Raw genomic sequence first — 57138 nt, forward strand, 5'->3', positions numbered from 1 at the left:
CTGGAAAACCTTGGGACAAGTCGCTTCATTGCGCTTGACTTCGAAGACGGTTACTCAGCCCTTTCGGCTTATAGGGATTCACCTACCGAGCGCCACAAGAAAATCCCGAGCCAGCGCCGTGTGCCGTGTCCCGGATGAAAACAACGGCAGCGGGAGACCATGGGTCCCCCGACTTGCCTGTATCAGTCTGCGGTGATGTTGTTTTGACGGACAACGGCGCCCCAGCGCGCGTTTTCCGACTGGACCAGACGGTCGAAGTTTTCCATAGTCGTCGGGTCGACATCGCACCCGATATCGGCAAGCTGCTTGATGACCTTCGGGTCCTTCACCGCAGCGGTGAACTCCTCATGGATCTTCTTGGCAATGGCAGGCGGCAGCTTCGCGGGTGCCATCACGCCAATCCAGGTCGTGAGCTCGGCGGCAGGGATTCCGGCTTCGGCCATCGTCGGCACATTGGGCAACAGGGGCGAGCGCTTGGGGCCGGTGATGGCGAGCGCACGGACCTTGCCGGACTGCACATGGGTGGCCATCGTGGCGAAGTTGCCGATCATCATCTGGATCTGGCCGCCAATCAGGTCCATCTCTGAAGCCGGAACGCTTTTGTAGGGCACATGGGTGATCTTGATGCCTGCGCTCGAGCGGAAAAGCTCCGTCGCCACATGCAGTGCAGATCCGTTACCAGAGGAGCCATAGTTCAACTCGGTGGGCCGGGCCTTGGCGTGGGCGACCAACTCGGACACCGAGTTCACCGGCAGGCTCTGCGTCACGCCCAGGAGGTAGGGGCTGGTGCACAACTTGGCGATGTTGGTGAAATCTTCTGCGGGTTTGTAGGGAAGGCGGGGAAGCACATGGTTGGACATCACGTAGGTCGACATGGTCGCTTGACCCAAGGTGTACCCGTCCGGTTTGGCTTTCGCCGTTGCGTCATTGGCGATCGTGCCGGTGGCCTCCGGACGGTTATCGATGACGATCGGCTGTCCCCAGCGCGCGCTCACCGCATTGGCAATGATGCGGGCGGTGGCATCGGCCGCGCCGCCCGCGGCCCCCGGGATGATCCAGCGGACGGGCTTTTCAGGGTACTCCGCGTGTGCCGCCTGGAGCGCCCCAGCAAAGCACAGTGCCAGCAAGATGTTCTTACGTCCAATGGTCGAGATATTCAGTCGCATAAATTTTTCCTTTACGAATGGTGAGGGACAAGCCCCTCTTGTCTTGTTACAGCCCTGGCGCCTTGGGCCTGTGCAGCAGGCCCTCACTGAGATGACTACATGGTTTGCCGTGTTCATGCTTCCTGCTCGTCGATGTTCAACGTTGCCAGTTCCGCAAGCGTCACCGGCTTGAGCGGCGGCCGGATGCGATAAAAACCCACATCGGCGACCGTTCGGCCTTGCTCCTGGGCAAGGATGTGCGCGATGGTGTAGCCGCATTGACGGCCTTGGCAGGGCCCCATGCCCGCACGTGTATATGCCTTAAGCTGGTTCGGACCGGGCTGACCGATGGCAGCGGCTTTGCGAATGTCGCCGGCAGTCAGCTCCTCGCACCGGCAGACGACGGTGTCGTCGGTTGGCGTCGCGATGTTTGCGCGCGGCGGGTACAGGGCGTCCAGCATGGGGCGCAGCCGCAACAACTTCTTCAGTTTTTCGCGAAGGGGCGCCGCTTGCACCGACGCTGCCTCGCTCGACAGGCGGCCAGCTCGCTTAGCCACTCCAAGTGCCACTAGCTCCCCGCGTACACAGGCGGCATAGGCGCCGCCAATCCCAGCGCCGTCGCCTGCCACGTAAATGCCTGGCTTGTCGGTTTGCCCCCATTCGTCGAGAACCGGCGCCAGACACGCCTGCTGCGAGCTCCATTCGTGGTCACACCCGAGCGCCTGCGTCATGTGAATCGAAGGCACGACGCCTTCATGGGACAGAAGCAAGCTGGCCGGCACGCGCATGGTCTTGCCATTGGCCTGGATGTATTCAATCTCCTGCAAACGATCCTGGCCCAGGGCGCGAACAGCCGTGACACCGCGCACGCGTTTGACTCCGGCGGCTTGAAGTTCCCTCATCCAGGCCAACCCCTTGAGGAGGTCCTTGGAGCTGGCCATGGCCGCACCGATCCAAGGCAACGCACGGCGCCAGCCGCCAGCGGGCGACGTATCCAACCACCCGGCGATCTTGCCTCCAGCTCGGATCAATTGAGCCATGTAAAGCAGGGGTAGCGGCCCGCTGCCAACGACCCATACGGGCTCCGAGGGGATTTGTCGCGATGTCTTGAGCAGAATCTGGGCCGATCCGACGGTCATGACACCAGGCAAAGTCCAGCCCGGGAATGGCGCGGGTCGCTCCTGCGCGCCCATGGCCAAGATCACATGGCCAGTTTCCACCAATTCCGCCTGACCCCTGCGGGTCATGTAGACCTTCCATTCGGACTCGACCTGCCAAACCCTGGTCTCAGGCTCATAGCTCGCACCACAGGATCGAAAACGCGAGGCGAGCTCGGCTCCGGCAAGGTACTCCTCGCCCAACAGGGCGCCAGTAGTCGTTGGTGCCACCGCCTCTACAGCACGCCAGATCTGTCCGCCAGGCGCTGGCTGCTCGTCGACGACCAGAACGGAAAGGCCATGAGCCCGCAGCCCAATCGCTGCGCTCATTCCGGCCGGGCCCGCGCCCACCACCACCGCATCAAAGGATCTCATGACGCCACCTTCGGCCGGCCGAGTTGACGCTCAACGCACATGCCTTCGGCGACCGGGACCAGGCAGGTCTGAGTTGACGACGCACCGTCGACGATTGCCAGGCAGTCGAAGCACACGCCCATCATGCAAAACGGTGCACGCGAACTGCCGTGAACGGGCGTGTGGCGGCAGCTGGGGTTCGCCTGACGCATCATCACGGATGCCACCGTTTCACCGCGCTCGGCAGTGACTGACTTCCCATCAATGGTGAGCGTCAGCGGTGGTGTGCTGGGGGGACTGATTTTTCGAAACATTGAATCGCTCGAGAGGAAAGGCATTGAGAGTCTGGAGATGACGGCCGCTGGCCAATGCCTGCGCGTAGGGGCCAGCGTGGAATGAAGCGAGCGTCACCCCAGAGTGGCAAGTTGCGATCTCCGCGCCTGGGTACATCGGGGAGCTGGCATAGACGGGGTACCCATCCGGCGTCATCACTCGCAGGCACGACCATTGACGCACCAGGCGCGCTTTGCCCAATTCAGGGAGGATGCGAAGTGCTTTTCGGGTCATCCTCACAGCTGCGGCGGAAGTGGTACTCAGGTCATACCCCACGTCCTCCTGAGTCACGCCGATCATCACTGTGCCCTCGCCGGTTTGACGCAGCCCGCTTGCGGGTACAGGCAGGACAGGCGCCAGGCGCTCGGTCACGAGGATCTGTCCTCGCTCGGGATGCAAGGGGACGTCCAGTCCGATCATTCTCCCGAGCGCCACCGACCCAAGGCCGGCAGCGATCACTACACGTTCGGCTCGGGCCGTTTGCTCACTGGTCTTAACCTCAAAGCCGCCGCCTGCCAAGGGCTTGATCGAGGTCACAGGGTGCCCGTTGCGCACCATGCCGCCCCGGCGCTGGAAGGCGGCTTGGAGTGCAGCCAGGAGTCGAAGCGGGTTCGCCTGACCGTCCTGCTCCCCCAGGCTCGCGCCCACGACGTCAGGGCCGAGTCGTATGGTGGGGTAACGACGCGCCAGTTCGCTGCGATCAAGAATCCGCACGGAGGGGGCCAGTTCTGGCGTCTCAGCTGCCCAAGCATCCAGCATCTTGGCGCGAGCAGACAACTCGTCGTCGCTCAGGCAGAACTTCAGACCGGCGCCGGTTTGGTAGTCCAGTGAAATTCCCGTCTCTGCCTCCAGTCCCGCAGCAAACTCCGGCCATGCATCAGCCGCCGCCGCCGACAGCCGGTGGTACTCGGGGTAGCGGTAACCCTTTCCTTGGACCCATACCAAGCCGAAGTTGGCCTTTGCCGCCCGGTAGTCCGTGTCGGCACCATCGAGCATCAAGACCCGCTTGTCGTACCCGGCCAGGCCGTATGCAATGGCGGCGCCCACGATTCCGGCGCCCGCAACGATCACGTCGTATTCACGCTGCATGTTCAAAGACCTTTCTTCTTCGGGTCGATGCGCAGGCTGCGCGCGGTCCCCGCATTGCCAGAACCACCAGGGTTCAGCAGCGCCGTCAAGTGGATCGCCTGGGGTGAATGGAAATGAGGGTTCATTGACCGAGAGGTGAGTTGCGATGGCTGCGAACCGTCTGTTGTTTGCTTCAAGACAGCCTTCATCGTAAGCAAGATCACCTCAGGTCGCCAGGGTAAAAACCATAGTCAATGTTTTTATGCAATACCTCTTTTTTCGATGCTAAATCATTGTTTTTATTGAACTTTTTTTCTTTAAAATGTCATTAAAATAGCATCTTGCAATAAAACCATGTCTAAATACTATGAGCATGAAAATCACGCTGCGCCACTTGGAGGCTTTTCGGGCGGTCATGGTGCGCAGGACCGTCACCGGTGCCGCCGAGATGCTTGGGGTGACTCAACCCGTCGTCACCCGCCTGATTGCCGACCTGGAGCAGCGCATCGCGATTGCGCTGTTTACCCGAGACAAGGGACGCCTCGCTCCAACGCCAGAGGCCACACTGCTTTTTGCCGACGTCAATCAGTCGTTGATGGGGATCGAGCGGATCGCGAATACGGCAAGCGGCATCAAGGCACTGAAGCTGGGCCACCTGGAGATCGCCGCGGCCCCCAACATGGCCTTGTCCTTCCTGCCACGCGCCATCGCCAGCTTCAGCCTGGAGCGTCCAGAGACCTTGATCACAATGCACATGCATAGCTCTTCAACCGTTCTGGATATGGTCCAGAGCGGACGCTGCAATCTGGGATTCGCCATGGTGCCCGTTCATGCGACGAGGCATGGCAATAGTGAGACCCTTGTTTCGGCCAAGATGGTTGGAGTGATTCCTGTCGGGCATCGACTGGCGACCCGCAAGGTCCTGAACCCGGAAGATTTCGAGGGAGAAAGCTTCATCTCCATGGCGCCGCTGATGGAGACACGCATGAAGATCGACTCCTTGATGCTTTCCTACGGCGTGAACAGAAGGATCAATGTCGAAACGCAAATCTCGTCAGTCGTGATCCGATTAGTCGAAGCGGGCGCAGGAATTTCCATCATCGATCCGCTGACGGCCACTGGCTACACCGGTGACCAGGTCAGGTTCATCCCCTTCAAGCCAGACATCTTGACCGATTACTCGATGGTCATCTCACCGAGAAACTCCTCGACCCTGGTTCTCAAGCCTTTCATCGACCACGCGCGGCGTGAGATCCGCAAGATGGTGCCCACGCATCTGATCGTCCGAGGTTGACGAGCCGCACTTCGTGCAATTGCGTGATTTCCAGCTTGCTGAGAGCGGCTTGGCCGTCCGGTCTTCAGGTGCTTTCTCTGGTTGACTACAGCGCGTACCGCTGCACAACGTTCATTGCGAAGACATACCGATTTACAGGCGGGAGGGGCCGTTTCCAATCAGGAAGCTCAAGTGCGTTGTCGCAAGGGTAATCTGCGATCACGTTTGAAGTCAGGTACTCAGATCCAGAAGCTGTCGTAGCGCTGTTGATCGGCGCTCTACTTTGTTTTTCATCTTCTGTTGCGCATGGTTCGTGCTGACTGAGGTCTTCAAGGCGTGGCTTGACGATTTAAGCCACTCGCGGTCGTTGCGGTAAAGCCAGGTGTAGGTGGCAGGTGCTATGGATCGTGCCGCTTTGGCGGTCAGACCGGGGTCACTTGCGAGTAGCTCATGCCATTCCTTGCGCGCCGCTGTTCGCCGACGCTCGAAGCGAGAACGGTTCCGTGCTTCCCGAAGACCCGGGGTTGTCCTGAGGATGCGAGTCAGTGTTTCCATCGAAAGTCGAAACTCGCTCGCTAGATTCGTCTTGTCCTCACCGGCTAGAAGTCGGATGCCCGCTCGGCGCCGAATGAAAATCCGATGCCGACAATCATTCCTGAGGCGAGACATCGGATCCGAGCTACCCACAGGGGGGGAAGATGGCTATGTTCGTCGTACACTGATTACAGCAGGCTGATGCGAACTGACGACCGCAATGCCGCCAACCTCACCCATGCGGACTGCGGCCCTTGGGCGAATAGGCTTTTGCGCGATGGAGTGGAGGGGCGGCGCAACATCATCATTGACCAAACTTCGCGTGATCCAGAAGCCCTGGCCAAGATGACCGTTGGCCTTCGTCAAGCGGGCTACCGGGTCGAACTGCATGTGATGGCCGTAGCTGCTGCCGTCAGTGAGCAACGTATTCATGAACGCTATGAGGGGCAAAAGGAGGCCAGCGGCTTTGGCCGCTTCTCCACCAAAGACAAGCACGACGAGGCCTATGCGGGGGTTCATGCAACGGTAGGCGCTGCTGAGCGTGGCAATCTGGTGGATCGCCTGGTGCTGTATGACAAGTCAGCGCAGCCGATCTATGAAAACCGACTTGAAAACGGCGCCTGGCGCTCTGCGCCAGGCGCTGACCAAGCCATGAAGGCAGAGCGCACCCGGCCCATGACGTTGCAAGAGCGCCGCGAGTACGCTGCGGGTTTTGATGCGCTGGCCGACAAGCTGGCACGCCCTGAGCGCAAGGCTACGCCCGAAGAGGTGGGCCGAATTGCAGAGATGCAGCGCAATGCGCGTTCGCTGCTTGCGGCAGAGGTATTCCGCCAGGAAAAGCCAGAGGCCGCTATGCGGCAGTTTCCCGAGCTGGCGACGGCTTATGCCAACGTGCGGGCGATTGAGGCCAAAACGAACTCTGAGCGCTTGACCGCGCAGCAGCGCGAAACGGTGATGGCTCGGGTGCGCGAGAACGTGGCGGCCAGCATCGAGCGCGGCGATGCCGCGAAGGTTGTCCGTGCGGAGCCTGAGCGGGTGTCCCGCCGCTCACAAGAGCGGGATTTGGAGCGCTGACGCAGCCAATAGCCCTCCTGTGTTGAGAGGGCTAGAATTTGTTCAACCTTGGAGAATTGACATGGATGCAGCACTGCGCGAAAGAACTCGGGAGGCTATGGCTCAGACCGACGCGATTTTTGCGCTGGAAGGGTTTGAACCGACGCCTGAGAGTAGGGTGGTCAACGCTGCCATTTTGGATGGGCGCGTGACCATTCCCCAGCTCATTGCCGAAATGAGTGGCTATGTGCGTGAACATAAAACCATGAGCGGATTTGTCGAATCACGCTCATGGGCTTCATGCACCCATGGCTAACGCCTACACCGATAGCAACGGCGTATTCAAAAATCTCCTGGGGCAAACCGATGCGCAGGCTCTGCATGTTGCGGAGTACGGTTTCACCACGGCACGAAGCATTGAGATTCTGGGTGGACACGTTCAGCTTGAGGTTTCTGGCTTTGGGCTGCAGAGGCTGGCCGCGATTCATAGGCATCTTTTTCAAGACGTTTATGAGTGGGCGGGGAAAATCCGCACAGTTCCATCCTCCAAGCGCGCTGAGCTGGGCGGCGTTACCCGTTTTGCAGAGCCTGATGCCATCGTGAGCGATTGGCAGGCACTGGAGCTGCAGACGCAAAGTTTTGCCGATGCCAGGCAGCTCAGCTTTGAGGAGAAATGCGAGGCTCTGGCCTTGATCTTCATTGAGGCCAACCGCATCCACCCATTTCCCGAAGGCAACGGGCGCAGCTTGCAGGTTTTCATGCAGGAGCTGGCCTTTAAGCAGGGGGTGAAGCTGAACTATGCAAAGGTATCAGCCCGCGAATGGAATGCGGCAAGCGCTGTCAGTGGCACGCACGGACGGTTGTTTGAAGGGATGCACTTCATACCCGCCAAGCCTGATCCAGAGCCGATCAGAAGGGTTTTCAAAGCGATTGCTTCGCCTGTCTTGGAGCGCTGAAAAAACGCGGCGCTGCCCCGCCTGGAGGCGGGTCGTTTCCTTCCAGGTTTCGCTATTCGCTCATCCCCTGCGGGGACTGCTGCGCAGCTTCCCAGAGTATTAGGGGAGGGGAATCACCGGGTAGCCAGAACTGCGCTCCTATTCGGAGCAGGTTTCCTGATACCCCATTCACTGCCCATGGCTACATACGTGCAGCATCCCTGCCGAGCACTGATGTGTCATGCGGCGTCCGGCTCGAAACGAAGGTGAGCACGAACAGCCACAGCGCCGACTGCCTTCGTCAAGTCGCGCGCGCTTTGATTCCTCAAGCTGTTGTTCTTCTCTATGCCGCAAGCGCTAGAAAATTGCGGCCAGATGGCACCTTAAAAACAGCCACCGCTCTGATCAGGTCTTCTGCCTGGTTATTTAGGCTGGAGGCCGCTGCCTGACCATCGTGCAAGGGGTCATCGGTTTGGCGAAGACCTTTGGTAAAACGGTGATAGCTGAGGGCGTTGAGTCAAGAGAGCATGGATGTAAGCTACTGCAGTTGGGATGCGAACTTGCCCAAGGGTAAGGACGCTAGCAGGCACACGATGCGTCCTTCGTGATCCCAACGCCACAGTGATCTAGGTTCACAGTTGAACGCCAGCAACAAGCCTTCGCCGGACATTGAGTAGCAAATACTTAGTTGCTCCATTCGGCATCGAGCGGTCGTCAGTTCCCGGTATGTGGATGACCGAATTTTGCCGAAAGTGCGTGCTCGCTGCCGTTTCGTGGATGGCAACCGCTGCATAGTGACGGCTATCACAGGGCCATGGGTCGCAGACACTATTGCCTCGTCTCAAACTATGTTGCGCTGTCTCAGCCGCTATTGACCGTGAACAAGTAAGTAGAACTATGAAGTCAAAGGGCTGCCACCCACTCATTTTCGCGCCCGCGAAAAAATAAGTTCACATTAGGGAAATCCTGCAAAACTTCCCCCGATGTTTGGTAGGAGTCAGCAGGCGATGGCAATCTCACGGCCATGAAGCAAAGCAGCCTTGATCTGAGCCTGAGTACCAAGAAGACCCGCAAGCAGGAGCTTCTTGCCCAGATGGATCTGGTGGTTCCCTGGGCTGCGTTGGTCGAGCTCATCACGCCGTATTACCCAGAAGGCAAGAACGGTCGCCCACCCTTTGCACTGGAGACCATGCTGCGCATCCACTGCATGCAACAGTGGTTCACTTTGTCAGATCTGGCGATGGAAGAAGCCTTCTTTGATACCCCGATCTACCGGGAGTTTGCCCAGCTCGATGCCCATGGACGAATACCGGATGAGAGCACCATCCTGAGGTTTCGCCACCGGCTGGAGAAACATAAGCTGGCCGATCAGATTCTGGCCACCGTCAATGATCTGCTGGCAGCCCAGGGCTTGCTGCTCAAGGCCGGAACAGCCGTGGACGCCACCTTGATTGCAGCACCGAGTTCCACCAAGAACAAGGACAGAAAGCGCGATCCAGAGATGCACTCCAGCCAAAAGGGCAACGAGTGGCACTTTGGCATGAAGGCCCATATCGGCGTGGACGCGGACTCTGGGCTGGTGCACACCGTCATCGGCACCTCGGGCAACGTGTCTGATGTGGTGGAAGGCAACAGTTTGCTCCATGGTCAGGAGACAGACGTCTTTGGGGATGCGGGCTACCAAGGCGCACACAAGCGCCCCGATGCCAGCAAGGACGTCACCTGGCATGTGGCGATGCGCCCAGGCAAGCGCAAAGAGCTGGACAAAGAGAACAACCCCGTTGATGCGCTCATAGACCAAGTGGAGAAGATCAAGGCCAGCATCCGGGCCAAGGTGGAACACCCCTTCAGGGTGATCAAACGACAGTTTGGCTATACCAAGGTGCGTTACCGGGGGCTCAAGAAGAACACGTTGCAGCTCAAGACGCTGTTTGCACTATCGAACCTGTGGATGGTGCGCCACCAATTGCTGGCGGCGCAGGGATGAGTGCGTCTGCAAACAGGCAAGGGGGCCGCAAAAGCGGGGCAAATGGCCTTAATGGGCGTGAAAAATGGCTTCACGACGCGAGCAAAACGGCTGCAATTGCGTCATCTAAAAAACGGACCGGTAGCACTTACTAATCCGAGTTGTTCAGGACATCCCTAGCAGGCTGCTGAAAGACCTCTTGGCCGTCCTCGGTTGGAAAAAAACGCCCGCATAGAATGGCCCACAAGCGATTTTTCTGAGGTCACCAAGGGGTAAGGCACCCTAAAAATTGCGAATTTCCTCTTTCGAAACAGTATTTCAGCAGCCTGGGCGTATGTGTCGTATGTTGCACCGAACTGCTTGTGCATTTCGTTCTCTTCGGTGATTGCGAGACGTCCGTGTAATACCTACAGACCGAGCTGCGCGCCCAGAATGGGACCCTCACGACGAAGCAACTGGAACCCGTTCATTTCATGCCGCGCAACCGCAGTGCGTTAAAGATCACCGAAGCCGAACTCAAGCTCATCGCCAGTGCCGCGATCATCGGAGACAGCAGCCAGCCGGTGAACGGGTAGAGCACGCCGGCGGCGATCGGTACACCAATGCCGTTGTAGACAAAGACGAACATCAAGTTCTGCCGCATGTTGCGCACGGTGTCGATGGATATCTGACGTGAGGCAGCGATACCGCGCAGGTCACCCTTGATCAGCGTGATCTGTCCGCTGTTCATCGCCACATCGGTGCCCGTCCCCATCGCAACGCCAACGTCGGCCTTGGCCAGCGCCGGGGCATCGTTGATGCCATCCCCCGCCATCGCGACGACGTGGCCTTCCTTCTGCAGTTTTTCCACCAATGCCAACTTGTCGGCGGGCTTGACCTCGCCGTGCACTTCATCGATGCGTAGCCTGGCACCGACCGCCCTCGCCGTGGTGAGGCCATCGCCAGTGGTCATGATGATGCGCAGACCGCTGTCGTGCAGGGTTTGGTGGCCTCGTGTGTGCTCTCCTTGATGGAGTCGGTCACCGCCAGAATGCCCGCAAAATGGCCATCAACGGCCAGATGCATGATGCTGGCACCTTCGCCGCGCAGGCGTTCGCCATCTGCTTGCAATGCAGCAACCGACACGCCCTCCTGCTCCATCAACGCCGTATTGCCCAGCGCCAGGCGCTTGCCTTCGACGGTGCCTCGCACGCCAATGCCGCTGCCTGAATCGAAGTCGGTTGGCTTGCTGAGCGGCATACTTTTGGCGCGTGCCGCGCTGACGATGGCGTCGGCCAGCGGATGCTCGCTGCCTTGGTCCAGACTAGCCGCCAGACGCAACACTTCATCAGGCGTGTAGCCTGTGGCCGCAATGGCGGTGTCGAATGTCGGTTTGCCCTCTGTCAGCGTACCGGTCTTGTCCACGATCAAGGTATCGACTTCACGCATTCTCTCGATCGCGCCAGCATCGCGGAACAGAACACCTTGTGTGGCAGCGCGTCCGGTGGCCACCATCACCGACATCGGCGTGGCCAGCCCCAGCGCACAGGGGCAGGCGATGATCAATACTGCGACGGCGTTGATCAGACCGAACACCCAGCTCGGCTCGGGACCGAACAGACCCCAGACGAAGAAGGTGGTGATCGCGATGAGCACCACCACGAGAACGAACTTGCCAGCCACCACGTCAGCCATGCGCTGCATCGGTGCCTTCGAGCGCTGGGCATTGGCCACCATCTGCACGATCTGCGACAGCACGGTCGCTGCACCGACTTTTTCCGAGCGCATCACCAGAGCACCGCTGGTGTTGAGCGTGGCGCCGATCAGTTTGTCGCCCAAGCGCTTGGTTACCGGAACGGGCTCGCCGGTGAGCATGGATTCATCCACCGCGCTGCGGCCTTCGGTAACGACGCCATCGACCGGGACTTTCTCGCCAGGGCGCACGCGCAGCAGATCGCCGACATGCACCTGGTTCAGTTGCACATCTTCCTCACTTCCATCCGCGTTGATGCGCCGCGCAGTCTTGGGCGCCAACCCGAGTAAGGACTTGATAGCCGCCGAGGTTTGCGAACGCGCCTTCAATTCGAGGATCTGACCCAGCATCGTCAGCGAAATGATGACCACGGCGGCCTCGAAGTACACGGCCACGCGACCCATCGAAACAAACGATTCGGGAAACACGCCCGGCGCCAACGTGGCGGCGACGCTGTAGACAAAAGCTGCCGCGGTGCCCAGGCTGATCAGCGTCCACATGTTCGGGCTTCGATGAACGATGGACTGCCAGCCACGCACAAAGAACGGCCAGGCGGCCCACAGCACCACCGGCAGCGACAGCACCAGCTCGACCCAGCTCTGGGTTGCCATGTTGAACCATCCCAGACGATGGCCGAACATGGCCAGGGTGGTGACGATCAGCGTGAGCGGCAACGTCCACCAGAAGCGTCGCTGAAAATCCTTCAGCTCACTGTTGTCTTCCGCGTCCAAGGGGATGATAGGCTCCAATGACATGCCGCATTTAGGGCAATTGCCGGGATGATCCTGTTGCACCTCGGGATACATGGGGCAGGTATAGATTGTGCCAGCCGGCATTTCTGCGGCCTTGTCGGTGGTCGCCCCGGGCTGCGCATGGCCCTGCGCATGGTGGGCGTGATGATGAGCACCATCAGTTCCGTCCTTGGCCTGGTCTTCCAACACCAGGTTCATTTGGCACTTGGGGCAGCGCCCTGGGTGATCCTGGCGCACTTCAGGGAGCATGGGGCACACATAGAGCGCGCCGGCATTTTATGTACCGACCGGTGCCTCGCTCACCCTATAGCGCACAGGGTCTGCAATGAACTTGTCGCGGCAGTGCGTGCTGCAAAAGCGGTAGTGATGATCGTCATGCATGGCCTGATGAGGCGATTGGGAGGTCACGCTCATACCGCACACAGGATCCTTCAAGTCGTCCGCCTTCGGTGAGATGTCGTCAAGGGCAGCCGACTGGCCCCCGAGGGCTGGTGATGTGGGTGATGGGTGATGGTTCATGTCAATGCCTTTCAAGACGTTTGTTCTATTTTTTGCCTTCCCATGATGTCAAGGTCAAGTCTTTCATCATGTTGAAGCGATTCAGTCTGCTTCTGCCGTCGTCCCGACAGCTAGCGAGGCAGGGACTTGCGGTATTGGGCGTTGATCTCGTCATGGCGCTGCTGTACCTCCAGCGGCCATTGCGCTTTGATCCAGGACAGCACGGCCACGATCTCGTCATCGCTCAACACGCCGTCGTAGACCGGCATGGCGGTGCGATAGTCAGGCTGGTCGATGAGCTTGGCAAGGCCATGCTTGGTGATGGCAAAAAGTTGCGCATCAGGATGGTGCCAGGTGTGGCCGCTGGGATCGTGCGGCGGCGCAGGAAGCAAGCCATCCGATCCGCGATCACGCCAGTTGGGCTGGCCTTCGCCCTTGGTGCCGTGGCAGGCGACACAGTTCTGAGCGTATATGCGAGCGCCTACTTGCAAGACCTGAGGATCATCAGGACGCAAGGTATGCGTCAACGCTGCCTCCCGCCTGCCACCGGCACTCAAGAAGAAATAGAGGATTCCAGCCACCACGAGCAAGACCAATCCCCCTCCCACGCCAAGGACAAGTGGTCTCAATTTCATTTCAAATTCTCCGACGCCACGCCTGCGGTCATCGACCGATAGAATGGCGCACGCGCTATCGTAAAAAAAGATTCGTCGCGCGCATTCGGGCTCCGCGCAGGCGAATCGCTGAGTGCCCGCAGATCCCCTATCTGCCCACTTTTTGCATCATGGTCAAACTCGGTCTCCTCTAGGGCGAACCCCACTTCGATGTGGGAAAGACGATCAAAAAGCGCCATGTTTTGGTGATTTTCCACACGTTCAAACAAGAGTACTTCGATCGGGCGCCACATCGCCACCCAGCCAACAATCAACAGCCCTTCCCTGATGGCCGTAAGCACCTGGCTGTTGCCAGGATTACCCAATAAGGCCCGTACAAGCAGCGTCGTACCCAGAACGGCGAGTCCCGTTAACAGGAAGTGCCCTGTCGCATCCTTCGTCGATACCGGCGCCTGCACTGCGCATATTGCGCTTGAAAGTGCGCATGGATCGCTCCTGCAATTTCCACCTCGTACTCTCTGATCGACGTCGGGACATGAACAATGAGACGAAGCGATTCATCTAAACCATACTCGCCCGCACAGTCAACGATATAGTTTTCCACAGCACGGCTCAGTGTTTTCTCATGGAGCGGCGAAGGGTCCAATGAATCGTAAAGCTGCGTGATTCGTTGAATGCGAATATCGATGACCGTCATTTCTGTAAACGCCCAGGTTGTCTTGTTTTACTTTTTTTGCACCTTGCCGGACAGCTGCAAGCGACGGACAAACCGTCAAGGCGTAATGCTGATGCCGTTGGGAGTCTTGCCTACCGGAACGGTCTTCACAACCTTGCGATCCTTCACATCAAGCACGGAAACCGAATTGGCGTACATGTTGGTAACGTAGGCGTACCGGCCTTCACGGTCGACAACCACGCCATGAGCACCGGCGCCGGTCACGACGGTCTTGGCAACCTTGAAACTCTCCAGCTCAATCAGGCTGACGGTTTTGCCAGGCTTCTTGGGCGTGCCCTGATTGGCCACCAGCAGCGTGCGCGAATCCGGCGTGACATACAGCTGGATGGGGACTGTTCCGACGGCAACCTTGCGAATCACCTTGCGCGTAGCCGGGTCGATCACGGCGACCGCGTTTTCCTCCGACAGCGACACCAAGACAAGACTCCCGTCCGGCGTGAAGCCCACTTGAGCCGGCCCCTTGCCTGCAGGAACTTGCGCGATCTCCTTCTGGCTGGCGGTATCGATGACCGACACCGTTCCGCCCTTGAGGTTGGCGACGTAGGCCTGCTTGCCGTCCGGACTGATGCGAAGACCGTGGGGAAACTTGCCGACCGGAATAGTCGCCACGAGGCTCCGCGCCGCTGTGTCGATCACACTGACCGTGTTGTCGCCGCCGTTGGTGATGTAGGCGAAGCGGCCGTCGGGCGACACCACCACATGGGCCGGGTGCATGCCAACCGGCACCTTGGCGACGACTGCGTTAGTCGCGGTATCGATGGCCCAAACCGCGCCGGGCTTTCCCATCGCATCGTGGCTGCCTTGGGCCATCTCCTTGTGCTCCGACGCGTCGGCCGTTTGAGCAGGCTCCCCGTTATTGGTCACCCATACGACCTTGCCGTCGGGCGATACCTGTACGTTGTGCGGTGCCTTGCCGACGCGCACGCTTGCCAGTGTCTTGAACGACGCAGCATCGAGCACGCTCACCGTGTCAGCCCCCTCGTTGGCCACATACACCTTGTCGGCGGCCAAGGTGGCGCCGGATCAGGCCAATAGGCCCATCTGCACCGCTGTCAAAAGCCAGTTGTTTTTTCTTGTCATCATGATCTCTCTTGGTTGGAAAATAAAACTTCTATCAGGGCTCAGTCGGCGTTGGGGCGCACTGGATTACCGTTGCCACCCTCTTTACCCATCATCCCCAGGACGCCTGCGAACAAGACAGGGTTTTGAAACATCAGGCGAAACGCCTGCTCGCTAGCAGCGTCTCGGCCTTCGCGCAGCCTTCCCAGCGCATGGGTCACTTCCCCTGCAGCTTCACGCTCACGCTCGATCAACGGGTGATGCGGCGCAAGCGGCTGGCGGTTCTTGCCAAGCGGCTCGGCCAGCAAGGCAACGCCGCGCATCCACGGACTGAACGTTTCCGAGAGCAAATACCGACTGGTGCGCATCGGATGGAGCCACTTGAGCATTTGGGCTGTCCAGGGTGTGGACAGCGCTTGCGCCCAAGGACTGACGAATGCCCGGTAAAGCGCCTCGTTGAATGTCGAGACCTGTTTCACCCGCTCAAAAGCTTCCTGCGGGTAATCCGTTTTCAGGTCTTCAACCTGACGGGGTTCAAAGCGGATGCTGTAGGTGGGCTTATGGCAGTCCGGGTCACCCGACGGGTTGTCGATCTTCATTTCATAGAGGCCCGGGGCCAGCGCCTCAATCTCAGCCAGGCTCTCCAGGATCGCCCGGTGCTCCAGACGCGCCACCCCGGCGGAGACAAAAATGCCGAGATGGCCGACGTGCGGGTTCGTGAGGTAGACGATGCGCTGTCCGGCCTGCTTGAGATCCTCGGTGTCTTTGTAGACTGCCGGAATCCATCCGAGCGCCTGGTGTGGTGGCGTAATGTTGTCGCCGTAGGACGCAAAGATGACGATTGGATTCCTGATCCGCCTGAGGTCAGCAGTGCAACCCTGGCAAATCTGGAAAAGACCCTGTTCAAGCTGGTTGCCGATGAACAGGTTTTCAACAATCGCAAGGATCTCTTCCCGACTCAGGAAATAAAAACCGTTCCACCAACGCTCGAACTCCAGAAAACGCGCCTGCTCACTGTCGACGTTGGTGAAGAGTTGGGCGTACTTCTCCCAAACAGCCTTTTCGGGCTTGAGGTTCTCGAAATTCTGCGCCAGCCAGGCTCCATCGAAGCGGCCATTGCCCAGGTCGGCCGTCAGATGCGCCAACCAGCTGCCGCCAAGGAGCCCTCCGGAAAGACGCATCGGATTGACACCGGACTCGCCAGCCCAATATGACAAGGGTGAGCCATTGAGCACCACCGGTCCGACCAGACCGGCGCAGTCTGCGGACAGCAGCGTCAGCGCCCACCCGGCCTGGCAGTTGCCATAGAGCACAGGAGGCTTGCCAGGATGACGTTGAGCAACTTCTTCGACGAAACGCCGCAGCACATGCAACACATCTGCCAGGGTCTGCCCTAGCGCTGGCTCCGGAAAGAAGATGACGAAATAAACCGGATGGCCCTCGCGCGTCGCCATCCCGACTTCGGAGTCGCGCTTGAAGCCGCCGATTCCAGGGCCATGGCCGGCGCGTGGATCGACGACGATGACCGGCGGTTTGTCAGGATCGACGCAGTCGTCCCAGCAATGCTTGTCGATTTCGGTGATGCGCAGCAGTGCATAGTTGACAGGCCGTTCGAAGCTGCGCGCGTCCAACAGCGTTTCATACTTGAAGTCCAGAAGCGGCGGCAATCCGGCTCGCTCGTGCTCCAGCATGTTGTTCGCGCGCTGGCGAAGCGTGTCCCAGAACAGAATGGTGCGTTCGAAGAAGTCGCGCTGGTAATCGAAATAGTCCTGCGCCGAAGGTGCTTCAGCTGCTCTTTTCATTCCACTAGACGCATCCTGTGGCGCAGGCTTCAACAACTCCTCGGAATGATCCAAGACGGTCGGTGGTAGATCCTTTGTCTGGCGGTGCGTCCATTGCACCGCTGCTTCCTTACCCACCGCCGTGGTGCGTTGAGAGGTCCGAGGCTTTTGTGGTGACGTGGGGATTTTCATCATTCCTCCGAACTACGGGGTCATTTTTTTCCGCGCCGTAAACGCAGAGCATTGAAAATCACCGAGGCCGAGCTCAGACTCATGGCCAGCGCCGCGATCAGCGGGGACAACAACCACCCAGTGAATGGGTACAGCACGCCTGCCGCAATCGGCACCCCAATGCCGTTGTAAACGAATGCGAACAGGAGGTTCTGGCGCATGTTTCGGACGGTGTCGATAGAGATGTCGCGTGCGGCGGTGATGCCGCGCAAATCGCCTTTGACCAGCGTGATCTGGCCGCTGTTCATGGCCACATCGGTCCCCGTGCCCATGGCCACGCCGACATCGGCCTTTGCCAACGCAGGCGCATCGTTGATGCCATCGCCGGCCATGGCGACAATGTGGCCCTCTTTCTGGAGCCGTTCCACGAGCGCCAGCTTGTCTGCGGGCTTGACTTCGCCATGCACCTCGTCGATGCCCAGTTTTGCACCCACTGCCTTGGCGGTGGTCAGACCATCGCCAGTTGCCATCACGATGCGCAAGCCGCTGGCGTGCAAAGTCCTAATGGCTTCCAGCGTGGTGGCCTTGATGGGATCGGTCACAGCCAGGATGCCAGCCAGTTGTCTGTCCACGGCCAGATGCATCACGCTGGCGCCTTCACTGCGCAGACGCTCGCCATCGATCTTGAGCGCATCAGTGGCCACGCCCTCCTGCTGCATCAATGCGGTGTTGCCCAGCACCAGATGCTTCCCATCGACGATGCCGCGCACGCCAATACCGCTGCCAGATTCGAAATCTAGCGGTTTGATCAGTTCCAGGCCCTTGGCGCGTGCTGCACTGACGATGGCCTCTGCCAAAGGATGCTCGCTGCCTTGGTCCAAACTGGCAGCAAGGCGCAGAACTTCGTCCGCTGTATAGCCAGGTGCGGCAACTGCGGTGTCGAAAGCGGGTTTACCTTCGGTCAGTGTTCCTGTCTTGTCCACAATCAGCGTGTCGACCTCGCGCATTTTTTCGATGGCGCCAGCATCACGGAACAGCACCCCCTGTGTCGCGGCACGCCCTGTGGCCACCATCACCGACATCGGCGTGGCCAGCCCCAGCGCACAGGGGCAAGCGATGATCAGGACGGCCACTGCGTTAATCAAGCCAAACACCCAGCTAGGTTCCGGACCGAACCAACCCCAGACAAAGAAGGTGGCAATGGCGATGAGCACCACCACGACCACAAATTTGCCTGCCACCACATCCGCCATGCGCTGCATGGGCGCCTTCGAGCGCTGGGCATTGGCCACCATCTGAACAATCTGCGACAGCATGGTGGCCGCACCGACCTTCTCGGCGCGCATTACCAGGGCGCCACTGGTGTTCATCGTGGCGCCAATCACCTTGTCACCAAGGCGTTTGGTCACCGGCACAGGCTCACCGGTCAGCATGGATTCATCGACCGCACTGCTGCCTTCAGTCACAACGCCGTCGACCGGCACTTTCTCGCCGGGGCGGATGCGCAACAGGTCACCGACGTGAACATGGTTCAGCGGTACGTCTTCTTCGTTGCCATCCGCATTGATCCGACGTGCCGTCTTGGGTGCCAAACCGAGCAGCGCCTTGATGGCCGCAGAAGTTTGCGAACGGGCCTTCAACTCGATGATCTGGCCCAGCATGGTCAGCGAGATGATGACCACTGCCGCCTCGTAGTAGACCGCCACGCGCCCCATGGAAATGAATGAATCCGGGAACACGCCCGGCGCCACGGTAGCCACGAGGCTGTAGAGAAAGGCCGCGCCCGTACCCAAACCGATCAAGGTCCACATGTTGGGGCTGCGGAGGACGAGAGACTGCCAGCCGCGTACGAAGAAGGGCCACCCCGTCCACAACACGACGGGTAAGGAAAGCACCAGCTCAACCCAGGTTTGCACCTTCATGTCAAACCATCCAAGACGATGGCCGAACATTGCAAGAACGGTGACAATGACTGTGAATGGCAGTGTCCACCAGAAGCGATGCTGAAAATCCTTTAACTCATGGTTGTCTTCCTCGTCCAGAGGAATGATGGGCTCCAATGTCATGCCGCACTTGGGACAGATTCCAGGATGATCCTGCCGCACCTCAGGGTGCATAGGGCAGGTGTAGATGGTGCCGGCCGGCTCGGGCGCGGTGTCCTCGGGTGCAGTAGATACAAGGTATTGCAGTGGGTTCGCTGCGAACTTGCCTTGGCACTTGGCGCTACAGAAATAGTAGGGCCGCCCTTCGTGCGTCAATTTGTGTTCAGACTGCTCCGTAACGGTCATGCCGCACACCGGATCCTTTAGATCCTTTGGCGAGGCTGGCTCGGCAGGGGGGTGACTGCCGTGATGGTGGTGTGCATGTATGTCCATTGCTTATTCCTTGTTGTTGTTGGTGCGCCGTGGCGGCTGCGCATGGTTGCCGTGCCCACCATGGCCGCCGTGGCCGTGCATCAGGTGCATTAGCGGACAGGCGAGCAGCAGCAGGTAGGGCCAATAACCCAGAACATGGCCCCAGTGCTCTCGCAGCAGATAAAAACCAGCGATCACGGCAGCCGTTGCCAGCGCCATGCCGGCTGGGCGGCGCCAGAACGATGGCGCATGGGAGTCGTTGTCAGGCTGATCCATGGCGTTGCTCCTTCAAAGTTGCCAGCAAAAGGTGCGGGCGCGGACGCGCCCAGCCGGTCGACCCGGAATCAAATACCGTGGCCGTCATCGGCAACCACAGCCCCCCGCACCGCCGCTGTGGCAGCCCGAGGCTTTAGGCTGCGAGGTCGCAGCGGGAATGGGCGCGTCTGTGGCCAGCTTTGCGGGGTAACCCGCATCCGTCAATGCCATCAACAATGGGGCGCTGCCCTGCGCCAGTTCCCCGCTCACCCGGACATGCCCAGACTGGAGATCGACCTCCACCCCACTGACACCCGGCAGCGGTTGCAATGCGTGCGTGACGTGCTTGACGCATGAGCCGCAGCTCATGCCCTCGACTTGCAGATCAATCGTTTTCATATATCAAACTCCTAAAAATTGAAACGTATACCGCCGGGGAAATATTCCAGATCATCTTTTTGACACCGAGTCAGTCGTCGACTGGGCCTTGCCCATGCGAGGGATAAACCGGGGTGTGCGCTGGGCGTATGTGTCGTACGTTGCACCGAACTGTTTGTGCATTTCGTTCTCTTCGGTGATTGCCAGACGTCCGTACATCAGGAGCAAGACAGGGAACATGGCCAAGGTCAGCAAGGTGGGCCACTGCAGCAGGAAGCCCAGCAGAATCATCACAAAAGCCACGTACTGCGGATGGCGAATGCGCGCGTAGGGGCCTGTTGTTGCAAGCGATTGGCCACGCTGAGCGTGGTAGAGCACATTCCACGCTGTGGACAACAGGTAGAAACCAAAGCCCAGAAAAACGTAGCTGGCGATGTGCAGTACGCCGAAATGCGGGTCGCCCTTTTCGCCCAACAGGGTGGACCACAAGTGACCCGAGGTGTGGGAGAGCAGATCCAGATTAGGGAACTTGGTTTGAAGCCAGCCCGATATCAGATAAATCGTCAGCGGGAAGCCATACATCTCTACGAACAAGGCAACTATGAAGGCTGCGAATGCGCCAAACGTCCTCCAGTCACGGGCCGTTGCAGGCTTGAAAAAGCTGAACGCAAACATGATGAAGATCGCTGAATTGATGATGACCAACGACCACAGGCCATAAGCAGATTCGGTGTGGTTCACTGGGGATCTCCTTCTTTGCGCGATTCGGCAGTCTTCGACACATCAGGCTTGCTCTGGCCATGGTGACCATGCCCACCGTGGCTGCCGTGCATGAAAACATGCATCAGCGGGCAGGCGAGGAGCAGGAGAAAAGGTAGCGCCCCGACGACATGCGCGAGGTGTTCTGTCAACAAAAAATACGCCGCCACGGCACCAATCGCCACGTAGCCGATGGCGTATCGAGAACTCCAGAAACTGGGGGGCGACTCGTGTCCGTCGTGTTGATGGCTCATGGTGACTCGCAATCAGGTGGGTGCGTTACTTGGTCGGCGTGGCAGGCAGGCGGTCCATCATCATTTGCATCATGGACTGCATCATTTCCATGCGCTTTTCCATCATCTGATGGCGCTCGGCCATGTTGGTGGGCATGCCCTTGCCACCTTGCATGCCACCCATGCCCTGCATGCCTGCGCCCATCTGCTGCATCATCCCCATGCCGTCCTGCATGAGCTTCATGTGCTCGTCCATGAGTGCCTGCCGCTCCTCCGGCGTTTTGGCCGCCATCATCTTTTCGTGCATCGCTTGCATGGACTTCATATGCTCGTCCATCTTGGCCATTCCAGCCATCGGCCCCGTACCCATTGGCTTTGCGGAAGTCTTCATTTGGGTGGACGCGGGCTGCGTGCTACCTGCAGGGTGATGGGCCTTGTGCTCATCGGCGGCTTGCGCCATCACGCTCAGTGAGGCCGCAGCGACACAGACCCCGATCAGGGTATGGTGAATTTTTGACATAGTGCTCTCCTTCTCCAGATTACAAAACCGTCGCAGTCAGCAATCAATAAATCCATCCGCGACGACACAGCACGCTAAAGCAGCGTGTTCTCACTGAGCGGGCTGAATGTCTGTGACAACCATCTTCCCGCCCTCGTTGACGACCATGAACTTGACCTTGTCGCCAGGCTTCACGTTGGACAACAGGCTCTTGTCCTTCGCGGTGAATACCATGGTCATACCGGGCATGTCCATGTGCTTGATTTCACCGTGCTTGATGGTGACCTTGCCGTTGTCCAGATCAACTTTCTTGATCTCGCCATCGGTCAGGGACGCCGACTGTGCCGCTTCTGTCTTGCCAGGCTCCATGCTTGCCTGGGCAAAGCTGCTCATGGGCAGCGCTATACCCACGGCCACGGCGGAAATGGCAAGAATTTGTTTGATGGTGTTCATGATGACCTTACGAATACATGTTGAAAATTTCTGCTAATCCATCTTTCTGAATCAGCAGCGCTTGAAGGGGGTGCGCCGACCGCTGTAAGCCGGCCCATTCGTGCCCGGTAAGCCCATCGGCATGGCGGGCACTGCCAGTCCCAGCGCTCGGGGCTTTTTCTTGAACATGACGCGGACTTCTTGTTCCAGGCTCTACGGTGGCGTATTACTTCTTGCTGACCTGAACGAGGCCCTTCATGCCAGCTTCGTAGTGGCCGGGAATCAGGCAGGCGAAGTTCACACCGCCAGCTTTGGTGAACTGCCAGACGATCTCGCCTTGCTTGCCAGGCTGCAGCGTGACCTTGCCGGGCTCGTCGTGCTCCATGTCCGGGAATTTCCGCATCTGCTCCAGATGCTCAAGCAGTTCCTTCTCGGTGCCCAAGCTGAGTTCATGCTTGACCTTGCCGGCGTTCTTGACGATGAAGCGAACGGTCTCGCCCTGCTTGACCTGAATGTTCGAGGGAGTGAAACGCATGGTGTCGCTCATCTCGATGGTGATCGTGCGGCTGGCCTTGGCGGCGACACCGGGCTTTCCGATGGCGGTTTCCTCTCCATCACCGTGGCCGTGGCCACCGGCATGGTTGCCTGCGGCCATGGCGGCCCCCGAAGCGGTCAGCGCGGCGGCAGCCAGCAGGCGGTAGAAGGTGGATCGCGTGAACTTCATGGATGATCTCCAGTTAAAAACGAAGGGAAGAAATCAGTGCGCACCATGTGACGTCGGCTTGCGCACCTTGACTTCGGTCGGCGTTGCAGGCTTGCGAACGCGCGGCATGGACTGGCCGCCCTCTGCGCTGAATCGCGCGGGCTCCGCCATCGGACCGGTGTACTCATACGCCACCGTGCCCTCCGGGTTTTTATACCAACCCGGGTTCTTGTAGTCGCCTGGCTTCTGGTCGCGGCGCACCTTCAGGACACTGAACATGCCACCCATCTCCACCGAGCCGAAGGGGCCTTCCCCGGTCATCATGGGGACGGTGTTGTCCGGAATGGGCATCTCCATCTCGGTCATGTCCGCCATGCCCCGTTCGCCCATGACCATGTAGTCGGGAATCAGGTTGTTGATCTTCTTGGCCACGCCCCGGTGGTCTACGCCAATCATGGTGGGAATGTCGTGACCCATTGCGTTCATGGTGTGGTGGCTCTTGTGGCAGTGGAATGCCCAGTCACCTTCTTCGTCCGCGAGGAACTCGATCTGGCGCATCTGGCCCACGGCCACGTCGGTGGTCACTTCATAGAGACGGGTGCTCTTGGGTGTAGGACCACCATCCGTGCCGGTGACCAAAAACTCGTGACCGTGCAAGTGCATCGGGTGGTTGGTCATGGTGAGGTTGCCGATGCGAATACGCACCTTGTCGTTGAGCCGGACGTTCAAGGAGTCGATGCCAGGAAAGACACGGCTGTTCCATGTCCACAGATTGAAGTTCGTCATCTCTGCAACCTTGGGGGTCGCAGCGCCAGGCTCGATGTCGTAGGCGCTCAGCAGGAAGCAGAAGTCTCTCTGCACCACGTCGATCAAGGGATGCTTGTCCTTCGGGTGCGTGACCCAGAAGCCCATCATGCCCATGGCCATCTGCACCATCTCGTCCGCATGCGGGTGGTACATGAACGTGCCTGGCCGGCGTGCGACGAACTCGTAGACGAAGGTCTTGCCCGACTGGATTGCGGGCTGGTTCAATCCCGCCACACCGTCCATGCCATTGGGCAAACGCTGTCCATGCCAGTGGATGCTGGTGTGCTCGGGCAGCTTGTTGGTCACAAAAATGCGAACGCGATCGCCTTCCACCACTTCGATGGTGGGCCCGGGACTCTGGCCGTTGTAGCCCCACAAATGGGCCTTGAAGCCAGGCGCCATCTCGCGCACCACAGGCTCGGCGACCAGGTGAAACTCCTTGACGCCCTGATTCATCCGCCACGGCAGTGTCCAGCCGTTAAGTGTGACCACCGGGTTGTAGGGCCGCCCCGAGTTGGGCACCAGCGGCGCCATGGTGTTCGGGCTGGTCTGGATCACCGGCTCGGGCAATGCCGCCATGGCCACACGGCTGACCGAGCTCGCCGCAACAGCGCCACCTGCGATGCCGGCAAACTTAAAAAAATCTCGTCTGGATGTCATGATGATGTTCTTTGCTTCAATGGCCGGCGTCGCCGCCGCCGGGTGCACTGGATGCGACGGACAGGCTGGTGCTCGTGGGGCGTCCGATCACGGACGCCTGCATGGCGGCGTCGGCCAGCCAGAACTGCTGCTGTGCGTCGATGGCAGCGGAGACGGCGCTGACCTGATCGCGCGCATCGGCCAGCAGCTCGAAAACGCTGATCAGCATGCCGTTGTAGCGAAGCTGGTTTTCCTCCGAGATCACCTTGCGCAGCGGCACGACTTCATCGCGGTGGTGACGGGCCACGTCGTAGGCCGTGCGGTAGGCCGAGTAGCTTTCCCGCAGGCTGGAGCCTGCTGCGCGCACGGTGGCTTCGAGCTGGTTGGCTGCGGCCAAGGTCCGTGCGTTCATCGCATCACGCTGTATCCCGCCCCAATCGAAGATCGGAAGGCGTACGGCGATTTCCCAGCCGTGCGCAGTAGAACGAGTGCCCTCAGCGTTGTCAAAGGTCGTGTTGCGACGCCCAGTGAGTTCGATATCGGTGAAGCTGGTCACCAGGTTCAGACCCTGGGCCTTGGCCGCGCTATCCAACGAGGCCTGCGCCAGCCGAATGTCCAGGCGCGCTCTGGAGGCCTGCGTGGCAACAGCCTGCGGCTGCAGAGGCTCTTTGGGAAGGTCGGGGAGTCGCTCGGGCAGGCGAAGCGCTTGCGCCTGGGCCTCATCGAGCCCAAGCAGGCGCACGAGTTCTTCCCGGCTGGCCGTCGCCTGGTGCCCTGCGGTGCTGAGCCGGGTGGCGGCGTCAGCGTAGAAGGCCTGCTCGCGAGCACGTGTGATCCGGTTGAAGTTGCCAACGCCTTGCATGCGCTTGGCCAACTCGGCTCCGGCCTCCGCGCTTTCATAGACCTGCTTGGCATACTTGAGTGCTTGCTGGGCGGCCACGGCCCGCACCCATGCCTGACGTACCTGGGTGACCTGATCCACCACGTCGCTGCTCAAGCGCAACTGCGACTGCTCGATGCGCCGGGTCGCCACGTTGTACCGGGCTGGAAGCGTCAGCACGTCCAGCAGGCCGAATGCCAAGGCACGGCCCAGCTCCAGTTCGTCGCCCGCGACCATGCGCTCAAAGCTGAAGATCGGGTTGGCGATCCGGCCTCCTTGGGCCGCGTCGGCCGACTCCGCCCAACCCTGCGCCAGCAGAGCTTGCAGGGATGGGCTGTTCACCAAGGCCAACTGGACAGCATCTTTCTGCTCCAAAGGCTGCGCCAGCAAGGCTTGAGCGGCCTGCGCACGCTGGTCGCGTTCATCCAGGGTACGAGCCAACGCGAGCTTGCCCCCGGTAAAACTGCCAGCTTCGTCGTTGACGCGATTGATGTTCTGATCCAGGCTGACGCTGGCACATCCCGTCAGCACTGCCAATCCGAGTGCGGACAGAGCCAATTTGGCATGAGTGGCACGCAAAGGCATCATGGTTTTCCTCCCCCGTGATGGCCCGTGTGGGGATCGCTAGCAGGAGCAGCATCCTTGGCGGACGCGGGCTCGCCCGACTTGATTTCCTTAGCATAGGCGCGCCAGCCGCCAATCTGGCCCACACGATCATTGGCTTCGCGCCAGGATTGCACCGGTTGATCCGCATAGCCCTGATAAGCCCCGATAGGGGAAGCGTATTGCAACGTTGCCAGCGGTGCAGGCTTGGGAGTCTCGGTATCTGCTGGAGCTTGTGCGAAAGCTGCCCCCGCAAACAACACCAGTGTCGTAGGCAACAGAGCCCTGAAGGGCGGCAGGTAACTGGAAGTGAGCATGGTCTCCTCTAAAAGAATCTTTGATCTCATGATGTGGAGATTCTGGAGAGACCACCCTTTCATTCAGATGTCCTGAAAATTACATTGTTGTTATCTACCTGTCAGAACGCCTCAAACTTGGCAAACTCTCGCCAAAGCATTGAACGGAAGCGCACACGTGAAAATATTGATCGTCGAAGACGAGCCCAAAACGGGTGAGTACCTGCGTCAGGGTTTGACAGAAGCTGGATACATTTCCGACCTCGTGCCCAACGGCGCGGATGGCCTGCATATGGCCCTGCAGGGCGAATATGACCTGCTGATCCTGGATGTCATGCTGCCTGGCCTGAATGGCTGGCAAGTGCTGCAAGCCCTGCGTGACCGGGGGATCGGAATGCCCGTCCTGTTCCTGACTGCCCGCGATCAAGTGGAAGATCGTGTCAAAGGACTGGAACTCGGGGCCGACGACTACCTTGTCAAGCCGTTCTCGTTTGCCGAGTTACTGGCCCGGGTACGCATCATCCTGCGGCGCGGCCATGCAGGCAACGAGAGCACCACGCTGCGAGTGGCCGACCTGGAACTGGATTTGCTGCGCCGCAGGGTATCCCGCAACGGCAAGCGTATCGATCTGACGGCCAAGGAATTCGGCCTGCTGGAGCTACTGATGCGCCGACACGGTGAAGTGCTGCCACGGTCTCTGATCGCCTCGCAGGTGTGGGACATGAACTTTGACAGCGACACCAACGTCATCGAAGTGGCGATGCGCCGCTTGCGCGTGAAGATAGATGAGGGGCATGCCGTCAAGCTCATCCAGACCGTGCGGGGCATGGGCTACGTGCTGGACGTACCAGAGGAGGAATAAAGGTGCAGCGACAACAGCGCCTGGGCAGGCTTTCGTTGACCCGCCGTTTAACCCTGTTTTTTACAGTGGTGGCGGCTATCGTCGTGCTCGGGCTGGGATTGTTGTTCCTGGCAGAGACTCAGCGTCATTTTGTCGTGCTCGATCAGATGGCTTTAGAGGACAAGAGGCATTTGATCGAGGAAATTCTTGGCAATGCCAACTCAGTGGACGACGCAAGCTTGCGCTTGAGCAAAGCTTTGAACTATCACCATGATCTCTATGTCCTGGTGCAGAACCCCCAGGGAGAGCGCATTTTTCAATCGTCAACATCCAACCTCAATGTGCAAAGCGGCGATGCCCTGAGTACCGAGGAGACGAGTGTTTTCGGGGTTTGGCGTCACCACGATACCGAGTTCCACACATTGAGCTTTGGAACTGCCCCGGCTTACTCCGCATCAGCGTTGCAGGTGTTGATCGCAGCGGATACAAAACACCACACCCAATTCCTCACTGAGCTGCGCAGCAGTCTGGCGTTCTACGTGATCGCGGCCATCATCGTGTGTGGGCTACTGTCGTGGCTCGCGGCGCGTCAAGGACTGGCGCCTCTGCGTGAAATGAAGTCACGCGCAGCCGTGGTCACAGGTCAGAAATTGTCCGAGCGCATGCCAGTTGAGGCCGTGCCGGTGGAAATGGCCGATCTGGCGCAAGAGCTGAACCGCATGCTGGACCGCCTGCAGGAGGACTTCCAGCGCCTTACCGATTTCGCGTCGGACCTCGCGCACGAGCTGCGCACCCCCATCAGCAACCTGCTGACGCAGACGCAGGTGGCGCTGACGACCAAGCGCGATGCCGCGACGTACCGCGACATCCTGGCCTCCAATGCCGAGGAATTTCAGCGTTTGGCACGCATGGTGTCCGACATGCTGTTCCTAGCCAAGACCGAGCGCGGCGTGGATCTGCCGCACAAGGAGCGGTTTTCCGCCCGCCAGGACGCGCTGGCGCTGCTGGAGTTCTACGAGGCCGTGGCCGAGGAAAAACGCATCCGGCTCCAGTTGAAAGGAGACGGCGAGGTCGAAGGCGATCGCCTGATGTTCCGCCGTGCGGTGAGCAACCTGCTGTCCAATGCCCTGCGTTACACGCCCGAGGCCGGCGACATCACCATCCGTATCACCAGCACGGCACAAACCACGACAGTGGCCGTGGAGAACACTGGAACCGACATCGATGCCAAGATCCTGCCCCGGCTGTTCGACCGCTTCTACCGAGCCGATGCTTCCAGGGCCCATCCGGACTCCGATGGCTCCGGGCTGGGCCTGGCCATCACACGTGCCATCGCTGAGGCCCACGGCGGTAGCGTCACGGCGACGTCGGGCGACGGGCGAACCTGCTTCACCTTGATGTTTCCTCACCGTGGCTCACAGCCATCAAGCTGACAACAATCTCATCTGGCTGTCCGGATTCTGTTGGGGTGCGCTCCCTACGATGAACACATCTCCTCAACGCCCGACCAAGGCATGAGAGATGCAAGTTTCGTCCACCTTCTTCCTTAGGAGCTTCAACCATGATCCAACAACGCCTCTCCCTTTCTTCCATGATCGCAGCCGCAACCGCAGTAGTTGCTCTGGGCCTTCCAGGGATGGCTTCGGCAGCATATGAGCATCCTGCCAACAATGAAAAGGGCGTAATCGTTCACCCGGAACACTTCAAGAGCGAGAAGACGCGAGAGCAGGTCATCGCGGAAGCCAAGGCTGCCATGCAGCAAGGACTTCTTTCTTATGGCGAGAGCAACTACCCAATGCCTGTGCCTAATGTGGGCCCAGGGAAAACTCGTCAGCAAGTGATCAACGAAATGCTGAACGAGTCACCTGCCGAACGCTCCGAGCGTCTGCGTCTCTACTCCCCGGGTTGATAGCCCCCAATTGGGGCTCCAGCAGAGCACGTTGAATCCATTCTGTGGGATCGCGCGTCGGCCTGGCTAACCTCGGGATTTCAGCAGCCTGATAGGTCACGCTCCAAAAATTACCTGACAGAAATGTAATTTTTGAAACATCTTCCCGTTAGCCTTGAGCTCGCAAAATGCATGACGTGCATTCACACAAGATAGGCGGATGCGAATGCGAAGTACAACAACCTGAATTTTAGTGGCCGAGGGTGCGATGCTGTGTGAGGAACTAATGCTGAACGTGGATTGGACCGAAGCGGTGGTGCTGTTCAATGTCGACTCGCGTTATACCTGTGGTGCGGTCGTGATTCCTGGCATGCGCAAGATCGTTCATCCGGCTAAGCAGGCCATCAACACAGAGCACCGATGAACGGCTACGAACTACCACCGGGCGCCGCGGGCTTGGTTGCCGCGCTTGCTGTCGGTCTGGTGATTGGCTTGGAACGCGGCTGGCGCGACCGCGAATTGCCGGAGGGTGGGCGTGTTGCGGGCCTGCGCACCTTTGCGCTGACCGGACTGCTCGGCGGTGTGCTTGGACATCTGGAGCCAGATTTCGGTCCCTGGCCTTTACTGGGTGCGCTGCTTGGACTCGCCCTGCTGCTGACGGTGTCCTACGCCCGTAATTCCAAACTGTCAGGCAACCTGAGCGCCACTACCCCGGTGGCGATGCTACTTACTTTGGTCCTGGGTGTTTTTGCGGCACACGGCAACATCACCTTGGCGTTGTCGGCAGCGGTGATTGGGGCCGTGCTGCTGGACCTCAAGCCGACCTTGCACGGTTGGCTGCGCTTGATTGATCACCGCGAGTTGACGGCATCGCTGCAACTGCTGGTGTTGTCCATGGTCATCCTGCCCTACCTGCCCAATACGGGCCTCGGGCCCTATGCCGCGCTCAATCCGTACCAGCTGTGGTGGGCAGTCATCCTGATTGCGGGCCTGTCGCTAACGGGCCACTTTGCCATGCGCATCACCGGCGCGCAAAGGGGTGTGCTGTGGACTGGGATTCTGGGTGGGCTGGCTTCTTCCACGGCCACCACGTTGGCTTTGGCTCGTTACGCACGCGCGCAGCCTTCGCTGGCCGGCGCGGCGGCAGCTGGCACGTTGGCCTCCTGTGGTGTCATGTTTTTTCGCATGGTCGTTCTGCTGGGCGTCATCCAGCCGACGTTGTTGCCCACCTTCGGCAGCGCCCTAGTGGTCACTGGCGTGGTGCTGCTGTGTATGGCGCTATGGGGGTGGCGCAAGTTGAACCGCACTGCAGTGGGAGAGGGCGCTGTCGGCGCGATGGCGCCATTCGACCTTGGCACCGCGCTCGGTTTTGGTGTGCTGCTCGCTGTCATGAGCGTCCTGGTGCCAGCGGCAAAGCAATGGCTGGACACCAGCGGCCTCTATGTGCTGTCGGCGGTTTCTGGCCTTGCGGACGTGGACGCGATCTTGATCTCGCTCGCTCGGCTGCATGGTGCCGGTGGATTGTCCACGGGCGCCACCGTCACGGCGCTCGGTCTCGCGACGTTGGCAAACATGGTGGCTAAGGTCGGCATCGCCTGGACGACAGGTGGTGCGCAGGTCGGTAAATCGGTTGTTTTTGGCTACCTCGGCGCGATGGCGTCCGGAGCTGCCGTATTGGCGCTGAGCGTGACGCTTTCGTGAGCGTCCACCGGCCACGTCTTCAGAATTTTGTGTTTAAACAATAGGGATCACCGCTATGAAAAAGTCATTTCATCGCTTCTCTGAACTGTTTTCCCAGCTTGGTCTGCGCATGGACGCGGCAGGCATCGGGGAGTTCTTGGAGGCCCACGCTCCACTGCCGGCCGATGTGCTGCTGGCCGATGCGCCATTCTGGACACCATCTCAGGCGACTCTGTTGCGCGAAGAACTTCTGGAAGACGCGGACTGGGCCGAAGTAATTGACCGGTTGAATTCCGCTTTGCGTGCGCCAAGGGGGAGGTCATGATGCCTATGAGGAATCGCCTGTCGTTGGGTGTGGTAATGGTGTCTCTCGCGCTGAGCTCGATGGTTTACGCGCAGGAGGTCAAGCTTGGGTCGAGTGTTGAAGGGTTGCTGCAAGCGGCCTGGGAGCGAAACCCCGAATTCGCAAGCATGCGTTTTGATGCCGATGCCGCTGCCGAGCGTGTCGTACCCGCGGGTGCCTTGCCGGATCCAAAGTTCAGCATGGAACTTCGTGACCTTACCCGGATGGGCGAGCGCAACCCGACGCTGCTGCCAGGGCGTGTGGGCAGCACGCGATACCTGCTCACACAGGAATTGCCGTGGTTTGGGAAACGGGGCCTCAAGCGTGAATCGGCCCAATTGCAGGCCGAAGCGGCCCGAGGGCGAGTGGCTGGCACCTGGAGTGAACTAGCGACCAAGATCAAGACGACATACGCCCAACTCTACTATCTGGACCAGAACGAGCGGCTGACCAGGGAGATCCTGGACCTGATGACTCGCCTGGAAAAAGTCGCCCAGGTGCGCTACGCCGGTGGCCTGGCCGCGCAGCAGGACGTGATTCGTGCGCAGCTGGAGCAAACCACCATGCGCAACGAATTGATTGCACTCGAAGCAGAGCGAAGTCAGTTGCAGGCCAAGCTGAAAGCGCTCGTGGGGCGCCCTGCCAGCGAGATGCTGGCTACGCCAGAGAGCATTCGCACACTTCCGGCGCCTGAGACCATGCGATTTGATGTCCTGGAGCAGCGTGCACGGTCCAGCAATCCGCTGCTGAGAACCGAGGAGTCACAAATCCAGGCTGCAGAAAAGAACCGTGAACTCACCTACAAGAACCGCTATCCGGACTTTGCGGTGGGGGTGTCACCCATCCAGTACGGTAAGTCGATCCGGGAATGGGAGTTGATGGTCGAGGTCACCATTCCCTTGCAGCAGGACACCCGGCGCGCACAGGAGCAGGAAGCACAGGCCATGCTGGATGCCGCCCGCTCGCGCCGCGAAGCGGCCACCAACCAGGTACTGGCGGATCTGTATGAAAACTTGGCGGGCCTGGATGCGGCTCGCCGTACGCTGGCGTTGACCACGGACAGCCTGCTACCCCAGTCGGAGCTGACGTTCCGGTCGGCTTTGGCAGGCTACGAATCGGGCAAGGTGGATTTCGCCACCCTGCTGGATGCACAGAGACAGATACGACAAGCCAAACTCAATCAAGTCAAAGCAGGAGTCGCGGCGCAGATTCGCCTGGCAGACATCGAGCGCATCGTGGGAGAAGATCTATGACAACAACTATCAAGGTGGGCGCGCTCGTGCTGGCCGCCACGGCACTGGCTGCGGGAGGCGGCTATTGGTACGGGCAACGCCAGTCCGCTGCACATGGATCAGTGCAGGCGACATCGACTGTTGCTTCGGCAAACGATAAGAAGGAGCGCAAGGTTCTCTATTACCGCAATCCGATGGGCTTGCCCGATACGTCCCCCACGCCCAAGAAGGACCCGATGGGGATGGATTACATCCCCGTCTACGAGGGCGATCAGGAACCGGAAGCCGGAAGCGCCAACCAGATCAAGATCAGCACCGACAAGGTTCAGAAGCTCGGGGTGCGCGTTGAGGCTGTCAGCCTGCGCAACCTGGACAAGATGGTGCGCGCGGCAGGCCGCATCGAACCCGACGAGCGCCTGACCTACGCCATCACCCCCAAGTTCGAGGGCTACGTCGAACGCTTGCATGTCAACGCCACCGGCCAGGCCGTGGGCAAGGGCCAGCCGTTGTTCGAGGTCTACAGCCCAGAGCTGGTGTCGGCGCAACGCGAATATGCGATTGCCGCCCAAGGGGTCGACGCCTTGAAGGGCGCCAGCGAGGAAACACAGAAAGGAATGCGAGAACTCGCCGAATCGGGCCTGACGCGCCTGCGCAACTGGGATATTTCGGACGAGCAGGTGAAGGCGCTGACTCAGTCGGGCACGGCGCGCCGCACCCTCACATTTCGCTCGCCGGTGGCAGGCATCGTGACCGAGAAAAAGGCGGTACAGGGCATGCGTTTCATGCCAGGCGACGCGCTCTACCAGGTCACTAACCTGTCTTCAGTGTGGGTGATAGCCGATGTATTCGAGCAGGACATCGGCATGGTCAAAACAGGGGCAAAGGCCACGGTTCGCATCAACGCCTACCCGGACAAGGTATTCACCGGTTCCATCACCTACGTCTATCCAACGCTCACGGCTGAAACTCGCACCGTGCCCGTGCGGGTCGAATTGACCAATGCAGGTGGGTTGCTAAAGCCGGGCATGTTTGCACAGGTGGAACTGCCCGCCGCCTCCAAGGGCACCGTGCTGACGGTACCGACGTCGGCCGTCATCGACAGCGGAACACGGCAGATCGTTCTGGTGCAACTCAAGGAGGGGCGTTTCGAGCCCCGCGAAGTCAAGGTCGGCGCGCGCAGCGAGGACCGCATCGAAATTATCGAGGGCGTGCAGGACGGTGAGATGGTCGTAGTGGCCGCCAATTTCCTCATCGATGCGGAAAGCAACCTCAAAGCCGCCATCGGAGGCCTGGGGCATACAGGACACGGGACTCAAGCCACTCCTGATGGATCAGCAAGCACCAAGGCCGTCACAGGCGTGGGTCACCAAGCCGAAGGCACAGTAGAGGACATCGATACGAAGTCCTCCACGGTGACGCTGGCACATGGCCCGGTGCCCAGTCTCAAATGGCCCGCCATGTCGATGGAGTTCAAGGTCGCCCACAGCGGCTTGCTCAAGGAGCTCAAGCCGGGTGCCCTGGTTGCCTTTGAGTTCGTCGAACGCGATCAAGGCGAATGGGTGATCACCGCCGCCCGACCCCTGGGCAAAGCCACGGCCAATCCTCACGCCGGTCACAACTGATTTTCGGGAAAAAATATGCTTGCGAAGATCATCGACTGGTCGGGGAGAAACCGTTTCCTGGTGCTGCTGGCGACCCTGTTCGTCATTGTTGGCGGTGTCTATGCCGTGCTCAAAACACCGCTGGATGCGCTGCCGGACCTGTCAGACGTTCAGGTCATCGTCTACACCGAGTATCCGGGCCAGGCCCCGCAGGTGGTCGAGGATCAGGTCACGTATCCGTTGACCACCTCCATGCTGTCGGTTCCCAAGTCCAAGGTGGTGCGGGGCTTCTCCTTCTTCGGCGCCTCGTTCGTCTACATCATCTTCGAGGATGGCACCGACATCTACTGGGCCCGCTCGCGCGTGCTCGAATACCTCAACTTCGCGGCGGGGCGCATGCCCAAGGGCGTGACGCCGCAGATCGGCCCGGACGCGACCGGCGTGGGCTGGGTCTACCAGTACGCGCTGCTGGCCAAGGACAAGACCCTGGCCGAGCTGCGCACGCTGCAGGACTGGTACCTGCGCTACCAGCTCACCAAGGCCCATGGCGTGGCCGAGGTGGCATCCATTGGCGGGTTTGTGCAGACCTACCAGATCACCGTCGACCCGGTGAAGCTGCGCGCCTACGGCATTCCATTGGCCAAGGTGTCGCAGGTGGTGCGCGACTCCAACCGCGACGTGGGCGGCCGCGTGGTGGAGATGGCCGAGACCGAGTACATGGTGCGCGGCAAGGGCTACCTGCGCGGCGTGTCTGACATCGAGAACCTGGTGGTCAAGGCCGACAAGGGCACGCCGGTGCTGGTGCGCGACATCGCCCGCGTGGAACTGGCGCCGGACGAGCGCCGGGGCCTGACGGAACTCAACGGCGAGGGCGAGGTGGTCTCGGGCATCGCCATGGCGCGCTACGGCCAGAACGCGCTGGAGGTGATTCACAACCTCAAGGAAAAGATCGCCGAGGTCTCGGCGGGCCTCCCGCCGGGCGTCAGCATCGAGGCGGTGTACGACCGATCCGACCTGATTCACCGGGCCATCGATACGCTCAAGCGTACCTTGCTGGAAGAGAGCCTGATCGTTGCCCTGGTCTGCATGGTCTTTTTGATGCACGTTCGCTCGGCCCTCGTGGCTATCTTGATGTTGCCCGTGGGTGTGCTGATCGCCTTCATCGCCATGCGCCTGCTGGGCATGAACTCCAACCTGATGAGCCTGGGTGGCATCGCCATCGCCATCGGGGCCATGGTGGACGCGGCCATCGTCATGATCGAGAACGCGCACAAGCACCTGGAACGCTTGCCCGAGGAGCACACCAACACCGAGCGCGTGGAAGCCATGATTTCCGCCTGCAAGGAGGTGGGCCCGGCTTTGTTCTTCTCGCTGCTCATCATCACCGTGTCCTTCCTGCCGGTGTTCACGCTGGAGTCGCAGGAAGGCCGCCTGTTCTCGCCACTGGCCTATACCAAAACCTTTGCCATGGCCGGTGCCGCGCTACTGTCGGTGACGCTGGTGCCCGTGCTGATGATGCTGTTCATCCGTGGGCGCATCCTGCCGGAGGCGCGCAACCCGGTGAACCGGTTCCTCATCTGGATCTACCGTCCCATCATCGCCGCCGTGATGCGGTGGAAGAAACTGACGGTTGCCACGTCGATCATCGTGCTGGGCGTGTCGTTCTACCCCGCCAGCCAGCTCGGCTCGGAGTTCATGCCCACGCTCAACGAAGGCACGCTGCTGTACATGCCCGCGTCGCTGCCCGGGATGTCCATCACCAAGGCGGCCGAGCTGATGCAGACGCAGAACAAGATCATCAAGAGCTTCCCCGAGGTGGCGTCGGTGTACGGCAAAGCCGGGCGCGCCAACACGGCCACGGACCCGGCACCGACCGAGATGTTCGAGACCGTCATCAACCTCAAGCCCGAGTCCGAATGGCGCCCCGGCATGACGACCGACAAGCTCATCGCGGAACTGGACAAGGCATTGCAATTCCCCGGCGTGTCCAACGCCTGGACCATGCCCATCAAGGCCCGCATCGACATGCTTTCCACCGGCATCCGCACGCCCATCGGCATCAAGGTCTTCGGCAAGGACCTGGGCGAGATGGAACGCCTGGCGCGCGAGATCGAAACCGTGGTCAAGCAGGTGCCCGGAACGACCTCGGCGTTCGCGGAACGCATCACAGGGGGCTTTTACCTCAATATTGAACCCGACCGGGCGCAGCTGGCACGCTACGGCCTGGGGGTAGGAGAGCTGCAGGACGTCATTGGCACGGCCTTGGGCGGCGAAATGGTGACCACCACGGTGGAAGGCCGCGAGCGCTTTGGCGTGACGGTGCGCTACCCGCGCGAGCTGCGCGCCGACCCGCAGCAGATCGCCCGTGAAGTGCTGGTGCCCACCATGGACGGCGCCATGGTCCCGCTGGGACAGGTGGCGCGCGTGGAAGTCGCCAAGGGGGCACCCGGCATCCGTACCGAAAACGCGCTGCTGTCGGCCTATATCTTTGTCGACATCCGGGACCGCGACATCGGCGGTTATGTGGCCGACGCGCGCAAGGCCGTGAACGAGCAAGTTCAGTTCCCGCCCGGCTACTACGCCACCTGGAGCGGCCAGTTCGAATCCATGGAGCGCGCGGTGCAGAAGATGAAGGTCGTCATCCCGGTCACCTTGCTCATCATCTTCCTGCTGCTGTACCTGAACTTCAAGCGCCTGACCGAAACCTTGATCGTCATGCTGTCGGTGCCGTTTGCCCTTGTGGGGGGCATCTGGCTTATGTGGTGGCTGGGCTACAACATGTCGGTGGCTGTCGCGGTGGGCTTCATCGCACTGGCCGGGGTGGCAGCAGAGACGGGCGTCATCATGCTGATCTACCTCGACCATGCCTGGGAAGAGATTCAGGCCCGGCGCCGATCGGAAAACAAGGAGCCTGGCGTGGCCGATCTCTACGAAGCCATCATGGAAGGCGCGGTCGAGCGGGTGCGCCCCAAGATGATGACCGTGGTCGCCATCATGGCTGGCTTGCTTCCCATCCTGTGGGGAACTGGCACAGGCTCGGAAGTCATGAGCCGTATCGCTGCACCGATGGTTGGAGGGATGATTTCCTCGACCGTGCTGACGCTGGCAGTAATTCCCGCTATTTATGGCTTGGTCAAGCAGTTTGAACTTCGAAGAAGGCGAGCTTGATGCGATTGGCCTCGCATGCACAAGGAACTGCTCGCCCGTGGCATCCGGGTGGGCAGGAAACGTGTGCGCCGCTTGATGCAGCAGCACGGCATCCGGGCCAAGACCCAGCACAAATTTGTGGTGACCACGGACAGCCGCCACAGCCCCGCCGGTGGCCCCGGACCTGGTACAGCGACGTTTCAATCCCGATACACCCGACCAGCTCTGGTGTGGCAACACCACCTACATCGCCACCGACGAAGGTTGGGTGTACCTGGCAGCGGTCATCGACCTGTTCAGCCGCCAGGTGGTGGGCTGGAGCATGCAGGCGCACAACTATTGATCCGGCAGGCTTTATTCGTAAACCTTGCTCGGGCTGAGGTGTCGAAGCCCCTCGACGGGCTCAAGTTGAACGGCATCGGGACTCTGCAATAAACCGTGCCGGATCAATAGGCCGCCGTCAAGGCACTTTGTTCCCCTCATGCAGCTCAAGCCCCCTGTTTCGCATACCAAAGGAATCATCATGAACAAGCTGATCTACCCCCTCGCCGGCGCGCTGATGCTGGGCGCCACCTTGCCGGTCCTGGCCGGCCCTGACTTTCAGGCTATCGAGCAAGGCCGCAAGGCCGGCCAGGAGGCCGAGGCCACGCGCACGCGAGATGCCGCCGAGGCCGCCAAAACCGGCCGTGGCGACTGCCCGCCCCAGCCCTTGATCCTGCCGCTCGACCATGGTCCGCGTGCCTTGACTACGCCCTACCTGAACCAACTGCGCAAGCAGCGCTTCGAGGCGGAGATGAAGGCCTGCAAGGAATGACGCCGAGGAAGCGCCTATTCAGTCGGCCCTGCAAAACTCATCCGCCTGCCCATGCCAGCCGGCCCAACCCATGGAGGAGAAATAAGGCATAAGGCAGAAGACTTACAACCGCTGTGAAATCTCCAGCAATGGCTTGATGCTGGAGCCAAAGCGGCTCATGGACGCGTGGTTCTGCTCCAGTTGGCTGTAAGGCAGATAACGAATCCCGAGTTCCGAAACACGGGAGAATGCCGGTCTTTGGAGTTGCTCCGCCACCTTGGCTCGGCGATTGTCTGGGGCCACCATAAAGAGCGCACATTTTTCTGCAACCGGTGACTTCTGTCTACCCGTGTGGTTGGTCCTCCGTCCTCCGCATTCGTCCCCCGCGCACGTCCACCAACTCGCGCTCCAATTCACGCAGATTCTTAACAACAATGTCATCTGGCTGTCCGGATTCTGTTGGGGTGCGCTCCCTAAGATGAACACATCGCCTCAACGCCCGACCAAGGCATGAGAGATGCAAGTTTCATCCACCTTCCTTAGGAGCTTCAACCATGACCCAAGAACGCCTCTCCCTTTCTTCCATGATCGCAGCCGCAACCGCAGTAGTTGCTCTGGGCCTTCCAGGGATGGCTTCGGCAGCATATGAGCATCCTGCCAACAATGAACAGGGCGTAATCGTTCACCCGGAACACTTCAAGAGCGAGAAAACCCGCGCCCAAGTCAAGGCGGAGACCGAGGCTGCGATGCGGCAAGGACTTCTTTCTTATGGCGAGAGCAACTACCCAATGCCTGTGCCTAATGTGGGCCCAGGGAAAACTCGTCAGCAAGTGATCAACGAAATGCTGAACGAGTCACCTGCCGAACGCTCCGAGCGTCTGCGTCTCTACTCCCCGGGTTGATAGCCCCCAATTGGGGCTCCAGCAGAGCACGTTGAATCCATTCTGTGGGATCGCTGGCGTCGGCCTGACTAACCTCGGGACAGCCCAGGCCGCCGTCCAATTTCCCATGACACCCCACCGCCGCGCACCGTCGCGGCGATCTGCTGTCCCAGCCGCTGCTCAATCACCGGCTTCCACGGCACCAGGCTGAATCCCATCCCGTCATCGAGCATCGCGTAGCGCCTGCTGGCGAGCATCACGCTGCGGCGGTAGATACCGGCCACGCGCTGGCCATCTGCCGCAGGCCGATGCTCCAGCCCGGTTTCGGCGGCAATGTCCTTCCCGGCCTGCGCCACTTCCCGATTGCGCATCACCGTCAGCAGATTGCGCGCCAGGAACACGCGCTGACCGCGCCGCTCGGCCAGCCCCTGTTCGGCCAGGAAATCGGCGCGTTGCAGCATCGCCTGCTTCGCCTCGCCGCCAAACCCCAGGTTGCCCAGCCCCGAGCCGCCGCCGATCAACTGCTGATCCAGCCAGGTAGCCCCAATCACGCGCGCCTGCCGCTCAATGGGCAGGTGCGATTTAAGCTCCACGGCTACGCCGCCCAGGCGTTGCGCATCGTACTGGCGGCCACGCTCGGGCAGGTCGTCGGGTACCTTCCACAGCCCCTCGGCAATACGTTCCACGATGCCGGCCCGGCGCAGGGCTTCCAGCCTGCGAACGTGCGCGGCAACGACTTCGTGCGGATCACGGCCGGCCTGCGCCTGACCTTGGGCAATTGCCAGGTGATGATCGGTTCTGTAGAGCCCATTGCTGGCCAGCGCAGCGATATTGCGATCTGCCGCCCGTACCTCGGCGGAACCACGTACTTCCACCACCGCGCCGGTCGGATAGTTTGCGGGTTCGTCGCGGGCGTTGAGCGCGACGTAGTGCGCCTTGCCGTCCACGCCGTCGATGACCAGATAGCTCCGGTCGCGCAGCTCGTCGGCCAGCCCCTTGGCGGCCACGCGGCCAATGATTGTTCTTCCATCGTCACCCGGCTCGAACACCGCCAGCTCGCGCGGCTGGCCGCCCATGGCCCGCTGCATGGTGCGGATGATGTCGCCACGCTCACCCAGAGCGCGCAAGGTCTTCTCGGCATCGGCATGGGTGGTCCAGGTGCCAGGCTGCGCTTCGTCGGCCAGGCCCAGGCGCTGCAAGCATTGCAAGCGGCCAATCAGCAGCAGACGCTGGCGTTGCAGCTTCGGTTCGTTGAAGCGTCTGACCTGCACGCGACCATCGTCGCCAGCTTCACGTTGCAGCGTGTGATCCAGGCTCGTCCACCGCTCCTGTTCCACCTCCCGCTGCAAGGTCTGCTGGATTTCCAGTTCGGTGCGCGGCCCTAGCCATTCGGTCGCCAGCTCGGCGGCCCGGTGCCGAAAGCCGTGGGCGATGTAGTCGCCCGCGATGATGAGGTCTTTGCCGGTGTCGTCGCGCCCGCGCACGATGAGGTGGGTGTGCGGGTTGTCGGTGTCATCGCCAATGGAGCGTTAAAGACCTCACGCGCCAGGCCGTCACCGCCGCGCTGCAGGACGCAGGCTGCGACGCCTCGCTCCTGCAAGCCGCCTATTTCTCCAATGCCACGCAGGGCCACACGGACGGCCAGCACATGGTACGCGGGCAATTGGCTTTGCGCGCTATGGGCGTACAGGGCATTCCGGTGGTTAACGTGGAAAACGCCTGCGCCAGCGCCAGCACGGCGCTGCACATGGCCGTGCAACATGTGCGCAGTGGCGCCGCCGATATCGTGCTCGCAGTGGGCGCCGAGAAGATGTGCATTGACGACAAGGCCCGCATGTTCGCCGCCTTCGACGGTGCCTGGGACGTGCATGACACCGAAGCCGGTAAAGAGCGCCTGCTGGCCATGGGCCACGGCATCGCACCGCCTCCGGGAAGCCAGTCGCCCCGCCCCTACAGCCTGTTCATGGACGTCTACGCCGCAATGGGCTGCATGCACATGCGTGAATTCGGCACCACGCAGCAGCAGTTCGCGGCGGTGGCCGCCAAGAACCATGGGCACTCCGCGCACAACCCGCTGGCGCAATACCGTGAAGCCATTAGCGTAGAGCAGGTGCTGGCCGCCCCGCCGATCAGCTACCCGCTCACGCTGCCCATGTGTTCACCAGTGAGTGACGGCGCGGCAGCGGCCATCGTTTGCAATGAATCGGGCCTCAAGTGCCTGCAAGGCGATGCCCGCCGTGCCGTGCGCGTGCTGGCCTGCGTGCTGCAGACCGGCAGCGAGCGCGCGTCGAACGACCTCGAAAACCACCTGGTGCGCAAGGCCGCCCACCGGCTCTACGAACAATCCGGCGTGTCGCCCCAAGACGTGGGGGTGGCCGAGGTGCACGACGCCACGGCCATTGGCGAAGTCTTGCAGTCCGAACTGCTGGGCCTAGTTCCCATGGGACACGGCGGCCCGGCGGCCGAACGCGGCGAGACGCGCCTGGGTGGACGCATCCCCATCAACCCCTCAGGAGGGCTCGAAAGCAAAGGCCACCCGATTGGTGCTACCGGGCTGGGCCAGGTGTTTGAGCTGGTGACGCAACTGCGCGGCGAGGCCGGGCCGCGCCAGGCACCGGGCGTGCGCATCGCGCTGGCAGAAAACGGCGGCGGGCTGGCGGGCGTCGAGGAAGCCGTGGCCTGCCTCACGCTGCTGGGCCGCTGAAAAGGAGGTGAAAGGTATGAGCCATTACCCCGACAACATCTTCCCCGGCATGGTCGCCAACCGAGCCGCAGAGTTTCCAGACTTCAAGGTGCTCACCATCGAAGGCGCCGGGGTGCGCCCCGACGAGGTGCGCACTTACCGCCAGCTTTGGGACAACGGACAGCGCATGGCGCAGGCCATGCTCGACCTGGGCATTGCCCCGGGCGAACGCGTGGCCCTGCTCATGGCCAACCACGCCGAGTTCGTCGAGGCCATGGTGGCCGCTGGCATCGTGGGCGCAGCCGTGGTGCCCATCGATCCACGCACCAAAGGCGACAAGCTGCACTTCATGCTGTCCAACAGCCAGTGCAGCGCAGCCATCGCCGCAGACTACGTCCTGCCCCGCCTGCAACCGCTGCGCGAACGACTGCCCGGCCTGCGCTGGGCGATGGCCTTTGCCACCGACGAGGGCGACCGGCCCCTGTCCGACTGGCAGGGCGTTGAGAACTTGGCGGCACGGGCTCCGGCCGATGTGCCCGACCTGCCCCTCCTGACCATCGACCCCGACAGCGCACTGGAGCTGATCTTTACCTCCGGCACCACAGGCGACCCCAAGGGCATCGTGATGACGCACCGGCGGTATTGCCAAACCGTGCGGCTCGGCCCAAGCCTTTTCGGGTACAGCACGGACGACGTGCTGTACTCGGGCCTGTCGCTCACGCACGCCAACGCGCAACTCGTCACGCTCGGGTCGGCACTGGCCTGTCGCCTGCGCTGTGTCCTTTCGCGGCGCTTTACCAAATCGCGCCTGTGGGACATCACGCGCCAGTACGGCGCGACCACGTTCACCTTGCTCGGCGGCATGACCACAGCGGTTTATACCGAACCCCGCAAACCCAACGATGCCGACAACCCGGTGCGCTTCGTTGTCTCCTCCGGCATGCCGGCTGCCATCTGGGGTGAGTTTTCCCAGCGCTTTGGTGTGCAGATCGTGGAGTTCTATGGCGCGGCCGAAGGCGGGATGACCTTCAATCACTTTGGCCAGGGGCCTTTGGGCAGTATTGGCAAACCTCCGCCCTCGCTGCAATATCGCATCGTGGATGAGGCCGGCAACGATGTCCCGCCCGGCCAGCAGGGCGAACTGCTCATGCGCCATGCCAACGGTGCGCCTTTCGTTGTTGAATATTTCGGCAACCCCCAGGCGTCGCAAAGCAAGTGCGCCGGAGGCTGGCTGCGCATGGGCGATGTGGTGCATGCGGACCAAGATGGCTGGCTGTATTTCGACTATCGCCAGGGCAGCGGCATCCGTCGCAACGGCGAATTTATTGCCACCGCATACATCGAGAAGGCGATCGCTGAATCGGGCATGGTCGATGACGTGTACGTCTACGGCATAGCCAGCGCGCAGCTCGCACCAGGAGAAAAGGAAGTCGTCGCCGCCGTTGTCCCCAAGGATGCGGCGACTTTCAACGCGCAGCAACTCTTCGACGTGTGCCGGGAGCACCTGGAGGCCGGCATGTTGCCGGGTTTCATCCAAGTGTTGGCCCAAATTCCCAAGACGGCATCCGAAAAGCCGCAGGACCGCTTCCTGATGGAGGCGTTCGAGCGCGAGCCGCAGAGCGTGCACCGGCGTATGGTGCGGGTTTAAGACTCGGGAGCTCCACCGCTGCAAGGTGGCGGAGATCCTTTCCGTATTGGGTCAACAGTGCAATCCTCGGCTTTGTATGGGTGGATTGCTCAGGCGGAAACCCGCGCCGCCGTAACCGTTGTCTGTTCGGGGTTGATCTTGTCGCCGCAAGGAACTATAAAAAGGACATGTCTACAACCCGCCAAGTTCTCGATGATCCAGTTCTATTGGGGCTGATTCTGACCGCCATAGCTATCAACCTTGCAGTGCTTGGTCTTAAATTGGAGCGACGGCGTGCACATCAGGTGACAGACTGATAGCGGTTAGGTGCAGAGGGTGCTGCTGGGTAATCCTTGACAAGCCCAGGTGCGATTCACCGCACAAATCGATACACTGCTCTACTATGGAAGTAGCACTGGTTATGCCTTCAACGCCTGTATTGATCTACGGGCTCTTTGTCTTGCTCTTCATTCTCATTGCAATCCCCGCGGGGCGAATGATTGATAAGGCCAACAAAGAAACCGACGATTCAATCAGGTTGTTGCTAAAGCGCCGTGACGAGCTACGTCAAATAACTTCAGATAGCGATTATTAATAGGCCGCGCTCAGGTGGTGGCAGCCTGCGCGCAACCCGGTGCCAGTCTTACTTTGAGCGCGTGCGCCAGGGCCCCATGGCGGGCGTGCGCGTTGTTCGCAAGCAGATCTTCGAGTAAGCGACTGGTAGTTTCCCGGTGAATGCGGTTGGGGGTTGGAGGGGGTCTATGGGCATCAGATGACAGGCGTCATGGGTGTTTCATCCGCAGGATCACTTCGCATCTGCCAAGCGTACAAAATCTGCCACGCATATGAGTTCGCTTCCGAGAATGGATCCGACGCGAATCACCAGATCGACAGGCGTGCCCGTGTACTCCGCTCTGTCCAAGGCGCTGGCATCTTCAAGCTTCGGCGGCCGGTCCGGCATTCGCAGAGTGCGAGCAGCCCGCAATTGGGAAGGCAAGCTTGTTCGGTTCAGAAGTTTTAAAGTGAACCCTCTGCGTTCCCGAAAAAGCTTGGCGCGCACGTGAAACAATTCACGACGCCACTCGTATCGAGGCAGCGTCGGAAGCTCCATCTGCCAAGGATCATCTTCGGAAAGATGGCCATTCCAGTGGCGGTGGCGTGCACTGACCAGCGCATTCAGTTGTTTTTTTGTCTTGGGGGCGAAAGCTCCATCCGATAAATCCAGAAATCCCGCTTGCATGCGCTGCGCGAGGGCAATGACAGCCTGCGTGTTGTGAACTGGCAATTCCTGCCATGCGTGCCGCAGGCGCTGCCGGTCTGCGAGCATGTTCTTTTCCCGTGTGCCGAGAGAGTTTTCTTCCGGTACGAAGTCCAGCAGTTGCTGGGGTCGCGGTGCAAGTTCAAGCACCAACACGATCAGAGGCTCCCCCGATTTTTTGTTGCGCAGGCAGTAGCGATAGGTCAGGGTGGTGTACAGCAGAAAGCGGTCTACCTCAACCAGCCTCTCAAGGTCTGAGATCACCGCTTGAGCTCGCTGTCGCAGCTGCATTTCATCAAAAAGGTCAGGCAATCCAGGAATCTCCAACTCCATTACTTTCATTGCCATGAATTGAGTCATTGATACTTGCTCCCTTCGAGGTCAGCAACACGTAGCCACGCCCACGCGGCCAGGAACGCGCAGTGCAGCCCGATGATTGAGTTCGCACTGCCATTTCTATTGCGTAGGGCCCCATCGGAACTTATGACCAGCCAGATGGGAGGGCGGCCATGGCGATGGGTATGGCGCACCTGAGCGAACGAAGCGCCCAGCTGAAATCGCACGGTCTCTTGTGCACGTGCAAGAGCGTCGCTGATCTCACTCTGCCGCTGGTCGGTCGATGACCAGTGCAGGGACATGAGACTGCGGTTGATGCCCGAGTCTGCGAGTAACCCCATGAAACTTTCCCACTCCGATCCAGGGCGCACGGCCAGATGTTGGTCGTCAACGGCACGCTCCCAGTAGCTGGTCGCTCGTTGCAACCGCAAGAATTCAATCTTTCCCATCACATCCGTCAGTTGAAGCCAGCGCCGCTGCGAGAGCCGGGCGAAGTCCGGGCGCATTCCCAGCAAGCGTCCTGATGATTCAAGCAGCGCTTGCATGCCATGGCTGAGGGCATCCAGCATTGAGGGCGTCCTCTTGCCGTGGCGTTCTGCAAAATCTCCGACGGCTTCAACAATCCGGACAACCTGCTGATGGGGCACCGCATGGCGCAGGCCAACTTGTTGCGTCGAGAGACCAGCTGCGATTTCGCGAAGTACTCCCACGACCTGGGCATATGTAAGCGCATGCGACTGCGGCGGCGGCAGCGGATTGGCCGGCACTGTCATTGCGATTGAATCGCTGATGGCAGAAAGAGGAATGCGCAGGGCTACGTCGGTCAGTGATGTTCGAAGAATTTCCGCAGTAAAGCCGCCGCGCCTGGTGGCGCGGCTTGCGCGTTGGCGCAGCGTCTCGGGCGCCTCCCCCGTCCAGGCCGACGTTCCGACATAGTCCAGTGGCAGACGTTCGAGTGCTACGTCGATGGAATGCCTGAGACCAGGCTCGTAGATATGGCAGTAGTGCACGGCAGTTACATGCCCACCGATGTGGCCGACTTCGTTGGCCAATCGATCTAGTGGATTGACTTCATCGTCGTTCTCCTGCAGCAGTATTGCGGCCAGGCGTTGGCTGGCATAGCTGTGGCGAAAGGCATGCAGGCTGATGCTCTCGTCCCCGGTGACTGTTTTAAGCAGCTGATTCAGCCAGAAATACATCCTGCCAGAGTGCGCCAACTCCGTTGGCCGATCTGGTTGCCCAAACAGATAGTCTTCATGGGTGGCAAGTTCTGCCGCACGTCGCGCGAGCCAAGTCCTTACGATCGCCATCGCAGTGATGTCGCGGACCGTCACTCGGCGCCGGCCCTCACGTGACTTCTCTCGGCCGTCACGCAGCTCGCGTGCGATTTCCACCACCAGATGATCCCCTTCGTCAAGAACATTGCCAATGCGCAGCACCAAGAGTTCACCAATGCGCACGGGCGCATTGCCGACAATTTCCAGGGCGGCACCCAGCTGGGCCACAAAGCGGTCTGCTTGTGCATCGCCAGCTAGCCATTCCCGCAGCCGCTCCTTTTCGTGCGGCCAGACCAAGTTGGCACGGACGTTGGCTTCGACCTCGACTTGGAGTAGGCCGGTCGGAAGTGGCGGCACTTGCCACCAGGCACGCAGGAATTGGTGAAGTGCCTTCAGCGCTGCGATGCGGGCGGGACCCATGGTTGCGCTGCCGTTCACTAACTTGCGGAAAATTTCAGCGTAAGTTGTTTCGTTGATGCCATACAACCGAACTTCATTGAGAGCCACATGAAAATCATCGGCCAAAGCGTTCAGGTAGTCCGACGGTGTGGTGGACGCCAGATTTTTCTTGCGCTTGGTACCACGCTCGACGAGGTCCAGGGCAAACGCATGAAGGACGGCACATGCTTCGTCTGCATCGTCTAGGCTGGCGGCCAGTGAATGCAGCCGACGCAGGATCTCTTCACGCTTGCTGACATTTGATCCTTTGGTCGGCGGACGCAGTGCCGCAAGAAGTTGACGGATGAAAGTGGCGCCGCTGCGAACCGAGGCAGGACGCCCAAGAAGGGCGGCTTCAAAGGCGCGTTCGTACACCGGGTAAGAGGTCGTGCCCTGTGGCTCCGGATCGACTTCTTCGGGCAACAGCGCCCGCCTTGTTTGCGCCCGAGCCAGCGCGCTGCGCGGCGTGGCGCTTAAGGGATCTGCACCGCTCACATGGCCGTACAGAACTGGCGGCAGGTGATTCTGCAACCAACCCATGGCAGTTGTGAGGAGCTGTTCCCAGATTGTTTCTAGGGGTGAGACAACACCGCTTTTGAGGGCGCGGGCGCTCAACACGCCCATGAGATGTTCGCGGGCCAACCCATACGGTTGCCACTCCTGTACCCGAGCCAGTGCCAGAGTGGTCCAGACGCTCAGGTGGCGGGCGTCATGACGGGAGCCAATTTTCCAGTCCAACCGCACTGCAGTCTCGAATCTGCGGGCTTGCTGGCAGGCAGCGTATGCGGCTTGCAGTTCGGTGTCGCTGGCGATGCCATCAAATGCAATCAGGCATGCCAGTGTCAGGCCTGCCGGTTCTAGCTCTCGCACGCTCGAGGAGATCACCCAGGACTGAAAGTCCCCGAACTGATGGCTGATGTTGCCGAGATTTTGAGGTTGCAGGAAGTGCATGCGCCGGCTGAGGTCCGGGATGAAAAGCGCACGCTTGAATGAAGATCGGCGCGGTTTTGCCTGATTCATCATTACTCCCTTCGCAACCCAGCCAGGGCTTGGATGCCGACTTCCCGCATGACGACCAGTTGGGTTGCCTCGATGCGACCGAGCGCTTGATGAGGGACGCAGACCTGGGAGTTGGTGTTCCTTTCCAGGCCCACAACTCGATGGCGCATGAAGCTATCAATGTCCCGTGAGCTCAGCCCGCGCTCACGCAGCACGTTTTGCCAGAAGTGTCGGCCGACATTGGGTGGCACCCTGATGGACTCCGGCATCTCCCGCCAGGTGAAATGTGCGCCTGCTGCATGGACCGCCCCGCTGGGGCTGAGTGTCAGAAAAAGCGGACCCGTGCCCTCTACGGCAATACGCAGTCTTTGTGCGAGCAGGAGCCCGTGACGGTCATTAAGCCGTTGCAGACGTTGCACCAGAGCCCTGGCGTGTGCAGCATAGAGGCAAATCTGCTCCCTGACCTGCGCGTTGAGCAGGGCAGGCTGAGCCATGAGTACATCCCCACCCTGCTTGTCGTGCACCACGATTTGATCCTGCCCATATAACAACTCCTCTGCCAGCAGGCGATAACACTGAACTTCGCGTAGTCCAGCGCAAAAGCTGATCAGCGCAGCTGAGTAACGGGTGAAATGAATATGGTGTTCAAGTAGGCGGAGCGCATGTGCGTTTCGTCCTGGCAGAGAAGCTGTGACAGCCTCAGCCAGTGCGGAAAACAAATGCTTGACTCCATCGAGATGCAGGGAGGCGCGCGAGCCGAGAGGTGGCAGTTGTTCAGCCTCCATGGTTGGCATACCCCAGCCCATGCCTCCATAGAGCCTCGTGCAGCCAGTGTGAATCTCCCGGCCCGTCAGACGGGCGTAGTACATACGTGCCGAACCGATCAGGGAAAAGTCTGTGGTTAAGCAGGCGGACACAAGCCGGTCGTTGCCTAGGGCCAGTGAGATGGCGCCGGTGGACTTGCTAGCACGGGCCAGGGAGGCGTGGAGCTTGCAGGACTCGTGTGGAATCAGCGAGTTTCGTGGATCTACCCGCACCCAGTCCACCAAGTCCCCGAGTAGCACCGCTTGCGGATAGATTTGGCTGCGCCGCTGTATCTCCTCTGCCAGAAAGACGGGTAGAGGCAGAACCACGATATCGCCGCTGACTTTAAAAAGGTGTGCAGTCGCCATTGGCGGCTGGGCCCGGTGTGGAAACAGGGTACGCAGATTGAGTAGCAGGCACCCCGTCCGGACGCAGATGCCGAGGATGTTGAATGGTCGGTACCCCGTCACCAATGGCAGGCTTAGCACTAGCAACGGCGGCAAGTTCACAAGCAGCTCCAGTGACTGTATGACTGCGGCACCATCTTTTGCTTCGACCCGTGTGCGCAGCATCGTCGCAGCACGTCGGTAATGCGCGAGAGGGAGGTGACTGTCGTCAATAGCCGCTTGGCGGTGTTTGGGGTTCGGGTAATCAAGACGCCAGCGCAACCTGGCGAGCAAATCCAGTATTGGAGGCCTTGCCGCTGGTCCCCAGCGCCTGCGCGATCCAGGCAGGGTCTATCAACGCGCTGAGCTGCTCGAGGCGATCAGGTACTCGGGGCAGGGTCTCGCGCAAGGCGTTTGCAAGCAGGCTCATCAAGCAAAAAAGGGAACGTGTTGAACACGCTCCCTTTTACTGGATCAAGCCGCCTGCGGGCTTAACTGACTGGCATTGTGCACACGTGCAGGCTTTTTTGTTTTGGGTAGCCATTTCAGCTCAGGCCGCTTAGTTGCTGACATCGCTTCTGCATACCCCGCGGTGCTCGATCAATCCTTTGCAGATTTGACTTGGCGATCCAGCTTCGCAGCAAATTGGAATGTCATTCGCGTGACGTAGGAAAGACAATGGGTTGCGTATTTTTCAGCGTTTTTCCCTCTGCGGTTCTGGCTTTGCACCGCCCGAGGTTCGCTGTAGACATCACTAACTTTGGACAATCTGTTTGAATAACCGGCCTTGCGACGCGCGATTTATTCGGCTCACAAGTGAGTTCCGCATAGGTCAAACGCGGTTGCTTGCGCAGCGGTGGCCCCAAACGAACCGCTCAGCACTACCCAGCTCGTCGCAAAGCTGGCTGACGTAGCGCAAGCCTGCAGCGCAGTAGCGCGTTTGGCGTAGATGGGGCACTTACCCCGCCGTTTAATCTATACGGCGATAGCGACCTTCTCGAATTTCGGTGAAATAGACCTTCCGTATGGTGTCGCCATTGGAATCAAAGACGATTTCCTGCTGCAGACCTTGGTACGGACCACTGCGTGCTACGGCAGCTTTCACGGGCTCCCCCGGTTTTCGGTTTTTCAAGGCTGTGAGTACAACGGTGGCGGCATCGTAGGTCGAAACGGAGCTGTATCCTGGGTTGCGTTGGAACCGTTTGAAGTAAGCGTCGCTGAATTCTTTGAATCGAGGTGATGCGTCGTCGCGGTCGTAGTTCTGTACGATCAACAGGCCCTCGACTACTTCTCCACCCAGGTCGATCAATTGCTCGGTGGCTGCCCATTCGGACGCAGCGATGGGAAGCTTGGGAGCGAGCTTGCGAGCGGCCTGCGCCAAACGCGCAACGTCCAGAGCCCCAGAGATAAAAAGTAGGCCGTCGGGTTTGCTTTGCAGCATCTTGGTCACCACGCCTTCAAAGTCAGCGTCCTTGCTTGACTCGTAGGAAACCTCGGCAGCGACTGAGGCTCCCAGACCTTCCACAGCTGTTCGGAATTCATCCAGCCATGATTGGGTGAAGGAGCGGTTGCGAAGGTCGTAGGCCACCGCAATGCGCTTTTGGCCTCGGCTGTACATCACCTTTGCATAGTCCCCAGCGTTGTCACGCGTGGTGCGGTTGATGCGATACAGGTTGTCATCCTTTCCCTGGAACTCCATCGCGGTGATCGTTGGGCTGATTTGAAAGATGCCTGCTTGTCCGGTGATAGGTACGATCACTGCCGCCATGCCGCTGGTAAACGGGCCCACCACAGCCTCTACTTTGGCGGTAACCAGTTGGTTGGCGGAAGCCTGCGCGGTTTCTTTGCTTTGCGCATCGTCTTTGGCCATGATCTCGACCAATCGTCCGTTGGCCCCTCCCGCCCTGTTGAATTGCTCTACTGCTAGAGTCAATCCGTTCAGTCCGGATTGCCCGTTATCCGAGTTAGGCCCCGAAAGGCCCCCGATGAAACCAATGCGGATAGGTTCGACAGGTTTTTCAGAGCAGGCGGCCAGCACCGCTGCAATCGCAATCAAGAAAGCGGAAACTTTTTTCATGGGCAACCCGATATGTAACAAAATACTTCTACGATAACGCTTTCGTGCTTGCACGTGTCGGTTTGCCCATGAAAAAACTGGATGATCTGTCGGTCTTAGTGCCAGAAAATGAGAACATCACTGGCTTGGGGCACCCACGCCGGTTCGACCGGCGCGGAGCGTGGAACCGCTCCCTGCGGTTCAGGCTGCTAGCTTTGGGAATGATGCCGCTGCTAATGGCATTTCCACTGGTCATGGCAGCACTGAGTATTTTGGGTGGTGATCGGGCCGAAGAGATGCTCTTGTCCAACCTGCGGGGGCAGTTGGGCGCTAGCAGCACCTATCTGGAGCAGACGCGGCGACAAACCGGCCAGCAGCTGGGCCAGCTGGTACGTAGCGAGCGCATACGCACACTCCTCAGCAGCAACAGCGATCCTAAAAATGTGCAGCGTGTGCTGGCTGAGGTGGCTGACAGCAATAATCTGGATTACCTGCTGATCATTGAGGAAAACGGCAGGATAGTTGCAAGCAACTCGGGCCACTCTGCTGGCATGGTGCTGCCTCCGGACTATGTGGTTGAACAGGCTCGGGAGGGCGTCGTCACTTCTGCCTTCGAGCGATTCGAGCCCAGTGTGCTGGAACTGCTGGGCAAAAATCTGCAGAGTCAGGCGATTGCGTCATTGCCAGAGGGTGGCAACCATTCGGCAGAGCGCAGAGGTCTGGCCATACATGCGGCTGCGCACTTTCCTTTGGCGGTAGACGGTCCCAATGCCATGTTGGTAGGCGGTATTTTGCTCAATCGCAATGCGCCCTTGATCGAGCACATGCGAGAGCTTGTCTACCCGGTTGGTACCCTGCCTGACAACACGGAGGGCTTGGTTTTGCTGACGGTGGATGACACCATCATTTCTCTGAGCAGACAACGACGTGAGGGCGGCCGCTTCACAGGTGGACATCTGACTGTGGAGCCCGCTATGGAATTGGCGAAGGGTGAGAAGCAGTGGATGGGACGAACGAGGTTCGGTGATGCCACCTACATGATGGGCATCGATGCAATCCGTGACATTCACGATGGAGAGATCCTGGGCGCAGTGGGGGTGGCGTTTCCCTACGCCCCCTACGAAAGGGCTATCCGGCTGCTGCTGAGTGCCGTTGGCGGCGTACTGGCTGTAACCATGCTGGTGGTGTCTGTCTCCTATTTGGCCGCTGGCAGGGAGATCACCGGGCGTCTTCAGGCGATTGGTCAAGCCATGTCGCGCGTGCGGCAGGGCGACCGCAGCGCTCGCGTCGCTGGTGGGCACCGCCGGGACGAGTTGGAGAAGCTGGCTCGCCACTTCAATGGGTTGTTGGACACGATTGCCCAGCAAGATGCCAGCCAGAAGGTGGCTCAAAAAACCATCGCCGATGAAGCCTCACGTCGTCGGGCGCTGTTCGGGCACGAGCGCGATGGCGTGGTTATTCTCAATGAAGACGGCTCTGTATTTGAGGCCAACCCTAGTGCAGCCCGGATGCTGGGCTACTCAACTGATGAGTTGCGAGGCATGCACGCTTCAGCCTGGGATGCCAAATTCAGTGCTGCCGAGATTGCTGACGAAATCCGTACGACGCGCAATGAGGGTGAATTGCTGGAGACCGTGCACCGACGCAAAGATGGCACCACCTATGCAGCAGAAATCACTACCAGCAATGTGCGGTGGGGTGATCGCACCTTCATCCTGACCAGCCAGCGAGACATTTCTGAGCGCAAAGCCGTAGAGGCTGAGTTGGGTCGTTACCGCATCAATCTGGAGCAGTTGGTCGAGCAGCGCACTCGCGAGCTGAACGACCGTACCGCCCAGTTGGACACCATTTTTGCTCTGAGCCCTGATGGCATGGTGTCTTTTGACCGCCAAGGCCATGTGGCTTCTGTGAATCAGGCGTTCCTGCACCTGACGAAGCTGGACAGTGGCAAGGTTCAAGGCTTGGATGAGCAGGCTTTTGAGGAGGTGTTACGGGCATTATGTCGTGAGCCCCTGTCCTTCTCAGGATTCGAGGGCCTCCGCCGAGGGGGCGGTTCGGGCTCCGAAGGCCCGAGGCCGCTGCTGGAAATGGCGGGGCCAGGTGGGCGTGTGCTTGAACTGCGTCTGAAGTCCTCCGAATCGGCGTTCGTTTCGCAGGTTCTCTACATTCGCGATATCACGCGTGAGACGGAAGTCGACCGCATGAAGAGTGAGTTTCTGACCACTGCAGCCCATGAACTGCGCACCCCGATGGCCAGTATCTACGGCTTCTCCGAACTGCTTTTGCTGCGCAAGTTTTCGGACGAAAAGCGGCAAGAGCTGCTGGAAACCATTGCCAGGCAGGCGACTCGCATGTCCACCATCATCAATGAGCTGCTGGACCTGGCACGCATCGAGGCACGGCAGGGCCAGGATTTTGTGATGGAGACAGTGCCGTTGCAGGACATTGTGCGCCTGGTGGCTGACGACTACAGCCCACCGACAGGGCGTGCTCGGCCCGTCCTGTCTGACTGCGAGGTGCCGGTGTATGTGAAAGCTGACCGTGGCAAGCTGCAACAGGCCATCCTGAATGTGCTGTCGAACGCTTACAAATACTCCCCTGATGGCGGGGACGTGGTCATTGAGTGCCAGCTTCAAGACGATCGCCGGTACGTGGCCATCACCATTCGCGACCAGGGCATGGGCATGTCGCCAGAGCAGTTGCAGCGGGTCTTTGAGCGCTTTTACCGTGCCGATGCCTCAGGTCACATTCCGGGGACGGGGCTGGGCATGAGCATCGTCAAGGAAATCATCGAGATCATGGGCGGCAAGGTCAGCGTGAACAGTGAACCTGCCATGGGCACCGCTGTCACGATCCTTCTGCCTGTGGTCGCTGTTGCCGAGGCGTAGTGCAAGATCAATCAGTTGGGCCTTGACCAAACAGATCGGAGCGTGCCGATTCCGTGATCGCCACCACGCAGGGGTGGCTGATGCGCCGCTCCACTGAAATGGCGAAGAACTCCTCCACCAGTTCGTTTGAACTACCAATGACTTCCACCCCAAACTGGGCTTGGGTCTCTTGCTCCAGAACGGTGGGTGACGTGAAGATACCCCGGCCTTCCCGCCCGAAGGCGTTCATCAGAGCGCTATCGTCGAACTCTCCCACGATGCGAGGCTGCAGGTGGTGTTTGTTGAGCCAGTGGTCGAGTTGCTGGCGCACCGAAGACTGAGGCCCTTGAATGAGCATGGGCGCCCCGTGAAGGCACTGGGGAAAGGCGCCCTGCAATTCTTTTTTGAGAGACGGTGCGCAGAAAAAGCTCATGCTCGATGAACCCAGGGCGTGGTTGAACGCGCGCACGCCGATTTTCTTGGAGGCTGGTTCATCGGCTAGCAGCAGGTCGAGCCGGTGGATGCTGAGTTGCGCCAGCAGCTCGGGGAATTTGCCCTCGTGGCATGTCATGTGCACCTGTTCGTGCATCCCTAGCGCGGGCTCCAGCAAATGGTAAGCCACCGATTTGGCGACCGAGTCGGCCACACCCACCTTGAACTCCAGTGGTTTGGCTTGCCCTCTGGGCAGGCGGATGGATTTTTCAAGCTCATCACTCAGCGCAAAGATCTGCTCTGCGTACCCCAAGGCGATGCGGCCCTCGTTCGTCAATTCCAGCTCGCGTCCGCGTTTGCGAAACAGTTCATGGCCCAGCCATTCCTCCAGCTGGTTGATCTGTCCCGACAAAGTTTGGGGCGTGGTGTGCAATTGCTCACCGGCGCGCATTACACCGCCCGCCTTGGCTGCGGCCCAGAAGTAGCGCAGATGTTTGAAGTTCATGGTGGCAAATTATTTGCGAAAAACGAAGTATTTTGTTGAATAAAACGAATAGACGCGAAGTATTGATTTCTTTAGAGTACAGGGCTGGCAAGGACAACACACCTTGTCTGCGGTATTGCACATTCGTGTTCAGAAGGAGTTGCCATGCGTATTACGACCCGAGGAAAAGTCGCTGTATCGGCCATGACGGACCTGGCCCTGCATCAGAGGATGAAGCCGGTGTCGCTGACGACCATCAGCCAGCGTCAAGGCACATCACTTTCTTACCTGGAACAGTTGTTCAGCGCACTGCGTCGCGCAGGGCTGGTGGAGAGCACGCGTGGGCCAGGGGGCGGCTACACGCTGGCTCGCAAGCCCGAGCAAATCGCTGTGGCGGAAATCATCCTGGCGGTGGAGAACATGGAGGTGGATGACTACCAGCCCCTCACGCCGCCCCAGGTGGCTCAGCTCAAGGCCATGACGGGTGAGCTGTGGGTATCGTTCAATGCCCGGGTGCTGGACTATTTGAAGTCCGTTTCGCTGCGCGACCTCATGACTCAGGCGCAAGCCCAGGGTGTGGTTGCGGCGCCCGAGCAGTCGACTGCTGCACCGCGCAAGGCGCTGGGGGTGGTGCCTGTGAAGCGCCCATTGATGTCACGTCTGCAAATTCCCAATTCGGTATTTGCATTGGGCTCGATGCCGCTGGCCCCCCGGCGCTGAGTTTTCGTCTTTGGAAGTTTGCGGGGGATTGATCCCCTGCGGTGAGCCGCATCTGACCTGCAGACCGCAATGCACAGCCAACGCTGATTCAGCGCTGGCTGTGCATTTGCATCAGCTCAAGGACGGATCCGCCGCCATGTTGTCGAACTTCTTGAAGTACTGACGAGCCATCGCCACCAACTGCGCATCGGTAGGGTGGTCGGCCGCCACGGAATCCACCACAGCGGCAGCGACCGCTGCGTTGTGCTTGCTGCACCAGTCGCGGAACTGGTTGCGAGCCAGGCCGGGGCCGCACAGCAGGACTTCATGGGTGCCTTGCAGTGCTTTGGCGGTGTCAGCAAAGAACGCGCTGGTGTCGTCGTTCTTGCCCTGGTGCTTGTGGTGGCTGCGCGATTTGACGCGCTGGGCTTCCATGTGTTCGCGGTCAAACATCACCACGTGGGCTTCGGAATGGTCCATCCAGACGACGGCGTGAAAAGTGCTCATGGGTCAACTTTCTTGAAGTGAAAAACATCTGCCCGCGCGGGGCAGTTCTTGGAACCGTGGGTTATTTGGCGGGCCGGGCGTGGCGTTCTGCGGCCTCTTGGCAGGGCAGGCAGCGTGCAACCTCGGGGGTTGCCTGCAAGCGGGCCGGCGCAATGTCCTGGCCGCAGTCGGTGCACTCGCCGTAGGTGCCGGCATCCATGCGTTCCAGCGCCGATGCGATGGCGTTGAGCTGTGCCGACTCGTGCTCTTCTATGGCAAATTCGAGTGAGCGTTCGCTGGCCACCTGGGCTCGGGAGTCTTCCGCGTGGCCGAAATGCTCGGCCGCAGCTTCGACCCGGCCCACGTTGCCGCCGCGCTGTTGCGCAATCTGGGCGAGGATGCCGGCTTTGTGATCCAGCAGCTGCTGGCGTAACGATGCGACCTGGGTCTTGTCCATGCGGTCAACTCCTGGAAAGTGATTGAACACCTTCATGGTGCGCCTGCTGGGTGATAGGCGTGTTGACGCAAGTCAATTTTCTGGCGCGTCTCGGCGACCGCCGCTAGCGGACCTGGAATGGTCACTGACTTGGGAGCCGAGGGCTTATTTGCGCCGCGCGAGCATCTCCGCCGTGCTGGTTTTGCGGTCTGCATTGATGCGCTGTACGTGCGGGCGTTCGGCCATGCGGGCCAGGTAGTCGCGCACGGGCAGTTCTGCCAGGTAGTCCCGGCCATAGATGGCCTTGGTGGCTGAGCTGACCAGGGGCAGATGCACGATGGCGGCGCAGTCGGCCATGCTGAAGCTGTCGCCCGCCACGTAGGGGGCAAAAGACGCCAGCTTGGCAAAGGCCGCGATGTTCTTCTCCAGTTGAATGCCCACTTTCTCCCGTGCGGCTTCACTCACCGTGCCACCAAAAAAGGCTTGGGGGTAGAGGTTGCGGGCGACCAGTTCCAGATGCAACTCCATGAAGGTGATCAGTTCGCGCACTTTGGCGGCCGCGAACGCCTGGGCGGGGACGAGGGCCGGAGTGGGGTAGGCGGCCTCGATGTAGTCAGCAATCACTGCGGATTCGCAAAGCGGGCCTTCGGGGGTGAGCAGATAGGGCACCTTGCCCAAGGGTGAAGCTGTCAGATCGGTCTGGCCCACCCAGGCAAGCTGCTCCTGAAAGGGCACGCCTTTTTCAAACAGCGCAAGCTTGACCTTGTTGTAGTAATTGCTGGCAGAAAAGCCGCAGAGCGTCAGCATGGGGTGGTCTCCTGAAGGTTGTAAAAAAATGGGGCGCGAGTGTTTCCACATCCTAGAAGCCCGTGCGCAAAGCGGGCGTCGCGGAGTTGACCTGGGTCATGAAGCGAAAAGGTCTATCCCGCCCTGCGCAGGGGGCGCCTACAATTCCGCCACATGCCACCCTTGCCCCTGCAAACCCTTCGCAGCCTTCGATGGCTCGCCCGCCTCGTGTTGGCGTGGTTTGTGTTGTCGATAGGGGTTGCCGTGGCGTCGCCCTTGGTTCACCCCAAGCCGGTGGAGTTGATCTGCCTGGGCTCGGGGGCCGTCAAGCTGGTGGTCAAGACAGACGATGGCGCGCAAGACATGCCCAGCCACACGCTGGACTGCCCGTTGTGCGTACACGTAGGCGCACCGCCGCCCATATCGCAGACCCGGCTGCCAGAGGTGCATCCACTGGCGCACGCGTTGCTTCCTATCCCCGCTGCGCACATTGCGGCCCGCACGGCGGCGCCGCTGCCGCCACGCGGCCCTCCGGTCATTTCTTGATTTGCTATTGATTTAATAGCTGCTGGCGCTTGCCTATAAAGCGCTAGAGGCCTATTTGACTCAATAGCAAAGGCGCTGTCTGCTTTGGCTGCAGATGCTTGGCGCTGGGTTGGCCCCGCTGGTTCGCGCCCCT

General features: G+C 60.1%; 50 protein-coding genes and 6 pseudogenes. 23 read left to right on the plus strand and 33 right to left on the minus strand.

Annotated elements, in window-relative coordinates:
• Positions 1 to 182 precede the first annotated feature (182 nt).
• The 5 genes from IHV84_RS12465 to IHV84_RS20640 form a co-directional block, all read right to left on the minus strand.
• Positions 183 to 1166: a tripartite tricarboxylate transporter substrate binding protein gene (locus IHV84_RS12465; protein WP_198847108.1), complete on the minus strand. Its 984-nt coding sequence runs from the start codon at positions 1164 to 1166 to the stop codon at positions 183 to 185.
• A 113-nt stretch (positions 1167 to 1279) separates the two neighbouring features.
• A complete protein-coding gene (locus tag IHV84_RS12470) occupies positions 1280 to 2677 on the minus strand; it encodes an NAD(P)/FAD-dependent oxidoreductase (protein ID WP_142083229.1) in 1398 nt (465 codons plus the stop codon).
• A complete protein-coding gene (locus IHV84_RS12475) occupies positions 2674 to 2994 on the minus strand; it encodes a (2Fe-2S)-binding protein (protein ID WP_338071810.1) in 321 nt (106 codons plus the stop codon). Before IHV84_RS12475 ends, IHV84_RS12470 begins: the two co-directional genes overlap by 4 nt.
• On the minus strand, positions 2918 to 4078 hold the full coding sequence (locus IHV84_RS12480) for an FAD-binding oxidoreductase (RefSeq protein ID WP_066692832.1): 1161 nt from the start codon (positions 4076 to 4078) through the stop codon (positions 2918 to 2920). The genes IHV84_RS12475 and IHV84_RS12480 overlap by 77 nt, the downstream gene beginning before the upstream one ends.
• 2 nt (positions 4079 to 4080) lie before the next feature.
• Positions 4081 to 4203, minus strand: coding sequence for a hypothetical protein (locus IHV84_RS20640; protein ID WP_255523771.1), 123 nt, complete (start codon positions 4201 to 4203; stop codon positions 4081 to 4083).
• 227 nt (positions 4204 to 4430) lie between these two features.
• On the opposite strand from IHV84_RS20640, the gene IHV84_RS12485 reads away from it, so the two are divergent.
• Positions 4431 to 5351, plus strand: a complete 921-nt coding sequence (locus IHV84_RS12485) for a LysR substrate-binding domain-containing protein (RefSeq protein WP_233099985.1) — start codon at positions 4431 to 4433, stop codon at positions 5349 to 5351.
• 210 nt (positions 5352 to 5561) lie between these two features.
• Here IHV84_RS12485 and IHV84_RS20805 read toward each other — a convergent pair whose 3' ends face one another.
• Positions 5562 to 5999: a TnsD family Tn7-like transposition protein gene (locus tag IHV84_RS20805; RefSeq protein ID WP_082758670.1), complete on the minus strand. Its 438-nt coding sequence runs from the start codon at positions 5997 to 5999 to the stop codon at positions 5562 to 5564.
• On the opposite strand from IHV84_RS20805, the gene IHV84_RS12495 reads away from it, so the two are divergent.
• The 5 genes and pseudogenes from IHV84_RS12495 (at position 5970) to IHV84_RS12515 (ending at position 9839) form a co-directional block, all read left to right on the plus strand.
• Positions 5970 to 6938 carry a zeta toxin family protein gene (locus IHV84_RS12495; protein WP_255523772.1) on the plus strand — a complete coding sequence of 323 codons (969 nt, stop codon included), beginning with the start codon at positions 5970 to 5972 and terminating at the stop codon, positions 6936 to 6938. The genes IHV84_RS20805 and IHV84_RS12495 overlap by 30 nt on opposite strands.
• 61 nt (positions 6939 to 6999) lie before the next feature.
• Entirely contained in the window at positions 7000 to 7233 is a 234-nt protein-coding gene (locus tag IHV84_RS12500) for an antitoxin VbhA family protein (RefSeq protein WP_066692827.1), read from the plus strand.
• Positions 7226 to 7873, plus strand: coding sequence for a Fic family protein (locus tag IHV84_RS12505; RefSeq protein ID WP_066692823.1), 648 nt, complete (start codon positions 7226 to 7228; stop codon positions 7871 to 7873). The genes IHV84_RS12500 and IHV84_RS12505 overlap by 8 nt, the downstream gene beginning before the upstream one ends.
• A gap of 424 nt (positions 7874 to 8297) precedes the next feature.
• A pseudogene (locus IHV84_RS12510) lies at positions 8298 to 8423 on the plus strand (EAL domain-containing protein); the annotation flags it as partial.
• Between the two features lie 453 nt (positions 8424 to 8876).
• On the plus strand, positions 8877 to 9839 hold the full coding sequence (locus IHV84_RS12515) for an IS5 family transposase (protein ID WP_198847111.1): 963 nt from the start codon (positions 8877 to 8879) through the stop codon (positions 9837 to 9839).
• Between the two features lie 445 nt (positions 9840 to 10284).
• On the opposite strand, the pseudogene IHV84_RS12525 reads toward IHV84_RS12515, so the two are convergent.
• The 17 genes and pseudogenes from IHV84_RS12525 to IHV84_RS12610 form a co-directional block, all read right to left on the minus strand.
• Positions 10285 to 12737, minus strand: a pseudogene (locus IHV84_RS12525) (heavy metal translocating P-type ATPase).
• 194 nt (positions 12738 to 12931) lie between these two features.
• A complete protein-coding gene (locus tag IHV84_RS12535; protein ID WP_370541262.1) occupies positions 12932 to 13384 on the minus strand; it encodes a cytochrome c in 453 nt (150 codons plus the stop codon).
• Between the two features lie 47 nt (positions 13385 to 13431).
• Positions 13432 to 13872, minus strand: a complete 441-nt coding sequence (locus IHV84_RS12540; RefSeq protein ID WP_198847112.1) for a hypothetical protein — start codon at positions 13870 to 13872, stop codon at positions 13432 to 13434.
• 314 nt (positions 13873 to 14186) lie between these two features.
• Entirely contained in the window at positions 14187 to 15161 is a 975-nt protein-coding gene (locus IHV84_RS12545) for a cytochrome D1 domain-containing protein (RefSeq protein WP_233099987.1), read from the minus strand.
• Positions 15162 to 15271: 110 nt separating this feature from the next.
• The gene (locus IHV84_RS12550) at positions 15272 to 17182 is read right to left on the minus strand and encodes a DUF3141 domain-containing protein (RefSeq protein WP_198847113.1); all 1911 of its coding nucleotides are present in this window, start codon (positions 17180 to 17182) and stop codon (positions 15272 to 15274) included.
• A 20-nt stretch (positions 17183 to 17202) separates the two neighbouring features.
• Complete coding sequence (locus IHV84_RS12555; RefSeq protein WP_198847114.1) at positions 17203 to 19536, minus strand: heavy metal translocating P-type ATPase; 2334 nt, start codon at positions 19534 to 19536, stop codon at positions 17203 to 17205.
• Between the two features lie 3 nt (positions 19537 to 19539).
• Positions 19540 to 19791 (minus strand): DUF2933 domain-containing protein, encoded by a 252-nt coding sequence (locus IHV84_RS12560; RefSeq protein WP_066691671.1) that lies wholly within the window; start codon positions 19789 to 19791, stop codon positions 19540 to 19542.
• A gap of 84 nt (positions 19792 to 19875) precedes the next feature.
• On the minus strand, positions 19876 to 20169 hold the full coding sequence (locus IHV84_RS12565; protein ID WP_011804760.1) for a heavy-metal-associated domain-containing protein: 294 nt from the start codon (positions 20167 to 20169) through the stop codon (positions 19876 to 19878).
• A gap of 51 nt (positions 20170 to 20220) precedes the next feature.
• A complete protein-coding gene (locus IHV84_RS12570; protein ID WP_119558837.1) occupies positions 20221 to 20889 on the minus strand; it encodes an isoprenylcysteine carboxylmethyltransferase family protein in 669 nt (222 codons plus the stop codon).
• Positions 20886 to 21161 (minus strand): DUF2933 domain-containing protein, encoded by a 276-nt coding sequence (locus tag IHV84_RS12575; RefSeq protein WP_066691667.1) that lies wholly within the window; start codon positions 21159 to 21161, stop codon positions 20886 to 20888. Before IHV84_RS12575 ends, IHV84_RS12570 begins: the two co-directional genes overlap by 4 nt.
• A gap of 25 nt (positions 21162 to 21186) precedes the next feature.
• The gene (locus tag IHV84_RS12580; RefSeq protein WP_198847115.1) at positions 21187 to 21660 is read right to left on the minus strand and encodes a hypothetical protein; all 474 of its coding nucleotides are present in this window, start codon (positions 21658 to 21660) and stop codon (positions 21187 to 21189) included.
• Positions 21661 to 21750: 90 nt separating this feature from the next.
• Positions 21751 to 22092 carry a copper-binding protein gene (locus IHV84_RS12585; RefSeq protein WP_066691662.1) on the minus strand — a complete coding sequence of 114 codons (342 nt, stop codon included), beginning with the start codon at positions 22090 to 22092 and terminating at the stop codon, positions 21751 to 21753.
• 51 nt (positions 22093 to 22143) lie between these two features.
• Positions 22144 to 22281, minus strand: coding sequence for a DUF411 domain-containing protein (locus tag IHV84_RS20645; RefSeq protein ID WP_255523784.1), 138 nt, complete (start codon positions 22279 to 22281; stop codon positions 22144 to 22146).
• A 16-nt stretch (positions 22282 to 22297) separates the two neighbouring features.
• Positions 22298 to 22795, minus strand: coding sequence for a plastocyanin/azurin family copper-binding protein (locus tag IHV84_RS12595; protein ID WP_038213835.1), 498 nt, complete (start codon positions 22793 to 22795; stop codon positions 22298 to 22300).
• Positions 22796 to 22828: 33 nt separating this feature from the next.
• Entirely contained in the window at positions 22829 to 24241 is a 1413-nt protein-coding gene (locus IHV84_RS12600) for a multicopper oxidase family protein (protein WP_111868795.1), read from the minus strand.
• A gap of 16 nt (positions 24242 to 24257) precedes the next feature.
• Positions 24258 to 25688, minus strand: a complete 1431-nt coding sequence (locus IHV84_RS12605) for a TolC family protein (RefSeq protein WP_198847116.1) — start codon at positions 25686 to 25688, stop codon at positions 24258 to 24260.
• Entirely contained in the window at positions 25685 to 26050 is a 366-nt protein-coding gene (locus IHV84_RS12610) for a hypothetical protein (RefSeq protein WP_233099988.1), read from the minus strand. The genes IHV84_RS12605 and IHV84_RS12610 overlap by 4 nt, the downstream gene beginning before the upstream one ends.
• A 127-nt stretch (positions 26051 to 26177) precedes the next feature.
• Here IHV84_RS12610 and IHV84_RS12615 point away from each other — a divergent pair, with 127 nt between their 5' ends.
• From IHV84_RS12615 to IHV84_RS12665, 11 genes and pseudogenes are all read left to right on the plus strand, one after another.
• The gene (locus IHV84_RS12615; protein ID WP_066691656.1) at positions 26178 to 26861 is read left to right on the plus strand and encodes a heavy metal response regulator transcription factor; all 684 of its coding nucleotides are present in this window, start codon (positions 26178 to 26180) and stop codon (positions 26859 to 26861) included.
• 2 nt (positions 26862 to 26863) lie between these two features.
• The gene (locus IHV84_RS12620) at positions 26864 to 28273 is read left to right on the plus strand and encodes a heavy metal sensor histidine kinase (protein WP_066691653.1); all 1410 of its coding nucleotides are present in this window, start codon (positions 26864 to 26866) and stop codon (positions 28271 to 28273) included.
• 128 nt (positions 28274 to 28401) lie between these two features.
• Complete coding sequence (locus IHV84_RS12625; RefSeq protein ID WP_198847117.1) at positions 28402 to 28749, plus strand: DUF4148 domain-containing protein; 348 nt, start codon at positions 28402 to 28404, stop codon at positions 28747 to 28749.
• 265 nt (positions 28750 to 29014) lie between these two features.
• A complete protein-coding gene (locus tag IHV84_RS12630; protein WP_198847142.1) occupies positions 29015 to 29152 on the plus strand; it encodes a hypothetical protein in 138 nt (45 codons plus the stop codon).
• The gene (locus IHV84_RS12635) at positions 29149 to 30429 is read left to right on the plus strand and encodes a DUF4010 domain-containing protein (RefSeq protein ID WP_198847118.1); all 1281 of its coding nucleotides are present in this window, start codon (positions 29149 to 29151) and stop codon (positions 30427 to 30429) included. Before IHV84_RS12630 ends, IHV84_RS12635 begins: the two co-directional genes overlap by 4 nt.
• Positions 30430 to 30484: 55 nt before the next feature.
• Positions 30485 to 30733 carry a DUF2789 domain-containing protein gene (locus IHV84_RS12640; RefSeq protein ID WP_198847119.1) on the plus strand — a complete coding sequence of 83 codons (249 nt, stop codon included), beginning with the start codon at positions 30485 to 30487 and terminating at the stop codon, positions 30731 to 30733.
• The gene (locus IHV84_RS12645; protein WP_198847120.1) at positions 30730 to 32004 is read left to right on the plus strand and encodes a TolC family protein; all 1275 of its coding nucleotides are present in this window, start codon (positions 30730 to 30732) and stop codon (positions 32002 to 32004) included. Before IHV84_RS12640 ends, IHV84_RS12645 begins: the two co-directional genes overlap by 4 nt.
• Positions 32001 to 33605: an efflux RND transporter periplasmic adaptor subunit gene (locus tag IHV84_RS12650; protein ID WP_198847121.1), complete on the plus strand. Its 1605-nt coding sequence runs from the start codon at positions 32001 to 32003 to the stop codon at positions 33603 to 33605. Before IHV84_RS12645 ends, IHV84_RS12650 begins: the two co-directional genes overlap by 4 nt.
• A gap of 15 nt (positions 33606 to 33620) precedes the next feature.
• Positions 33621 to 36752 (plus strand): efflux RND transporter permease subunit, encoded by a 3132-nt coding sequence (locus IHV84_RS12655; RefSeq protein WP_198847122.1) that lies wholly within the window; start codon positions 33621 to 33623, stop codon positions 36750 to 36752.
• Between the two features lie 6 nt (positions 36753 to 36758).
• A pseudogene (locus IHV84_RS12660) lies at positions 36759 to 37065 on the plus strand (IS3 family transposase); the annotation flags it as partial.
• A 189-nt stretch (positions 37066 to 37254) separates the two neighbouring features.
• A complete protein-coding gene (locus IHV84_RS12665; RefSeq protein WP_067511907.1) occupies positions 37255 to 37545 on the plus strand; it encodes a hypothetical protein in 291 nt (96 codons plus the stop codon).
• Positions 37546 to 37647: 102 nt separating this feature from the next.
• On the opposite strand, the pseudogene IHV84_RS20810 reads toward IHV84_RS12665, so the two are convergent.
• Positions 37648 to 37854, minus strand: a pseudogene (locus tag IHV84_RS20810) (type II restriction endonuclease); the annotation flags it as partial.
• Between the two features lie 224 nt (positions 37855 to 38078).
• Between IHV84_RS20810 and IHV84_RS12670 the strand changes: the two are divergent.
• Positions 38079 to 38426 carry a DUF4148 domain-containing protein gene (locus IHV84_RS12670; protein WP_198847123.1) on the plus strand — a complete coding sequence of 116 codons (348 nt, stop codon included), beginning with the start codon at positions 38079 to 38081 and terminating at the stop codon, positions 38424 to 38426.
• A 68-nt stretch (positions 38427 to 38494) separates the two neighbouring features.
• Here the strand turns inward: IHV84_RS12670 and IHV84_RS12675 are convergent.
• Positions 38495 to 39919: pseudogene (locus IHV84_RS12675) on the minus strand (DUF3363 domain-containing protein); the annotation flags it as partial.
• A gap of 11 nt (positions 39920 to 39930) precedes the next feature.
• On the opposite strand from IHV84_RS12675, the pseudogene IHV84_RS12680 reads away from it, so the two are divergent.
• Positions 39931 to 41109 (plus strand): annotated as a pseudogene (locus tag IHV84_RS12680) (thiolase family protein); the annotation flags it as partial.
• Between the two features lie 16 nt (positions 41110 to 41125).
• Positions 41126 to 42736 carry an AMP-binding protein gene (locus tag IHV84_RS12685; protein ID WP_198847124.1) on the plus strand — a complete coding sequence of 537 codons (1611 nt, stop codon included), beginning with the start codon at positions 41126 to 41128 and terminating at the stop codon, positions 42734 to 42736.
• A gap of 784 nt (positions 42737 to 43520) precedes the next feature.
• Here IHV84_RS12685 and IHV84_RS12690 read toward each other — a convergent pair.
• The 4 genes from IHV84_RS12690 to IHV84_RS12705 form a co-directional block, all read right to left on the minus strand.
• The gene (locus IHV84_RS12690; protein ID WP_142083199.1) at positions 43521 to 44321 is read right to left on the minus strand and encodes a hypothetical protein; all 801 of its coding nucleotides are present in this window, start codon (positions 44319 to 44321) and stop codon (positions 43521 to 43523) included.
• An 8-nt stretch (positions 44322 to 44329) separates the two neighbouring features.
• Positions 44330 to 47044 (minus strand): tyrosine-type recombinase/integrase, encoded by a 2715-nt coding sequence (locus IHV84_RS12695; RefSeq protein WP_198847125.1) that lies wholly within the window; start codon positions 47042 to 47044, stop codon positions 44330 to 44332.
• A gap of 2 nt (positions 47045 to 47046) precedes the next feature.
• Positions 47047 to 48399 (minus strand): hypothetical protein, encoded by a 1353-nt coding sequence (locus tag IHV84_RS12700; protein WP_198847126.1) that lies wholly within the window; start codon positions 48397 to 48399, stop codon positions 47047 to 47049.
• A 784-nt stretch (positions 48400 to 49183) separates the two neighbouring features.
• Positions 49184 to 50290, minus strand: coding sequence for an ABC transporter substrate-binding protein (locus IHV84_RS12705; protein ID WP_198847127.1), 1107 nt, complete (start codon positions 50288 to 50290; stop codon positions 49184 to 49186).
• 68 nt (positions 50291 to 50358) lie between these two features.
• Between IHV84_RS12705 and IHV84_RS12710 the strand changes: the two genes are divergently transcribed.
• Positions 50359 to 53157 (plus strand): ATP-binding protein, encoded by a 2799-nt coding sequence (locus IHV84_RS12710; RefSeq protein ID WP_198847128.1) that lies wholly within the window; start codon positions 50359 to 50361, stop codon positions 53155 to 53157.
• Positions 53158 to 53164: 7 nt separating this feature from the next.
• Here IHV84_RS12710 and nhaR read toward each other — a convergent pair whose 3' ends face one another.
• A complete protein-coding gene (gene nhaR / locus IHV84_RS12715; RefSeq protein WP_198847129.1) occupies positions 53165 to 54073 on the minus strand; it encodes a transcriptional activator NhaR in 909 nt (302 codons plus the stop codon).
• A gap of 144 nt (positions 54074 to 54217) precedes the next feature.
• Between nhaR and IHV84_RS12720 the strand changes: the two genes are divergently transcribed.
• Positions 54218 to 54772 (plus strand): Rrf2 family transcriptional regulator, encoded by a 555-nt coding sequence (locus IHV84_RS12720; RefSeq protein WP_198847130.1) that lies wholly within the window; start codon positions 54218 to 54220, stop codon positions 54770 to 54772.
• A 111-nt stretch (positions 54773 to 54883) separates the two neighbouring features.
• On the opposite strand, the gene IHV84_RS12725 is transcribed toward IHV84_RS12720, so the two are convergent.
• From IHV84_RS12725 to IHV84_RS12735, 3 genes are all read right to left on the minus strand, one after another.
• Positions 54884 to 55258, minus strand: coding sequence for a hypothetical protein (locus tag IHV84_RS12725; protein WP_198847131.1), 375 nt, complete (start codon positions 55256 to 55258; stop codon positions 54884 to 54886).
• 61 nt (positions 55259 to 55319) lie between these two features.
• On the minus strand, positions 55320 to 55694 hold the full coding sequence (locus tag IHV84_RS12730) for a TraR/DksA family transcriptional regulator (protein WP_142083255.1): 375 nt from the start codon (positions 55692 to 55694) through the stop codon (positions 55320 to 55322).
• A 144-nt stretch (positions 55695 to 55838) separates the two neighbouring features.
• Positions 55839 to 56480 carry a glutathione S-transferase gene (locus IHV84_RS12735; RefSeq protein WP_198847132.1) on the minus strand — a complete coding sequence of 214 codons (642 nt, stop codon included), beginning with the start codon at positions 56478 to 56480 and terminating at the stop codon, positions 55839 to 55841.
• Positions 56481 to 56633: 153 nt separating this feature from the next.
• Between IHV84_RS12735 and IHV84_RS12740 the strand changes: the two genes are divergently transcribed.
• Positions 56634 to 57005 (plus strand): DUF2946 domain-containing protein, encoded by a 372-nt coding sequence (locus IHV84_RS12740; protein WP_198847133.1) that lies wholly within the window; start codon positions 56634 to 56636, stop codon positions 57003 to 57005.
• Positions 57006 to 57138: the final 133 nt, after the last annotated feature.

Source organism: Acidovorax sp. IB03 (genome assembly GCF_016406015.1).
Lineage (GTDB): Bacteria > Pseudomonadota > Gammaproteobacteria > Burkholderiales > Burkholderiaceae_C > Acidovorax > Acidovorax temperans.

What these genes read in the sequence shown, in the direction of transcription:
- IHV84_RS12635 (WP_198847118.1), top strand. Translation starts at nt 29,149, where the DNA reads ATGAACGGCTACGAACTACCACCGGGCGCCGCGGGCTTGGTTGCCGCG.
- IHV84_RS12465 (WP_198847108.1), bottom strand. Translation starts at nt 1,166, where the DNA reads ATGCGACTGAATATCTCGACCATTGGACGTAAGAACATCTTGCTGGCA.
- IHV84_RS12505 (WP_066692823.1), top strand. Translation starts at nt 7,226, where the DNA reads ATGGCTAACGCCTACACCGATAGCAACGGCGTATTCAAAAATCTCCTG.
- IHV84_RS12580 (WP_198847115.1), bottom strand. Translation starts at nt 21,660, where the DNA reads ATGTCAAAAATTCACCATACCCTGATCGGGGTCTGTGTCGCTGCGGCC.
- IHV84_RS12495 (WP_255523772.1), top strand. Translation starts at nt 5,970, where the DNA reads ATGCCGACAATCATTCCTGAGGCGAGACATCGGATCCGAGCTACCCAC.
- IHV84_RS12605 (WP_198847116.1), bottom strand. Translation starts at nt 25,688, where the DNA reads ATGATGCCTTTGCGTGCCACTCATGCCAAATTGGCTCTGTCCGCACTC.
- IHV84_RS12685 (WP_198847124.1), top strand. Translation starts at nt 41,126, where the DNA reads ATGAGCCATTACCCCGACAACATCTTCCCCGGCATGGTCGCCAACCGA.
- IHV84_RS12500 (WP_066692827.1), top strand. Translation starts at nt 7,000, where the DNA reads ATGGATGCAGCACTGCGCGAAAGAACTCGGGAGGCTATGGCTCAGACC.
- IHV84_RS12600 (WP_111868795.1), bottom strand. Translation starts at nt 24,241, where the DNA reads ATGACATCCAGACGAGATTTTTTTAAGTTTGCCGGCATCGCAGGTGGC.
- IHV84_RS12475 (WP_338071810.1), bottom strand. Translation starts at nt 2,994, where the DNA reads ATGCCTTTCCTCTCGAGCGATTCAATGTTTCGAAAAATCAGTCCCCCC.
- IHV84_RS20805 (WP_082758670.1), bottom strand. Translation starts at nt 5,999, where the DNA reads ATGTCTCGCCTCAGGAATGATTGTCGGCATCGGATTTTCATTCGGCGC.
- IHV84_RS12470 (WP_142083229.1), bottom strand. Translation starts at nt 2,677, where the DNA reads ATGAGATCCTTTGATGCGGTGGTGGTGGGCGCGGGCCCGGCCGGAATG.
- IHV84_RS12705 (WP_198847127.1), bottom strand. Translation starts at nt 50,290, where the DNA reads ATGAAAAAAGTTTCCGCTTTCTTGATTGCGATTGCAGCGGTGCTGGCC.
- IHV84_RS12690 (WP_142083199.1), bottom strand. Translation starts at nt 44,321, where the DNA reads ATGGCAATGAAAGTAATGGAGTTGGAGATTCCTGGATTGCCTGACCTT.
- IHV84_RS12610 (WP_233099988.1), bottom strand. Translation starts at nt 26,050, where the DNA reads ATGAGATCAAAGATTCTTTTAGAGGAGACCATGCTCACTTCCAGTTAC.
- IHV84_RS12720 (WP_198847130.1), top strand. Translation starts at nt 54,218, where the DNA reads ATGCGTATTACGACCCGAGGAAAAGTCGCTGTATCGGCCATGACGGAC.
- IHV84_RS12650 (WP_198847121.1), top strand. Translation starts at nt 32,001, where the DNA reads ATGACAACAACTATCAAGGTGGGCGCGCTCGTGCTGGCCGCCACGGCA.
- IHV84_RS12550 (WP_198847113.1), bottom strand. Translation starts at nt 17,182, where the DNA reads ATGAAAATCCCCACGTCACCACAAAAGCCTCGGACCTCTCAACGCACC.
- IHV84_RS12585 (WP_066691662.1), bottom strand. Translation starts at nt 22,092, where the DNA reads ATGAACACCATCAAACAAATTCTTGCCATTTCCGCCGTGGCCGTGGGT.
- IHV84_RS12655 (WP_198847122.1), top strand. Translation starts at nt 33,621, where the DNA reads ATGCTTGCGAAGATCATCGACTGGTCGGGGAGAAACCGTTTCCTGGTG.
- IHV84_RS12625 (WP_198847117.1), top strand. Translation starts at nt 28,402, where the DNA reads ATGATCCAACAACGCCTCTCCCTTTCTTCCATGATCGCAGCCGCAACC.
- IHV84_RS12695 (WP_198847125.1), bottom strand. Translation starts at nt 47,044, where the DNA reads ATGAATCAGGCAAAACCGCGCCGATCTTCATTCAAGCGTGCGCTTTTC.
- IHV84_RS12700 (WP_198847126.1), bottom strand. Translation starts at nt 48,399, where the DNA reads ATGCTGCGCACACGGGTCGAAGCAAAAGATGGTGCCGCAGTCATACAG.
- IHV84_RS12565 (WP_011804760.1), bottom strand. Translation starts at nt 20,169, where the DNA reads ATGAAAACGATTGATCTGCAAGTCGAGGGCATGAGCTGCGGCTCATGC.
- IHV84_RS12575 (WP_066691667.1), bottom strand. Translation starts at nt 21,161, where the DNA reads ATGAGCCATCAACACGACGGACACGAGTCGCCCCCCAGTTTCTGGAGT.
- IHV84_RS20640 (WP_255523771.1), bottom strand. Translation starts at nt 4,203, where the DNA reads ATGAACCCTCATTTCCATTCACCCCAGGCGATCCACTTGACGGCGCTG.
- IHV84_RS12725 (WP_198847131.1), bottom strand. Translation starts at nt 55,258, where the DNA reads ATGAGCACTTTTCACGCCGTCGTCTGGATGGACCATTCCGAAGCCCAC.
- IHV84_RS12730 (WP_142083255.1), bottom strand. Translation starts at nt 55,694, where the DNA reads ATGGACAAGACCCAGGTCGCATCGTTACGCCAGCAGCTGCTGGATCAC.
- IHV84_RS12645 (WP_198847120.1), top strand. Translation starts at nt 30,730, where the DNA reads ATGATGCCTATGAGGAATCGCCTGTCGTTGGGTGTGGTAATGGTGTCT.
- IHV84_RS12735 (WP_198847132.1), bottom strand. Translation starts at nt 56,480, where the DNA reads ATGCTGACGCTCTGCGGCTTTTCTGCCAGCAATTACTACAACAAGGTC.
- IHV84_RS12665 (WP_067511907.1), top strand. Translation starts at nt 37,255, where the DNA reads ATGAACAAGCTGATCTACCCCCTCGCCGGCGCGCTGATGCTGGGCGCC.
- IHV84_RS12710 (WP_198847128.1), top strand. Translation starts at nt 50,359, where the DNA reads ATGAAAAAACTGGATGATCTGTCGGTCTTAGTGCCAGAAAATGAGAAC.
- IHV84_RS12515 (WP_198847111.1), top strand. Translation starts at nt 8,877, where the DNA reads ATGAAGCAAAGCAGCCTTGATCTGAGCCTGAGTACCAAGAAGACCCGC.
- IHV84_RS12670 (WP_198847123.1), top strand. Translation starts at nt 38,079, where the DNA reads ATGACCCAAGAACGCCTCTCCCTTTCTTCCATGATCGCAGCCGCAACC.
- IHV84_RS12640 (WP_198847119.1), top strand. Translation starts at nt 30,485, where the DNA reads ATGAAAAAGTCATTTCATCGCTTCTCTGAACTGTTTTCCCAGCTTGGT.
- IHV84_RS12740 (WP_198847133.1), top strand. Translation starts at nt 56,634, where the DNA reads ATGCCACCCTTGCCCCTGCAAACCCTTCGCAGCCTTCGATGGCTCGCC.
- nhaR (WP_198847129.1), bottom strand. Translation starts at nt 54,073, where the DNA reads ATGAACTTCAAACATCTGCGCTACTTCTGGGCCGCAGCCAAGGCGGGC.
- IHV84_RS12595 (WP_038213835.1), bottom strand. Translation starts at nt 22,795, where the DNA reads ATGAAGTTCACGCGATCCACCTTCTACCGCCTGCTGGCTGCCGCCGCG.
- IHV84_RS12555 (WP_198847114.1), bottom strand. Translation starts at nt 19,536, where the DNA reads ATGGACATACATGCACACCACCATCACGGCAGTCACCCCCCTGCCGAG.
- IHV84_RS12480 (WP_066692832.1), bottom strand. Translation starts at nt 4,078, where the DNA reads ATGCAGCGTGAATACGACGTGATCGTTGCGGGCGCCGGAATCGTGGGC.
- IHV84_RS12485 (WP_233099985.1), top strand. Translation starts at nt 4,431, where the DNA reads ATGAAAATCACGCTGCGCCACTTGGAGGCTTTTCGGGCGGTCATGGTG.
- IHV84_RS12630 (WP_198847142.1), top strand. Translation starts at nt 29,015, where the DNA reads ATGCTGAACGTGGATTGGACCGAAGCGGTGGTGCTGTTCAATGTCGAC.
- IHV84_RS12560 (WP_066691671.1), bottom strand. Translation starts at nt 19,791, where the DNA reads ATGGATCAGCCTGACAACGACTCCCATGCGCCATCGTTCTGGCGCCGC.